Annotated in this window: 44 protein-coding genes and 3 pseudogenes; 18 read left to right on the top strand and 29 right to left on the bottom strand. The window is 60.6% G+C overall.

Going from position 1 to position 41,634, the window contains the following annotated elements; all coding sequences use genetic code 11:
- Nucleotides 1–147: 147 nt before the first annotated feature.
- From ACCD05_RS28280 to ACCD05_RS28270, 3 genes and pseudogenes are all read left to right on the top strand, one after another.
- A complete protein-coding gene (locus ACCD05_RS28280) occupies nt 148–384 on the top strand; it encodes a hypothetical protein (RefSeq protein ID WP_111564708.1) in 237 nt (78 codons plus the stop codon).
- Between the two features lie 54 nt (nt 385–438).
- A complete protein-coding gene (locus tag ACCD05_RS28275; RefSeq protein WP_111564707.1) occupies nt 439–846 on the top strand; it encodes a hypothetical protein in 408 nt (135 codons plus the stop codon).
- 24 nt (nt 847–870) lie between these two features.
- Nucleotides 871–969 (top strand): annotated as a pseudogene (locus tag ACCD05_RS28270) (SOS response-associated peptidase); the annotation flags it as partial.
- A 297-nt stretch (nt 970–1,266) separates the two neighbouring features.
- Here the strand turns inward: ACCD05_RS28270 and ACCD05_RS28265 are convergent.
- Together ACCD05_RS28265 and ACCD05_RS28260 are read right to left on the bottom strand one after the other, a co-directional pair.
- Nucleotides 1,267–1,470: a hypothetical protein gene (locus ACCD05_RS28265; protein WP_413396858.1), complete on the bottom strand. Its 204-nt coding sequence runs from the start codon at nt 1,468–1,470 to the stop codon at nt 1,267–1,269.
- 107 nt (nt 1,471–1,577) lie between these two features.
- Nucleotides 1,578–1,754, bottom strand: a complete 177-nt coding sequence (locus ACCD05_RS28260; RefSeq protein WP_162718185.1) for a hypothetical protein — start codon at nt 1,752–1,754, stop codon at nt 1,578–1,580.
- Nucleotides 1,755–2,098: 344 nt separating this feature from the next.
- On the opposite strand from ACCD05_RS28260, the gene ACCD05_RS28255 reads away from it, so the two are divergent.
- Complete coding sequence (locus ACCD05_RS28255) at nt 2,099–2,371, top strand: hypothetical protein (RefSeq protein WP_111564706.1); 273 nt, start codon at nt 2,099–2,101, stop codon at nt 2,369–2,371.
- A 103-nt stretch (nt 2,372–2,474) separates the two neighbouring features.
- Here ACCD05_RS28255 and ACCD05_RS28250 read toward each other — a convergent pair whose 3' ends face one another.
- The 7 genes from ACCD05_RS28250 to ACCD05_RS28220 form a co-directional block, all read right to left on the bottom strand.
- Nucleotides 2,475–4,541: an SUMF1/EgtB/PvdO family nonheme iron enzyme gene (locus ACCD05_RS28250; protein WP_413396856.1), complete on the bottom strand. Its 2,067-nt coding sequence runs from the start codon at nt 4,539–4,541 to the stop codon at nt 2,475–2,477.
- Complete coding sequence (locus tag ACCD05_RS28245; protein WP_111564704.1) at nt 4,538–4,921, bottom strand: VOC family protein; 384 nt, start codon at nt 4,919–4,921, stop codon at nt 4,538–4,540. The genes ACCD05_RS28250 and ACCD05_RS28245 overlap by 4 nt, the downstream gene beginning before the upstream one ends.
- 17 nt (nt 4,922–4,938) lie before the next feature.
- Nucleotides 4,939–6,324: an ABC transporter substrate-binding protein gene (locus ACCD05_RS28240; RefSeq protein ID WP_111564703.1), complete on the bottom strand. Its 1,386-nt coding sequence runs from the start codon at nt 6,322–6,324 to the stop codon at nt 4,939–4,941.
- 8 nt (nt 6,325–6,332) lie between these two features.
- Nucleotides 6,333–7,172 carry an ABC transporter permease gene (locus tag ACCD05_RS28235; protein WP_111564702.1) on the bottom strand — a complete coding sequence of 280 codons (840 nt, stop codon included), beginning with the start codon at nt 7,170–7,172 and terminating at the stop codon, nt 6,333–6,335.
- A 5-nt stretch (nt 7,173–7,177) separates the two neighbouring features.
- Nucleotides 7,178–8,188: an ABC transporter permease gene (locus tag ACCD05_RS28230; protein WP_111564701.1), complete on the bottom strand. Its 1,011-nt coding sequence runs from the start codon at nt 8,186–8,188 to the stop codon at nt 7,178–7,180.
- Nucleotides 8,189–8,274: 86 nt separating this feature from the next.
- On the bottom strand, nt 8,275–9,840 hold the full coding sequence (locus ACCD05_RS28225) for an ABC transporter substrate-binding protein (protein WP_111564700.1): 1,566 nt from the start codon (nt 9,838–9,840) through the stop codon (nt 8,275–8,277).
- 240 nt (nt 9,841–10,080) lie between these two features.
- Nucleotides 10,081–10,938, bottom strand: a complete 858-nt coding sequence (locus ACCD05_RS28220; RefSeq protein ID WP_162718187.1) for a rhodanese-like domain-containing protein — start codon at nt 10,936–10,938, stop codon at nt 10,081–10,083.
- A 190-nt stretch (nt 10,939–11,128) separates the two neighbouring features.
- Between ACCD05_RS28220 and ACCD05_RS28215 the strand changes: the two genes are divergently transcribed.
- A complete protein-coding gene (locus ACCD05_RS28215; RefSeq protein WP_112436903.1) occupies nt 11,129–12,931 on the top strand; it encodes an ABC transporter ATP-binding protein in 1,803 nt (600 codons plus the stop codon).
- Nucleotides 12,932–12,950: 19 nt separating this feature from the next.
- Here the strand turns inward: ACCD05_RS28215 and ACCD05_RS28210 are convergent, their stop codons facing one another.
- Nucleotides 12,951–13,643 carry a GntR family transcriptional regulator gene (locus tag ACCD05_RS28210; RefSeq protein WP_111564715.1) on the bottom strand — a complete coding sequence of 231 codons (693 nt, stop codon included), beginning with the start codon at nt 13,641–13,643 and terminating at the stop codon, nt 12,951–12,953.
- A 194-nt stretch (nt 13,644–13,837) separates the two neighbouring features.
- On the opposite strand from ACCD05_RS28210, the gene ACCD05_RS28205 reads away from it, so the two are divergent.
- The 8 genes and pseudogenes from ACCD05_RS28205 (at nt 13,838) to ACCD05_RS28170 (ending at nt 22,060) form a co-directional block, all read left to right on the top strand.
- Nucleotides 13,838–14,500: an aspartate/glutamate racemase family protein gene (locus ACCD05_RS28205; RefSeq protein WP_111564697.1), complete on the top strand. Its 663-nt coding sequence runs from the start codon at nt 13,838–13,840 to the stop codon at nt 14,498–14,500.
- Nucleotides 14,497–15,858, top strand: coding sequence for an amidohydrolase family protein (locus ACCD05_RS28200; RefSeq protein ID WP_111564696.1), 1,362 nt, complete (start codon nt 14,497–14,499; stop codon nt 15,856–15,858). Before ACCD05_RS28205 ends, ACCD05_RS28200 begins: the two co-directional genes overlap by 4 nt.
- A gap of 21 nt (nt 15,859–15,879) precedes the next feature.
- Nucleotides 15,880–16,806, top strand: coding sequence for a dihydrodipicolinate synthase family protein (locus tag ACCD05_RS28195; RefSeq protein WP_112436902.1), 927 nt, complete (start codon nt 15,880–15,882; stop codon nt 16,804–16,806).
- Nucleotides 16,806–17,564: an SDR family oxidoreductase gene (locus ACCD05_RS28190; protein ID WP_112436901.1), complete on the top strand. Its 759-nt coding sequence runs from the start codon at nt 16,806–16,808 to the stop codon at nt 17,562–17,564. Before ACCD05_RS28195 ends, ACCD05_RS28190 begins: the two co-directional genes overlap by 1 nt.
- A gap of 3 nt (nt 17,565–17,567) precedes the next feature.
- Nucleotides 17,568–18,713 carry a PatB family C-S lyase gene (locus tag ACCD05_RS28185; RefSeq protein ID WP_111564693.1) on the top strand — a complete coding sequence of 382 codons (1,146 nt, stop codon included), beginning with the start codon at nt 17,568–17,570 and terminating at the stop codon, nt 18,711–18,713.
- Between the two features lie 210 nt (nt 18,714–18,923).
- A pseudogene (locus ACCD05_RS28180) lies at nt 18,924–19,864 on the top strand (DAK2 domain-containing protein); the annotation flags it as partial.
- 460 nt (nt 19,865–20,324) lie between these two features.
- Nucleotides 20,325–20,546, top strand: a complete 222-nt coding sequence (locus ACCD05_RS28175; protein ID WP_111564691.1) for a hypothetical protein — start codon at nt 20,325–20,327, stop codon at nt 20,544–20,546.
- A 233-nt stretch (nt 20,547–20,779) separates the two neighbouring features.
- Nucleotides 20,780–22,060 (top strand): GGDEF domain-containing protein, encoded by a 1,281-nt coding sequence (locus tag ACCD05_RS28170; RefSeq protein WP_112436899.1) that lies wholly within the window; start codon nt 20,780–20,782, stop codon nt 22,058–22,060.
- Between the two features lie 684 nt (nt 22,061–22,744).
- Here the strand turns inward: ACCD05_RS28170 and ACCD05_RS28165 are convergent.
- The 5 genes from ACCD05_RS28165 to ACCD05_RS28145 are packed head-to-tail and all read right to left on the bottom strand — an operon-like array spanning nt 22,745 to nt 28,525.
- The gene (locus ACCD05_RS28165; RefSeq protein WP_111564689.1) at nt 22,745–23,590 is read right to left on the bottom strand and encodes a fumarylacetoacetate hydrolase family protein; all 846 of its coding nucleotides are present in this window, start codon (nt 23,588–23,590) and stop codon (nt 22,745–22,747) included.
- A gap of 37 nt (nt 23,591–23,627) precedes the next feature.
- Complete coding sequence (locus tag ACCD05_RS28160; RefSeq protein WP_112436898.1) at nt 23,628–24,938, bottom strand: MFS transporter; 1,311 nt, start codon at nt 24,936–24,938, stop codon at nt 23,628–23,630.
- A gap of 51 nt (nt 24,939–24,989) precedes the next feature.
- Nucleotides 24,990–26,567, bottom strand: coding sequence for a bifunctional 3-(3-hydroxy-phenyl)propionate/3-hydroxycinnamic acid hydroxylase (locus tag ACCD05_RS28155; RefSeq protein ID WP_413396850.1), 1,578 nt, complete (start codon nt 26,565–26,567; stop codon nt 24,990–24,992).
- A 34-nt stretch (nt 26,568–26,601) separates the two neighbouring features.
- Nucleotides 26,602–27,492, bottom strand: coding sequence for a VOC family protein (locus ACCD05_RS28150; RefSeq protein ID WP_111564686.1), 891 nt, complete (start codon nt 27,490–27,492; stop codon nt 26,602–26,604).
- Nucleotides 27,455–28,525 (bottom strand): amidohydrolase family protein, encoded by a 1,071-nt coding sequence (locus ACCD05_RS28145; protein ID WP_111564714.1) that lies wholly within the window; start codon nt 28,523–28,525, stop codon nt 27,455–27,457. Before ACCD05_RS28145 ends, ACCD05_RS28150 begins: the two co-directional genes overlap by 38 nt.
- 145 nt (nt 28,526–28,670) lie before the next feature.
- Here ACCD05_RS28145 and ACCD05_RS28140 point away from each other — a divergent pair, with 145 nt between their 5' ends.
- From ACCD05_RS28140 to ACCD05_RS28130, 3 genes are all read left to right on the top strand, one after another.
- On the top strand, nt 28,671–29,366 hold the full coding sequence (locus ACCD05_RS28140; RefSeq protein WP_111564685.1) for a GntR family transcriptional regulator: 696 nt from the start codon (nt 28,671–28,673) through the stop codon (nt 29,364–29,366).
- 273 nt (nt 29,367–29,639) lie between these two features.
- Nucleotides 29,640–29,906 (top strand): type II toxin-antitoxin system ParD family antitoxin, encoded by a 267-nt coding sequence (locus ACCD05_RS28135; RefSeq protein WP_111564684.1) that lies wholly within the window; start codon nt 29,640–29,642, stop codon nt 29,904–29,906.
- Nucleotides 29,903–30,205, top strand: a complete 303-nt coding sequence (locus ACCD05_RS28130) for a type II toxin-antitoxin system RelE/ParE family toxin (protein WP_111564683.1) — start codon at nt 29,903–29,905, stop codon at nt 30,203–30,205. Before ACCD05_RS28135 ends, ACCD05_RS28130 begins: the two co-directional genes overlap by 4 nt.
- A 201-nt stretch (nt 30,206–30,406) precedes the next feature.
- Here ACCD05_RS28130 and ACCD05_RS28125 read toward each other — a convergent pair whose 3' ends face one another.
- From ACCD05_RS28125 to ACCD05_RS28115, 3 genes are all read right to left on the bottom strand, one after another.
- The gene (locus tag ACCD05_RS28125; protein ID WP_111564682.1) at nt 30,407–30,679 is read right to left on the bottom strand and encodes a hypothetical protein; all 273 of its coding nucleotides are present in this window, start codon (nt 30,677–30,679) and stop codon (nt 30,407–30,409) included.
- 82 nt (nt 30,680–30,761) lie between these two features.
- Entirely contained in the window at nt 30,762–31,538 is a 777-nt protein-coding gene (locus tag ACCD05_RS28120; protein WP_112436897.1) for a molybdopterin-binding protein, read from the bottom strand.
- Complete coding sequence (locus ACCD05_RS28115; protein WP_111564680.1) at nt 31,535–32,386, bottom strand: cytochrome b/b6 domain-containing protein; 852 nt, start codon at nt 32,384–32,386, stop codon at nt 31,535–31,537. Before ACCD05_RS28115 ends, ACCD05_RS28120 begins: the two co-directional genes overlap by 4 nt.
- A gap of 205 nt (nt 32,387–32,591) precedes the next feature.
- Here ACCD05_RS28115 and ACCD05_RS28110 point away from each other — a divergent pair, with 205 nt between their 5' ends.
- Nucleotides 32,592–33,290, top strand: a complete 699-nt coding sequence (locus tag ACCD05_RS28110; protein WP_413396846.1) for a DUF1223 domain-containing protein — start codon at nt 32,592–32,594, stop codon at nt 33,288–33,290.
- Between the two features lie 145 nt (nt 33,291–33,435).
- Here ACCD05_RS28110 and ACCD05_RS28105 read toward each other — a convergent pair.
- The 11 genes and pseudogenes from ACCD05_RS28105 to ACCD05_RS28055 all read right to left on the bottom strand — a co-directional run.
- Nucleotides 33,436–33,612: pseudogene (locus ACCD05_RS28105) on the bottom strand (DUF4440 domain-containing protein); the annotation flags it as partial.
- A 72-nt stretch (nt 33,613–33,684) separates the two neighbouring features.
- Complete coding sequence (locus ACCD05_RS28100; protein WP_112989805.1) at nt 33,685–34,242, bottom strand: fasciclin domain-containing protein; 558 nt, start codon at nt 34,240–34,242, stop codon at nt 33,685–33,687.
- A gap of 152 nt (nt 34,243–34,394) precedes the next feature.
- Entirely contained in the window at nt 34,395–34,808 is a 414-nt protein-coding gene (locus ACCD05_RS28095) for a DoxX family protein (protein WP_413396844.1), read from the bottom strand.
- On the bottom strand, nt 34,795–35,802 hold the full coding sequence (locus ACCD05_RS28090) for an alpha/beta fold hydrolase (RefSeq protein WP_112989802.1): 1,008 nt from the start codon (nt 35,800–35,802) through the stop codon (nt 34,795–34,797). Before ACCD05_RS28090 ends, ACCD05_RS28095 begins: the two co-directional genes overlap by 14 nt.
- A 4-nt stretch (nt 35,803–35,806) precedes the next feature.
- Nucleotides 35,807–36,520 (bottom strand): anti-sigma factor domain-containing protein, encoded by a 714-nt coding sequence (locus ACCD05_RS28085; RefSeq protein ID WP_112989800.1) that lies wholly within the window; start codon nt 36,518–36,520, stop codon nt 35,807–35,809.
- A complete protein-coding gene (locus ACCD05_RS28080; protein WP_112989807.1) occupies nt 36,517–37,059 on the bottom strand; it encodes a sigma-70 family RNA polymerase sigma factor in 543 nt (180 codons plus the stop codon). The genes ACCD05_RS28085 and ACCD05_RS28080 overlap by 4 nt, the downstream gene beginning before the upstream one ends.
- Before the next feature lie 128 nt (nt 37,060–37,187).
- Nucleotides 37,188–37,622, bottom strand: coding sequence for a DUF2177 family protein (locus ACCD05_RS28075; RefSeq protein WP_112989798.1), 435 nt, complete (start codon nt 37,620–37,622; stop codon nt 37,188–37,190).
- A gap of 32 nt (nt 37,623–37,654) precedes the next feature.
- Nucleotides 37,655–38,023, bottom strand: coding sequence for a DUF2147 domain-containing protein (locus tag ACCD05_RS28070; RefSeq protein WP_409527975.1), 369 nt, complete (start codon nt 38,021–38,023; stop codon nt 37,655–37,657).
- A 37-nt stretch (nt 38,024–38,060) separates the two neighbouring features.
- Nucleotides 38,061–39,293: an SAM-dependent methyltransferase gene (locus tag ACCD05_RS28065; protein WP_112989794.1), complete on the bottom strand. Its 1,233-nt coding sequence runs from the start codon at nt 39,291–39,293 to the stop codon at nt 38,061–38,063.
- The gene (locus tag ACCD05_RS28060; RefSeq protein WP_313761052.1) at nt 39,290–40,675 is read right to left on the bottom strand and encodes an NAD(P)/FAD-dependent oxidoreductase; all 1,386 of its coding nucleotides are present in this window, start codon (nt 40,673–40,675) and stop codon (nt 39,290–39,292) included. Before ACCD05_RS28060 ends, ACCD05_RS28065 begins: the two co-directional genes overlap by 4 nt.
- A gap of 215 nt (nt 40,676–40,890) precedes the next feature.
- Nucleotides 40,891–41,169, bottom strand: coding sequence for a pentapeptide MXKDX repeat protein (locus ACCD05_RS28055; protein ID WP_112989790.1), 279 nt, complete (start codon nt 41,167–41,169; stop codon nt 40,891–40,893).
- Between the two features lie 261 nt (nt 41,170–41,430).
- On the opposite strand from ACCD05_RS28055, the gene ACCD05_RS28050 reads away from it, so the two are divergent.
- The coding region (locus ACCD05_RS28050) for a DUF1295 domain-containing protein (RefSeq protein WP_413396840.1) at nt 41,431–41,634 on the top strand (204 nt) is incomplete at its 3' end.

Below are 41,634 nucleotides of genomic sequence, written 5' to 3'. Positions count from 1 at the left end.
GTGACGACGGAAGCGATGATCGCTGAAAAGCCTAGGAAGGATACCGCTCCTGCTCTGCCGGCCGCCGCTGGCATGGACTTCTAAGCAGGCGATTGGGAAGGCTCGCCCTAGCCTCTCGGGGCGAGCCTTCGATTAGGAGGTGGAAGAATGGCTCAAGCAATAACAAAACCTTCGTCGACGTCTTTCGACAGCCGTGATCTTGCGGTCTGTCAGCGGGTTTTCGATGACATTCGATCGAGAACTGGAGTCATTAAGCAATCCGAAGAAGCAGAACGGATGGCGGCCATCACAGTGGAATTGTACAGGCAAGGTGTTCACGAACCGAGCCATCTAAAAACAATGGTCGAGGCCGCGAGAGGCCTCTTCGATCACCGGGCGCTCTAACCACAGGCGCCAAATGCAACCAAACATCGACCTGGCATCAAACGGGGTCAAGCTATGAGAAAGGAACGATTGGAAAATTCGATACCGGAGAAGGCGGCAGCGGCCATCAGCGCCGCGCACCTTCTTCATCCGGCGAAACATTTTGGCCATCCGCGTGAGGTCCTTGCTGCGGTTGAGATTGGCAAAGATGAAAAACGCGCCCTCCTCGCGTCGTGGGCTTCCGATATGTTTGCGATCGAGTCCACGCCCGGTCTCCGGCTGTATCATGGCGCGGATAAAGCCGTCACCTATGACGAGATCATCGACGCGCTAAAAAGCTTGGACGAAAACGATCAGCAGGTTGGAGAGGAGGGCCTGGCGAGATCGACCCTTCGCCGCAGCCCGCGATCGCGCCGATTCAGCGGCCTCGGCCTGTGCAGATATCGCAAAGGTGACCGCCGCCGACAGCTTTTGGGTTTCTAGACATTCCATCTGACGGCCGCGTACCTCCCGAATGACGCGCTCATCAGTTCTTCACGCAAACGGTACGGATCCACGATCGTGTCGAAATCCGGAGAGCCGGTGGAACAGGGTACCCTGCTTTGACGTCTGATCTCCGAACATGAATCTGTCGGAAACGAAAAAGCCTGCCGCGGGAGGAGGTGCGGCAGGCTTTTCAAAAGAATTGAACAACGGCTGGGAGGAGGAATGCCGCCGTTCCGTCAGGCGCCCCTTGGGAGGAGGAGTGGGTCGCCTGAACACGAAGCTATGCGGGAGGAAGTGCATTACTTCGATGCCCTAAAGATACCAGAGACTGCCCCGATCGCTAGCGTTCAGATCGCAATGCAGCCATGCGCATGTTGCAATGCAATGAAAACTTTCTGCTCATTTTTGGTCCATTATTTATGATGTAGGCGCAGCTTTCTGCGTACTCGGCTCGATGCCGAGAACGGATTCGATCACCTTGGCGGATGACGTTTCGCACCACTTCAGCATCGGGCCAGATCCAGCAAATCGATAGAGGTTGAAGCTGATAATATCTTTTCCGCCAAGCTCCTGGCCATAAAGCCAAGTCCGTTTTCCATCCCGCGATCGCTTGACGGTCACGCTCTATGCTCGACCGCCAAAATTTCCGTCAACATAGTCGTCGAGTAGTATCGCAAACGCGGCTTCAAATGAGGCAGGAACAGAAGAAAGCTCTTCTCGGCTGGAGGTCAGGGGCGCCAGGCATTCATCACAAATCCCACAGCCATCTCATCCATGCTCGATGCCGGGCGCAACTTTTGACAGCAGGGACAGGTTGTTGCGTCCGATGTGCAGTTGTCTTCTCGTTCCGGCGGAAGAATTTCGATACCGACTTCCAACAGCATATCGGCCGCGCTTTGATTCATGGCGATGCTCCAACTCAGGCCCACACCAGAGATAGTGAGCATCGGCGACTGCACAAGTCGGCAGGTTGCTATCGGAGAGAGCCGATCCCAGCAATAGCGTCGAGCAGCTTTCTTGACGATCTCCTTCCGACCTTGTTCATTCCCCCGGGTTCAAGCCCGCAAGCGCCTTTCAGATCAAAGTTTCCATCGACGAGATCCAGCCGGCGGTCTGGTGTCGGTTGATCCTGCCATCGATTGGACTCCTCGGCGAAGCCAAATTTGAAGAGGCGGGGGCTGCCACTTCAGGCAGTCGGTTATAGGCTTGCCGCGGTATCCGAGCGCGACATTGATATTTCGAACTGCGGGTGGCTGAGAACAGCGACATCCATCCCGGCCAGCAATCCACCTGGCGAAGTTTTACCCGTGTCGCATCTGACGAGGTCGACTTCCTAAATGTCGAGATCGTCATGCTCGGCCGCCTGCATGGCATAGCGGCACCATATAACGGCACCGTCCAGCACATCGCCGGACAGCTTGCGCAAAGGGAAGATTTTTCGAACCCGCTTCCTCTCGAAGGCATCCTGTCGCTTGTGAGCAGCAGCCGATGGCGTGGAGTTGAGCTTGCCGTGGCACGCTGAGTGGTGCTGGCTTAGGTTGCGGACCACGAGCTCCGGCTCACACACTTCAGCCGCACGTAGCTCATGAGGAACTGTTACGGGCATACGGACCACCTACTCAACCTCAGGCTCGTGCGACCACGATCCTGAAGCCATTGCCCCGCCAAAAACCGTCCGGTTCCAGGCTCCCGCGATAGGTGCAGCAGGCCTTAAGCTTGCCGCTGGAGAAACAACCGCCGCGCAGCACACGACGGATGGATGGTCCTGCATCCGGCGCCTCGCGGCCGTCGCCGGCGTAGGGGTATTTGTAATGCGGCGTTGCCATGTCATCGCCCCAAAGCGTCGTCGTCCACTCCCAGACCTGACCCGTCATGTCATAGCAGCCGTATGGTGACTTGCCCTTCGGGAATAGGCCGACGGCACAGGTGGTGTTGAACCCCGCCTCCTCGGAATTGGAGGCGTCGTCCCGCCATTCTGTTCCCCAGGGATAGACGATCTTTTCGGGCCTATTATCGGGCTGATCGCCGCGCGCCGCGCGCTCCCATTCCGGCTCCGTCGGCAGGCGCACGGCTTCGTCCGGCGAGATGCGTCCCTCGGCACGCCAGCGTTCGGTTAGCCAGTCGCAATAGGCGCGCGCATCGCGCCAAGTCAGATCCGTCGCAGGTGCGTTGCGGCGATCCTCGGCAAAGCCGTCAGGGCTACGCCAAAGGCGGTTGGTCTCTTCGATGAAGCCGCCATAGTCGCGGTTCGTGACGAGGTAGATGCCGATCTTGAACGCACCGACCGTCAATGGATGCGGCGGCGCTGAATTCGGATGCGTGTCTGAGCCGAAGGTTAAGTTTCCCGAGGGAACTTCGGCCAGCGCCTGCAGGTCACGCGGATCGCCCCAACGCGAGAGGATACGGGCCGCCTGTTCCCGTTGCGGCGCCGATAGCATTCCGTCAGCCACGATGGCGAGCAGATGTGCTGCAATACAGCCGCGAAGTGCGCTGGTCTCGGTCACAAGGTCGGCGGCAAGGAGCGCGCCGCGCAGGACGTCGTCGCCCTCGCCAGCCAGCAACGCTCCGATGAGCAGGTCAGCGGCCTCTGTGCCGGAAAGACGGTTGGCAAGGCCCCGCAGAACCGGTGCCCAGAGCACCGGGTGCGTCTGGAACGGCAGCACGGCCTTGTCGGCTGGCTCCGATGCCAGATGCCGCGCCGCCAGCAATTGGCGCACGCGGGTGACGGGAAACAGCGCGGGATCGTTGTTCTTTCCACTGAGCGCATCGAATGCCAGGCCGCAGAGGAGGCTAGCCGTCTTCTCGTCCCCGGCGATCCGCGCCACCCAGCGATCGGTAATCGCTTCGGCGGTCTTACCGGCGTCCCCGGCCGACATCGCCATGGCAAACTGCGCCGGGTTGCCGGCCGCCGCACCAAGCGCAACGTTTGACTGGACAAGGTCGAGCCCCGCCAGTCGGGCAGCCGCATCCATACGCTGGGTTTTCAGGAGCGGCAAGAGATCGTAGCGGACGCAGTCCGCCGGCAGCGGCCAGCTCTTGACGCTGGAGCTCTCGCCGAGCGCCAGCAACCGCACCCGAGGATGGGTCTTCTGGAACGTCAGCGCCTCGGCGAGCAGACGCGGACCTTCCGCGCCAGCGGCTTCGATTGCATCGAGGATGACAAGAATGGTGATACCGGCGTCCGCGAGCGCCTGATCGTCAAACACCGCGCGGGTGCCGGTCTGTTCGAGCAGATCGCCGAATGTCTGCGGACCGGTGACGGTCATGTAGACAGGAATGACATTATCGAGGTCCCAGCGCTCCTCATGCACGGCTCCAAGATCGTTTCGCGGTACCGGCCGTGGCCGCAAGGCCGATGCGCCCACGGACAGCCGGGAAGCAAGGTTGCGGGCGAAGCTCGTCTTGCCGCTGCCGGTCTCGCCGGTCAGGATGATCGCCGGATTGTCGCGAACCATCTCCAGCGCCGTAAAATGGACTGGTGGCTCGGGTTCAGCCTGATCCTTGAGCTTGCGCAGCCCCTTCGCGTCTTTGTCCTCGAAGGTGAAGTTGACCAGTAGCGGGATGTAGCCCGTCGCGAGATCCGCCACGGAGCCATCAGGCAAGCCAAGCAGCGGCACCTGACCAAAGGCCTTCGCTTCCGCAAGGATAGCGTCAAACGCGGGGTCGAGCAGCGTTTTGTTCGGGGTGGTCATTGAAACAGCTTTGCAACGTCGGGATTGTGGAAACGCTGGATCTCGATCGCGTAGCCGGCCGGATCCTCGAAGAAGAAATGCTCGCAGAATCGGCCGCGCAGCATCTCGGACTGTCCGGCGACGCCGGCTTCCTTCAGCCGCGAATGCCAGCCTTCGACATCCTGCGAAACGATCGTCAGCAGCACCGCGCTCTTTTCCTGATGCTTCAGATGGCCGCGATTGCCATCGACGATGCCGAAATAGCAGTTCTCGGCGATGCGATAGATGCGCGCCAAGCCCTGGTCGAGAACGAGTTCGAAGCCGAGCGTCTGTTCGTAGAACGGGACCACGGCATGGATGTCGTCATAGTAGAAGAAGGTGATCGAATAGTCGTTTTTCATGGTCTGTCCTCACAGGCTCAGGCGATGCTCAAGGTGCCCTTGTGATCGATGGATAGGCCGGCAATCTCCTTGCGCGCGGCGAAGACATCGACCGGATGCACGAGGTAGAGCCAGGGCGGATTGGCGTTGAGATGGGTCAGGCACGCCGCATAGGCAGCCTCGCGAGCCGCAGGCTCGACGGCGGCATTGGCCGCTGCGATCAGGCGTTCGGCCTCGGCGTCGTCATAGCCCTGCCACCACACGGCCTTGGTGATGCTGGAAATCTTGTCGTTCAAGATGCGGTAGGTGCTGTGCGGCGAGGAATCGAAGATTGCGAGATCCCCCATCTCCTTGCGGCCGATCTGGCGCGCATATTCCGGCCGGTCGGTCTCGATCTCGATTTCCACCTCGAAGCCGACGGCCTCCAGCGATGCCGCCACCAACCGGCTGACCTCGGGTGCGCGCTCCGGCATGAAGGTCGGTGTGCGCAGCTTGACGCGCTTGCTGCCCTCCACCTCACTAAGCAGTGCGCGCGCGCGCGCGGGATCATAGGGGATCGGAAACAGGCCGGCGCTCGCCATGCCGAGATGATAGGGGCTGACGATGCTCGATGAGGGCACGGCGAGGCCGTGGAAAATCTCGTCCGCGATGCGGGCGGTGTCGACCGCGAGATTGGCCGCAAGCCGCGCTTCAGGCGAGCGGAAGACGCCCGCCTGGCAATTGAGATAGAACATCACCGACAGCGTATTGACCGCCTTGCCCCACTGGAAGCGGTCGCCCATCTCAAGACGTTCATCGACGCGCTCGAGATTGAGGGCGGCGTCCACCGCGCCTGACGTCAGCATCTCAAGACGCTTGTCGGCGGAGGGTTCGACGATGGCAACGATCTCGCGCGGCTCGGCATGCCCGGCGACACGCTCAAGCACGGCTTTCGCCTTGGGCTCGAACGAGCGAACGCGAAATGGCCCGGTCCCGAGGATCGGCTGCCCATTGGGCGCTAAGCGGCAGATGTAGAACTCGGAGAAAATGTCGAGAATATCGGCGAAGGCATGGGGGTTGCGGACAACGACGGTGGTGTCGCCTTCGGCAGTGATGACGGCATCGGCGAGATAGCGCGCGTAGGACCACTTCATCCCGAACGTATCGACCGCTTCGAGAATTCCGTCGATGAACGCGATGACATCTCCCGCGACGCAGGGCTTCCCGTCATGAAAGGTCGCGCCCTCGCGGATCGAAAACCGCCACTCGCGGCCTTCGTCGCTATGCGTCCAATCGGAAAACAGCGCCGGCAGCACCTGTCCGTCGTGCCACTTCAACAGCGGCTCGAACACCAGGTTCTTCAGCGTCAGCACGCTGGTATCGTCTGTCACCCGCGTCGGCGGCAGGAAATCGACCTTCTCGAGGCTGATCGTCAGTGTGGACATTATAGGCCTCAGTCGAGTTCGCTGCGTCGGCGTGGATTGAACCAGTCCGCAAGGGAATCGCCGATCAGATTGAAGGACAACACGGCAAGCAGGATCGCCATGCCGGGCGCCAGGGCCACCCAGGCGGCACCACGCACGAATTGTAGGTTGGCCGACACATCCGCGCCCCACTCCGCCATCGGCGGCTGGGCGCCGAGGCCGAGGAAACCGAGGCTCGCGGTCTGCAGGATGGCGCTGCCGAGCGCCAGCGTCGATTGCACCAGGAGCGGCCCGAGGCCGTTCAGAAACACATAGCGGAAAAGCACGCGCGGCGTCGGCAGGCCGAGCGAGATCGCGGCTTCCACATAGGGTTTCACCGAGATGCTGAGCGCCTGGCTGCGGGCGACGCGGGCGAACTGCGGCGCCAGCGTGATCGCCACGGCGAGCATCGCGTTCTCAAGGCTCGGGCCGAAGGCCGCCGCGAGCGCAATCGCCAGCACCAGCGCCGGAAACGCCAGGATCGCATCGACGATGCGCATGATGACGCTATCCGTCCACCCACCGGCGAAACCGGCGAGCATGCCGAACGAGACACCGACGACGAAGGCGATCGCGACGACGCCGACCCCGATCGCAAGCGTCGCACGGCCGCCATGCATGATGCGGGTGAAGACGTCGCGGCCGAAGGCATCGGTGCCGAGCCAGTGGCTGAAGCTCGGCGCGGCAAGCTTGTGCAGCACGTCTAGCTTGGTCGGCGAATAGGGCGTGATCATTGGCCCGAAGACGATCACCAGCACGAGAGCGAGCAGGATGAGGCTGCCGGCCATGGCCAGCGTGTTCTTGCGCAGGAAGCTGAAAAACTCTGACATCGCGTTCACTTCATCTTCTTGCGGACGCGCGGATCAAGAACGCCGTGGAGGACGTCGACCACGATCGAGGTGAAAACGAATAGCAGCGCAAAGACCAGCGTCGTGCCCTGGATGACGGGATAGTCGCGGTTCTTGATCGCCTCGAACATGTAGCGCCCAATCCCCGGCCAGGCGAAGATGGTCTCCGTCAGGATGGCGCCGCCGAGCATCTCGGCGAATTTCAGGCCGATGACGGTGATCGCCGGCAAAAGCGAGTTGCGCAGCCCGTGATGGATGATCACGTCGCCGCGTCGTAGCCCCTTGGCCTTGGCGGTTCGGATGAAATCCTCGCCCATCACTTCGAGCATGGTGTTGCGCACGAAGCGACCGAGCGTGGCGGCAAGGAAAGCGGCGAGGACGGCGGTGGGCAGGATCAGGTGCTGCAGCGCGCTCAGCGCCGCCGCCCAATTGCCGGTGATCACGCCGTCGAGGATGGCGAAGCCGGTGACCGGTTCGGCAACGATGAAGGAGCTCATGCGACCGGAGACCGGCAACCAGCCGAGATAGGTGCCGAAGACCAGCTGCAGGATTAGCGCCAGCAGGAAGGCGGGCATGGAAACGCCGACCAGCGAGACGACGCGGGTCGCATGGTCGAAGACGGAATTGGGACGGGTGGCCGACAGAACGCCGATCGGGATGCCGATGATGACGGCGACGATGACGGCGAGCACCGAGAGCTCGATGGTGGCCGGCAGCCGCAGCAGGATTTCATGCGCGACCGGTTGGCCGGTCTTCAGCGAGATGCCGAAATCACCCTGCAGCAGGCCGCCGACATAATTCAGAAACTGGATCGGAAACGGCTGGTCGAGATCGAGCTGCGCCCGCAGCGCATCGATCTGCGCCTGCGTCGCTCCGGGTCCGAGAAGTGTCACGGCCGGATCGCCGGGAATGAAGCGCACCAGCGAAAAGACGATGACCAGCACGATACACATGACGGGTATCAACGCGATCAATCGGCGCAAGATGAAGGTCGCCATGCCCAGTTCTACTCACATCCTAGGGAAAGAACCCGCGGCGGCGAACCGCTGCGGATCGATTTTTCGTCAGTAAGGCGCGATGCGCCTCACTTCTTGGACACGCCCCAATACTCGTTGAGCGGAGGCGCGCTGTTGACCACCAAGCCCTCGACATTGGCGCGGGTGAAGACGATGAGCTTCGGGCTGAACAGATAGGCGCCCGGCACGCGCTTGACGATCTCTTCCTGCACCTGCTGATAGAGCGCCTTGCGGGCATCCATGTCGACCGTCTGCTGCGCCTTCAAGATCAGGTCGTCAAGCGCCTTGTCCTGAGGCATGCGGAAGGTCATCGCGGTGTCGGCGAGCGACGAGAGATAGCCGATGGTGATATGCGCGTCGGGATCGTTGTACCAGGGCTGGCGACCATCCAGTGCTGCGTCGAACTGGCCGACTGTCTGCAGCGCGCGGTAGGCCGGGAATTCGGTCTGCTCGATCGTTGCCGTGATGCCGATATCGGCGAGATTGGCTTGCACGAAGGTAGCGACGGCACCCCACAGCGGACCCTGGAAGCTGTAGAGCTTCAGGTTGATGGTGGAGGGATCGACGCCGGCTTCGGAGAGAAGGTTCTTTGCGAGCTCCGGATCGTAAGCGGGTGCCATGTCCTTGATCTTCGGATCGAACGCCCAGCTGTTCGAGGTCAGCGGACCGTAGACGCGTTCGGCCGTGCCGCCGAATACGCCGGTCAGCAGGCCGTCATAGTCGATGGCATGCGCAACCGCCTCGCGGACCTTGATATTGGCGAAGGGGCCATCCTTCTTGCTGTTGTTGAATTCCAGCTGGCGAATGATCTGGCTGGACGCCTCGATGATCTTGACGTCCTTGTTGGACTTCAGCGCTTCGATATCCTCGGCCGCGATGGCCGAGAGCTGGCCCTGCTGCTGCACGACGTCGACACCGCCGCTTTCGAGTTCCAGGCGCCGCGTCGAGGCATCGGGAATGACACGGTAGATGATGCGCGAGAGCTTGGGCGCGCCACGGAAGTAGTCGGGGTTGGCTTCAAGCACGACATTGGTATCGGCCTGCGCGCTCTTGAAGGAGAACGGCCCGGTGCCGACAGGATTGGCCGCGAACTTGTCGCCGTACTTCGCGACGGCAGCCGGGCTGACGATCGCCGACTGCGGCTGCGCCAGGATCGACAGGAATGCCGGATAGGGCTCGGAGAGCGTGATCTTGACCTCGGTCGGCGATACGACCGCGATATCCTTGATGAGGTCGAAGGTCGCCTTGACGTAGGAGTTGGTGGCCTTGGTGCGCTCCAGCGAGAACTTCACGGCGGCCGCATCGAATGGGGTGCCGTCCTGGAACTTCACGCCATCGCGCAGCTTGAAATCGAATTCCTTGCCGTCGGCCGAAACGGTCCAGTTGTTGGCGAGCCGGCCCTCGAGCTGCTTGAAATCGGGCGCGGTCCAGGCGACCAGCGTGTCGAACACGTTGAGAATGATCTCACTGCCGATCGGTTCGGCCTTGTTGGTGCCGGGCTCGAGGCTTACGGGATCGGAAGGAACGGCAACGACCAGCGTCTTCAATTGCTCGTCGCTCTGGGCATGCGCCGATCCGGAAAAGATCGGCAAGGCGACCAAGGCCGCGGCGGCAAGTCCTTTAAGCAGTTTCATTCGCACGACCCTTTCATGGTCTGGCCGGGACGCGTTCAACGTCGCCCGAGCCTCTCATTGTCAGCCTATCAAGGCCTTCCCCTTCTGATATTCCACGAAATATATCATTGCTTTTCCGGCTGTAAAGCCTTGGCTGCAAGCGTTTTGAACAAGTAGCGAATATGGCCTATTTATTGTGCATTTGCGAAAAGATTATTCCGCATAGCAGCATTCATGCGAAAAATTCAGGCCACCCACAGCTCACACAGGGTCGGCTCCCATTATGACCGGCCGCGACGGATCGCTCACCCAGGCCGACCACGATCCGGGATACATCGCCGCATCGATGCCGATCGACGCCAGCGCCAGCACCGTGTGCGCGGCAGACATCCCGGCACCGCAATAGACGCCCACCGGCTTCCGCCCATCGGCGCCGAGCGCGCGATACATCTCCTTCAGCGTCGCCGTATCGGTAAAGTTGCCGTAATCGGTGACGTTGTCGGGCGCCGGCGCGCTGAGCGCATACGGGATATGCCCGCGTGGCGGCTGGCCGGGAAGCGACGCGCCGCCGATGTAGTTCGGACGGATACGGGCATCCAGGAGCACGCCATCGACGGCGAGACGCAGCGCCTCATCCGGCCCGATTTCGCTCATGTGACCTGAAGTCAGCGTGACATCGCTTGGCGTTGGATGAGAAACCGCTTCGGTGACGGGAAGGCCGGCGGTCAACCAGACTGGGAAGCCGCCGTCAAGCACCCGCACGTCAGGAAGACCGGCCCAGCGTAACACCCACCAGGCCCGCGCCGCCGTCATGCCGCGATCGGCGTCATAGATGACGATCGTGCTCTCGCGGCGCAGCCCCCAGGCGCGCGCCTTGGCCTGCAGCACCGCGATATCGGGCAAAGGCCGCTGCCCGCCCTCGACGGTCGCCGGCGATTGGAAATCCTCATAGGCTTGCGTATCGATCGCACCCTCGATGCGCGCCCCCTTGAAAGAAGCCTGGCCGGTATAGGGATTGATCGAGTGAACCGCGATCACGGTCACATCGGCGCCCGATGCGCGCATCTTCTGCAGCTGAGTAGGGGTGAGCAAAACGGTCTGGCGCTGCGCGTCTGTCATGTCGGTCTCCGATCGATCCGGTGAGGCACCTGTCTGCATCTATGTCAGCGGCAGATTTGTCGATTGGGAACAAGATCGCAAGTTTAAAATATCTTACGTGATATTCCACGAGGTATTTTTATTGACATTTGTCCATTGACGCGTTGCAATATCGACCTGCCAGCTTTGCCGTGACCCGGAGTATCCGCGCTTGACAGTCCTTTCGGTCGAAAATCTCACCACGTCCTTCCGCAGAAATGGCGCGTGGACGCCTGTCGTCAACGACGTGAGCTTCAGCATCGCGGCGGGCGAGACGGTCGCGATCGTCGGCGAATCCGGCTCGGGAAAAAGCGTCACCGCAATGTCGATCATGCGGCTGCTGCCGGAGCGCACGTCGCGGGTATCAGGCAAGATCACGCTCGGCGGCACCGACATCCTGTCGCTGCCGGAGCGGCAGATGCAGGACGTGCGCGGCAACGACATCGCCATGATCTTCCAGGAACCCATGACCTCGCTCAACCCGGTCCTGACGGTCGGGCGCCAGATCGCCGAGGCAATTATCCGCCATCGCGGCTGCTCGAAAAAGGAAGCACGCGCCGAGGCCGTGCGCCTGCTCGAGCGCGTGAGAATTCCGGCCGCAGCAAGCCGATACGACGAATATCCGCACCAGCTCTCCGGCGGCATGCTCCAGCGTGTGATGATCGCGATGGCGCTCGCCTGCCGGCCCAAGCTGCTGATTGCTGACGAGCCGACCACCGCACTCGACGTCACCGTCCAGGCGGAGATCCTGCAGCTCATCAAGTCGCTGCAGGACGAGGAGAACATGGCCGTTCTCTTCATCACCCACGACATGGGCGTCGTCGCCGAAATAGCCGACCGCACGGTGGTGATGTTCCGTTCGCGCGCGCTGGAGATCGGCAAGACCGAACAGATTTTCAAAGCGCCCGCCAATGTCTACACCAAGGCGCTGCTGTCGGCCGTTCCGAGGCTGGGCTCGATGGACGGCCGCGCCTTTCCGGCCACGCTGCCGCTGACGGATACGGACACGGGCGTTGCCTCGCCGGAACGCGAGATCGCCGGCACCGTCGAAACCGGCAAGCGCCCTATCCTTGAGGTCCGCAATCTCGTCACCCGTTTCGACATCAAGTCGGGGCTTTTCGGGCGGGTCAGCGGCCGCGTGCATGCCGTCGAAAACGTCTCCTTCGATATCCATGAGGGGGAAACGCTCTCGCTGGTCGGCGAATCCGGATGCGGAAAGTCGACCACCGGTCGCTCCGTGTTGCGCCTCATCGAGCCCGTCAGCGGTTCCATTCATATCGACGGCCAGGATATCAGAGCGCTCGACCAAGCAAAGCTTACGAAGCAGCGCCAGCATATGCAGATGATCTTCCAGGACCCATTTTCGAGCCTCAATCCCCGCATGCGCGTCGGTGATGCCATCATGGAGCCAATGATCACGCATGGCCTCGCGACAGCGAAGGAGGCGCGCGAAAAGGTGGCGGATCTGATGGTGCGCGTCGGCCTGCAGGCCGATATGGCGCGGCGCTTTCCGCATGAATTCTCGGGCGGACAGCGACAGCGTATCAGCATCGCCCGCGCGCTCACCCTCAATCCCGGTCTGATCGTCGCCGACGAGGCGGTCTCCGCACTCGACGTATCGATCAAGGCGCAGGTCGTGAATCTGATGATGGAGCTGCAGGAGCAGCTGAAGATCGCCTACCTCTTCATCAGCCACGACATGGCCATCGTCGAGCGTGTCAGCCACCGCGTCGCGGTCATGTATCTCGGCGAGATCGTCGAAATCGGCACGCGCGAGCAGATTTTCAGCAATCCGCAACACGGCTATACACGCAAGCTCTTGAGCGCGGTTCCGATCGCCGATCCGGCCCGCCGTCACATCCGCCGCGCGACACCCGGCGGCGAGATCGGCAGCGCCATCAGGCCCGCCGACTACCAGCCGCCTGTCGCCCGCTATGACGAACCGGCGCCCGGCCACCTCGTCAAGGTCGCCTGACGCGACGACGGGCGCCGACTTAAAGCGTCAGCCCCACCTGCCCCGTTGCGACGAGCGCGCCCAGTATCCCCTGGCGCGTATTCTCGTTGTGCTCGACCACGGCGTCGCGCGCCTTGTCGGCATCACGCTTTCGCAGCGCCGCCACGATGCGATGATGGTCGTCATTCGTCTCCGGATTGATGTCGCGAACGCGGGCGCCCATGTAGAACAGCCGCGCGCATTCCTCGAGATGGCTCATGACCAGCGCATAGAGGCGCGGATTGCGCGAGCCGCGCGCGATCGCGGAGTGGAACTCCTGATTGGAATCGACGAAGGTCTTGGTGCTGACTTCCTCGCCGATCACATAGCTGACATCGGCGAGCTGATCGAGAAGATCGAGATCGGCATCACTAAGGTTCTTGGCGGCCAGTGCGGCCGCAGTCCCCTCCAGCATCCCACGGATGGCGAAGAGGTCGTTCATGTCCTTTACCGTCACCGGTGTCACTCGGTAGCCGCGCCGGGGATAAGCCTCCATGAAGCCTTCGACACAAAGCCGCGCCAGGGCCTCGCGCACCGGCGTCTTGCTGACCGACAGCTGCTCGGCCAGCTCCGGCTCCGAGACCTCCACGCCGGGCGCCAGGTCGCCGGTGATGATGCGCTCGCGAAGAACGGCATAAGCCGTCTCCGTCAGCGACTTTCCACGCTTGCCGCTCGACGTGTCCGCTTTAATCAAAATCAATCTCCAGTTTCCGATTTCGGCGGCGTCATCCGTCGAGCCGAGCATCAACATAGGCGAGCAATCCGCCAATTTCCACGAACACTTCGCATCATCAGGCCTGCGCCAACAGAACTTTGACAAGCTAATTTTTCTGATATACTACGTAATATATTTATTGGACGCAATGCTGTCCCCCAGCAGGTATCGCCTTGTCAGAAATTCTCGTCATCAATCCCAACAGCTCCGTCTCGGTCACCCGGTCGATGGAGACGTGCCTTGGCATCGTTCGCGGCGCCAGCCGCCATGACATTCGTTGCACGGAACTGCAGAAATCCCCGCCCGGCATCGAGACTGACGCACATGTCGCCGAGGTGATACCCAACATTCTCGAAGCGATCGCGGTCTCCGACGCCGATGCCTTCGTTCTTTCATGCTTTTCCGATCCCGGCATCGCCGCCGTAAGAAAGGCGACAACGCGTCCCGTCGTCGGCATCGCCGAGGCCGCCTATCTTGCGGCGCTGGGCCTTGGACAGAAGTTCGGCATCGTCTCGCTCGGCCAATCCTCGATCGACCGCCACCTGCGCTATCTCAAGGTGCTCGGCTTCGACGGCCGGCTCGCCGGTGATCGCTCCATCGACATGACGGTCGTCCAGCTCATGGCCGGCGATGTGGTCGAAACCGTTGCCCGCACGGCGCGCCTGCTGCGCGACGAGGACGGCGCCGACGTCATCATTCTCGGCTGCGCCGGCCTCGGCGGCTATCGCCAGGCAATGCAGGACGCGCTCGGCATTCCCGTCATCGATCCGGTTCAGGCCGGCGTGGCACTCGCCTGCACCACTCTCGATCTGCAATACGGAAGGCACGCATCATGACCTACGACATCGTCATTCGCGGCACCGCCGTGCTGCCCGAGGGACCGCTTGACAATGCCTGGATCGCTATCCGCGACGGCAAGATCGCCGCGATTGGCACCGGCGAGGCGCCTGATGCGGCCCAGAGTTTCGACGCCGGCGCGGACCTGCTCATCCCCGGCGTCATCGACGGCCAGACGCACGCCTGCAGCTATGGCGGCCTGCCGGGCATACGCTCCACGACGCGCTCGGCGGTTGCCGGCGGCATCACCACCATCGTCGACATGCCCTACGACAATCCCGATCCGCTCAACTCGGTCGCTAAGCTGGACGCCAAGGTCGCAGCAATCCGCGAGAACGCCCACACCAACGTCGCCCTCTACGGCACGGTCATGCCCGGCCAGTCCACCGACGAGATCGACGGCCTGATCAAAGGCGGCGTCGTCGCCTTCAAGATCTCGACCTTCGAAAGCAGCCCGACCCGCTTCCCGCGCATCTCCTCCAACCAGACGCTGGAGATCTTCACCGCGCTGGCCGAGACCGCGATCCCGCTCGGCGTGCACAATGAAGACCAGGAAATCGTTCGCGCCAACATCGCCGCCGCCAAGGCCGCCGGTCGCGACGGCATCGAGGCGCATTCCGAAAGCCGACCACCGGCCGCCGAAATGGCCGCGACCGCGCAGTTCCTCGAACTCGGAGCCGCCGCCGGCGCGCACGCCCACATCGTGCACCTGACGACGACGCGTGGCTTCGACCTCGTCGAAAACTACCTGACGGACGGCTATCGCGCCACCGGCGAACTCTGCGTCCATTATCTGTGGCTCGACCCCGAAATCGACGGCCCGGCGCTCGGCGCCAAGATGAAGGTCAACCCGCCGATCCGCCCCGGCCAGATCGAACTGCTCTGGGACGACGTCGTGGCGGGCCGTGTCGCCTTCGTCAGCTCCGACCATTCGAGCTGGCCGATCGACAACAAGTTCACGGCATCGATCTTCGACGCCGGCGCCGGCGTTCCCGGCCTCGAGACCCTGTTGCCCGCCTTCTACACCGGTGCCGAGATACGCGGCTTCGATGCCGTGAAGCTGACCGTCGAGCAGCTGTGCGAACGCCCCGCCAAGTTCTTCGGCCTGTGGCCGCAAAAGGGCGCGCTTGTCGTTGGCGCGGATGCCGACATTGCCATTCTCAAGATGGAATCGCAGGTCTGGGATTCGTCCAAGGCCCATGATGAGCTCCGCTGGAGCCCCTTCGACGGCCGCGAATTCAGCGTTCGCGTCGCCCGCACCTATGTCGGCGGCAAGCTCGCCTATGATGGGACGGAGATCGTCAATGCCCCCGGCGACGGCCAGTATGTCGGCCGCGGCAATTCCGCCTGGTTCTGAGTGTTCTAGCGAGGAGAATACATGTCACACATCACAGCCGACGCCTCGGGCGTCTTCGTCATCGCCTGCACCCCTTTCGACGAGAGCGGCGCGATCGACGCGGCCAGCATCGATAGCATGGTCGATTTCTATTATGGAAAAGGCGCCGACGGCCTGACGATCCTGGGCATGATGGGCGAGGCGCCGAAGCTGACCCAGGCGGAATCGATCGACGTGACGCGCCGGACGCTCGCCCGCTCGGCCGGCAAGCCCGTCGTCGTCGGCGTTTCCGCGCCCGGCCTTGCCGCGATCGGCGAACTGACCAAGGCGGTGATGGATATCGGCGCTGCCGGCGTCATGGTTGCGCCACCGTCCAGCCTGCGCACCGACGACCAGATTGCCACCTATTACCGCGACGTCGTCGAAACCATCGGCACCGACGTCCCCGTCGTGCTCCAGGACTTTCCGCTGGCAACCGGCGTCCAGATCAGCTCGAAAACCCTCGGGGCGATCTTCGAGGCACATCCGAGCATCGTCATGCTGAAGCACGAGGACTGGCCCGGCCTGCAGAAGATCGCCGACCTGCGCGCCGCCGAGGCCAAGGGTCGCCGACGCGTCTCGATCCTGTGCGGCAATGCTGGCGTCTTCCTGCCGGAGGAAATGCAGCGCGGCGCCGATGGCGCCATGACCGGTTTTGCCTATCCAGAAATGATGGCCGGTGTTTGCCGACTCAGCAATGAAGGCCGGCATGAGGAGGCTCATGATCTCTTCGACGCATATCTCCCCCTCATGCGCTACGAGCAGCAACCGGGTCTCGGCCTCGCCGTTCGCAAATATGTATTGGCCAAGCGCGGCGCGATCGCCAGCGCCGCCCAGCGCCGCCCCGGTGCGGCATTGAATGCAGCGGCGGTGGCCGAAGTCGAGCGGCTGATTGCCCGCCAGGAAAAGAAACTAGGAGCTTTGAACTAATGGACCTGCAGATCTCTGGTAAAAAGGCACTCGTTCTCGGCGCCAGCCGTGGCCTCGGCGCCGCCATCGCGGCCGGCCTTGCGGCCGAAGGCGTCAAGGTCTTCGCCGCCGCCCGCGGCGCAGACAAGATCCAGGCGACCGAAAACATCGTTCCGGTGGCCGTCGATCTCTCCGATGCCGCTTCGGTCGAAGTGCTGATCGAGAAGCTCAACGCGGAAGGCGGTGTCGATATCGTCGTCAACAATTCCGGCGGCCCGAAGGCCGGTCCGGCGCTCGGTCAGTCCTCGGAGAACTGGGTTGCCGCCTTCCAGTCGATGGCGACCTCAATCTTTTCGATCACCGACGCCATGCTCACGGGCATGATCACCCGCAAGTGGGGGCGCGTCATCACCATCGGCTCCTCCGGCGTCGTCCAGCCGATCGCCAATCTCGCTTTGTCGAACGGCGTGCGCGCCGCTGTCGCCGGCTGGTCGAAGACGCTCGCCTCCGAAGTCGCCCGCCACGGCATCACCGTCAACTTGATCCTCCCCGGCCGCATCGCCACCGACCGCGTTCGCGAGCTCGATGGCATCAAGGCCGAGAAGACGGGCGCCTCGCTTGAGGCGGTTCAGGAAGCATCGCGCAACGAAATTCCGGTCGGCCGCTACGGCAAGCCCGAGGAGTTCGCGGCCGTCGCCGTATTCCTGGCGAGTTCTCAGGCGAGCTATGTCACGGGATCGTCCATCCGCGTCGATGGCGGCATGATCAGAGGACTGTAAGCAATGACCGATTTCGATGCTGTGCACGAGCGCCGCGGCACTGGCAGCTCGAAATGGAGCAAGTATCCGGCTGACATCCTGCCCATGTGGGTCGCCGACATGGACTTTCCGGCGGCACCTGAGATCGTCGACGCCATACGCAACCGGCTCGAACATCCGATGCTCGGCTATGGCGTCGCCCGCGACGAGATGCGCGCCCGGATCGTCGAGGACATGGCCTCTAAATACGATTGGTCGATTACAGTAGACGACATCGTGTTCCTGCCGGGCGTCGAGCCCGGCTTCAACATGGCGTTGAAGGCCATGCTGGAGCCCGGCGACGGGCTGGTGGTGCAGACGCCGGTCTACCGCCCCATCCTCAATGCAGCCGGCCATTGGGGTCTGGTTCGCAACGAAGTGCCGCTCAAGACAACCGAGCAGGGCTACGTGATGGATGTCGACCCGCTGGCCTCCGCGCTTGCCAGATCACGCGCGCTGCTTCTCTGCAATCCGCAGAACCCGACCGGCAAGGTATTCACAAGAGACGAACTCACCGAGATCGCCACGCTCTGCGAAAAGAATGACGCGCTGATCATTTCCGACGAGATCCATTGCGAACTGCTGTTCGACGCCCGCCGCCACGTTCCGATCGCAACGCTTTCCGAGGAGACGGCGAACCGTACCATCACCCTGATGGCCGCCAGCAAAACCTACAACATCGCCGGCCTCAAGACCGCGTTCGCGATCGTTCAGAACCAAGAGATCCGCGAACGCTTCGTGCAGTCGAAGCTCGGAATGGTCGACAGCGTCAACGTACTCGGCCTCGAGGCGACGATAGCGGCCTACACACATGCCTCTGCCTGGAAAGAGAAGATGCTCGGCTATATCCAGGCCAACCGAGACTATCTTTCCGAACAGGTGGCGTCCCGTTTCCCCGCCATCCGGCTTGTGAAGGCGGAAGCCACCTTTCTTGCCTGGCTCGACTGCGGCGACATGGGGCTCGCTCCCGATCCGCAGGCGTTCTTCCTCGAACACGGCAAGGTGGGATTCAGCGCCGGATCGGAATTCGGCGCCGCTTACGGAGACTACGTCCGTGTCAATTTCGGCTGCCCACGATCGCTGCTTAGCGAGGGCCTCGACCGAATGGAACGTGCGCTGGCCATGCGCTAAGCCCCGCGAAATTTCGAAGCTTTTGATGCCATAGCCAAACCCTGCATCGCGCAGGCTATGGCCTAGCCTTTCGCTGCGGGGATTTCACGGACTTGGAGACGATCCAATCGGTTGACAGCCTAGAAAGACAATCTCGGGGGGAGCGGCTGTTTGATGGTGACCTCGGCCTGTCGATTGAGGACGGCAAGAGGATTATGGAAGCGCTGCAGGCTGGGTGCAACGAAATACGAAGAGCTCTTCGTGCTCTGGACGGCGATCGCCGCACGGCTTGAGGCTGCCGGCCTCGAAGCCGTTATGCCGGAGGCCGGCGAATTCGTCACCAGCCTCGACATGCAGGCTTGCTCGCTGACGCTGCTCTGGCTGGACGATGAGCTGGAGCGCTCTGGACGGCCGCCTGCGATACGCCGGTGCTGCGCCGCGGAGCGACGTTCACCACCGTTCCTGCCACGGAAGCGCTCGACGACAGCGACACACTCGCCAACTTTGCCAAAGCCAGCGACGTCTCCAAAATCGAGGGCAAATGCGTAGCAGGCGTAATCGAGGAGATCGCGCTTACACTGAAGGAAGCGGAAGAAGAACTTGGTCGCATCGACGCCGTTGCGGGTGACGGCGACCATGGTCAGGGGATGCGCCGCGGCTCGGCCGCAGCTCTCGATGCCGCCAGGGCAGCCGTTGCGCTCGGAGCGGGTGCGGCCAGTGTTCTGGCCGCTGCGGGCGATGCCTGGGCTGATCGCGCCGGCGGCACCTCTGGCGCCATCTGGGGCTTGCTGCTCCGCGCGTGGAGCAACGCCTTGAGCGATACGGCCGCAATCGAAAAGCATGCCGTCGTGAGAGGCGCCCGTCTGGCGCTAGACAGCGTGACCCGTCTTGGCCGCGCCCGCCCGGGCGACAAGACCCTCGTTGACGCACTCGTGCCCTTCGTCGAGACCCTGGAGAAAGAAGCTGCTGCCCGCAAGTCGCTGTCCGAAGCATGGTCTGCTGCAGCGGATGCGGCAAAGGCTGCCGCCGATGCGACTGCAACGCTGACCCCAAAACTTGGTCGCGTCCGTCCGCTTGCTGAAAAGAGCATAGGTCATCCTGACGCCGGTGCAGTCTCTCTGGCGTTGGTGTCGCGGGTAGCCGGAAAATACATCGCAAGTGAGAAAGGTTAGTGCCGAGCACCGAAGATTGTTCTCGCGCTCCAACCGCAGGTTAAGATTGCCTAGAGCCGCCGAACGCGGACAGCGTTCGGAGACGGTCGAAGTCGTTTTTCATCCCGCCGTTAAGGCTGCGAGGATTTCCGGGGGCGATCTGCCACACCATAAAACCTGTCCCGGCACTCAAGCAATCGATAGACCCATTGTGCAAAGAACAATCCTAGCTCCGGTAAACTTTCGTAATTTGCCCGACACGTTAGAAGGTCACCTACGACGTTGGCCAGGACCGCAGGACGGGCAAGTCGAAAGCTGGGACATTACCGTTCCTTAAACAAGTCGCTTGGCCCGTGTTTTGCGCGGGCCAAATGCTTCCGAGAGCTTGAATTCTCGACGCTGCGGTGGAAGCGCAGATACGAGCGATAGTCATCTTTGAATTTTCTGGTATTACGCAGAGACAGCGTCGGGAGCAGGCGTTATGAAGAGTTTGGTTCCGGACAAGTTTTACCGGGCTCGATCAAACAAGTATGCAGGTGGGAGAACGACGATCGTCCAGGTTTCCACGATCTTCGGCGAGTCCCCTGATTTCTGGACATTGGCGGTGCCGGGGTCCGACGAGCACCACATGATCGGCGATTTCGAGATTATCGCCCCTGTTGAGCCGCTCGAAGTCTTCCCTGTACGTTACGCTGCCGAATAGAGCCCGATCCGCCGGCGGTTCCGACCGACCAGCGCTCGCGCGCTCAAAGGCAGTGGATCTGGTCCTTGAACTTGACCGAGCTAACCGTCGGACATCCCCCTGACCCATAGCGACACAGTTATCAATTTTGCAGCCGCGGCAGATTAAACATCGGTAGACAATACAGGGTCTGCAGGAGACCGTGTTTGCGCGCTACCCCTTGCCTGTGACGCTGCCCTTGCTAGTTCATCCCAATGGACGCCGTCAGATCAACAGCCGCGGGCGAGCCACCAACGCCATTTCCGCGCACGCCACCTCAAAGGTTGAGCCCAGAGATCGACAAGGAAGTCGAGCGGCAACTCACCAGACGCACACGCGAGATCCGCCTTACCGGAGAACTCGCTCGCCTTTTTCGCGAGCGCTTTTGGTCTCAGACTTCAAAGATCATCCGAGCTTGGATGATGTGGGTCATTGTGCTCGATGCGCTGACGCTGGCTCTCAATGCCGTCCTCCTTCCCACCGAAACGGTCAGATCAATGCTTCTGCCCGCGTTGATCCTACCGCCCGCGGCCTTCATTGCTGCGGCCGTCTTCTCGAAACCCCGCCCCCTATGGGCACAGGGCGCGGTCGTCCTGGTGAGTGTCTTCTTGATCTTGCTGTCGGTTGCGTTGGTCGGCGTCAGCTCCGGAGGCGAATTCTACGAGCGGCACCTGACCATAATGCTTTTCGTCGCGGTCACCGCGATCGTCATCTTTCCGGTACCGCTTGGCTGGTCAATGACGATCGCAGCTTATGCTTTGGGCCTCTACCTATTCTTCCAGCTCAGAAACGCCGACATTGGTGCGGGAAGCGCTGTGGCCGGAACGTTGTTTTTCGCATGCGGCGTGGCCGCGACGCTCGTCGCCCGTCGCACCGCCACCATCCTCTCCCAGAAGACCTTCCTGCTCGAGTTGCGGGATCGCGGCCGACTGGCGGATCTGGCCGAGGCCAATGCTCGTCTCGAACTGCTGGCGCGGACAGATCCCCTGACTGGAGTTGCCAATCGTCGCTCAATGACTGAAACCATCGAGCGTTGTTGGAAGGGAGCGACCGGATCTAACTTTGGCGCCGCCATGCTCATGTGTGATATCGACGACTTCAAGAAGCTGAATGATAATCTCGGGCACGCGGAAGGCGATCGCTGTCTGGTCAAGGTCGCCGGCATCATCCAGAGCAGCATTCGCAACGAGCACGATCAGGTAGCGCGGTACGGAGGCGAGGAATTTCTTGTCCTGCTGCCGGGGGCATCTGAGGCAGATGCGAAAATCATTGCAGAAACCATCCGCAGCAGGGTGCAAGCCGCCGCTCTCCCCAACCCGACCTCACGGGTTGCGTCGCATGTCACCATGAGTATCGGCGTGGCCGCTTGTAGGCACGACCTTGATACGGGGTCGCCCGAGCAGCTTCAGCGGTCTGCGGACGCCGCACTCTATGCTGCAAAAACTGGCGATCGCAATCAGGTGGCTGTATTCACCCCGAAGGCTAACAAGACCTGAGAGCCAGCGTACTTTGGTTGGTCATTCGGCGCCTGCGGTCTAATGTACTGCATCTGACGTGGGGACATTGGTGCGCGTTGCGCACTTTCCGACGTAGGTGCCGATCAACATGGTGGTTATTTCGCCGAGCGACCTGTGACCATCGTTGAAGAACTGGATGGCGGCGCGCCCAGTGTGTGCGATGCCTGGTCGTCGGGAGCAACCTCGTAGTAGCGATACGAAAAAACAAAGTCGTCGATGCCCAGGCGATCTTGGACAGCTCTCGCCCAGTCGACGTCGCGGCGCGCTGTGTAAGCTCCATCCAGCAAGGTTGGACCCGCTTCGATGAGGCAGCCGATCCCTACACTCCGGAGCAGATCGAGGCAGGGCGCCAGCGTTATCGTCGAGTCTAAGCGAAGCTTTAACGCGAATTCTTTTAGGAGGGCGGCCCAACAGCCCGCGATCCTTACATTCCGCCGACCTCCACGACTGTTACCTGAAGGGCGTGAGTAGTTACCGGTTGGTTGCCATTTAACCTCAGCGCTGAGATAGGCAGTTCGGGCGACGGGAGGCTGATGCCTTCTTGGCGTGATGGGAACCGAACTTGCGACAAGCTTTCGGCTAAGATCTGAACGCCTGAAATTAGTATGCATCCCAGAGGATGCCGAATATCGGCATCCTCTGGGACCGCACGCAGTCCAGTAATCAGACTTCCTCGACGATCGGGTTGCTCAGGATGCCAAGCTTGTCGATTTCAACCTCGACAAGGTCACCAGGCTTCATCCAGAGCGGAGGGGTGCGCTTGGCGCCAACGCCGCCTGGCGTGCCACTGGCAATGACATCGCCAGCTTCAAGGCGCGTAAAGCTAGAGCAATATTCAATCTGCCGCGCGATGTCGAAAATCATCTGGCTGAAGGTGGCATCCTGCACGACCTGACCGTTCAAACGTGTCTGTATGCGCAGATCTCCCAAGGGGCCGAGTTCATCCGGCGTCATCATCCAGGGACCGAAGGCGCCGGTATCCGGAAAGTTCTTGCCCGGCGTGAACTGGTGTGTGTGTTTCTGGAAGTCTCGAATGCTACCGTCGTTGTAAATGGCATAGCCAGCGACGTGGTTAAGCGCGTCTTCACGCGAGATATACCGGCCGGGCTTGCCGATGATGATGGCGAGTTCGCCTTCGTAATCGAGATCGGTCGAGACCTTGGGGCGCACGATCGGCGCTAGATGGCCGGTCTGGCTATTGGCATAACGTGCGAAAATGGTCGGGTTTTCGACTTCCGAACGGCCGGTTTCCTGGCGGTGCATCTCGTAGTTCAGCCCGACGCAAAGGATCTTGTCCGGGTTCGGCACGACGGGCAGCCATTCGATATCGGCAAGGGGTGTCGCCGCAGCGGAAGCCGCGGCCTCCGCCACCCCCGCCAGGCCGGCCGTGATGGCTGCCTTGAGATCGGCATAACGGCCGGCAAGCACGGCACCGACATCGCGGAAGCTCTCCTGGTCGACAACGCCCCATGTCGTGCGGCCGGCTATTCTGACGGTGGACAGTCTCATACGTTCTTCTCCTTGAGTGCTATGAAGTGGCGGGCCGTCAGGCCCGCTGCATGTGATCGGAAATGCGGCTGCGCTCGCCGAAACGCTGGATGGTGCGGTCCGGGAAGATCAACGCGAAGGCGGAAATCGCACCGATGATGAGGATAGCGGCGGTAAACATCATCGCGTTCGCATAGCCCTCGGGAAGGTGCTCGGGGCCGGCGTGCTGCACGATCATGCCGGTGATGGCATTCGATGCGAGGGCGGACACGGCATTGGCGGAATAGATGACGACGATGAGCTTGCCGCGCTGGACGGCCGGAGCGACGGCACCGAGCGTAATCGGGCCATAAATGGTGGTGAGGCTAGGTGCCGCAAAGGCGATGGCGATTAGCACCAGTTGCAACCCACCGCTGACATGAACGGAACCGATCAGGGCAAGACCGCTGACCAGCAGGGCATAGCCGGAAGCGCTGCCGAGCGTCGTGCGCTTGCTGACGCCGCGCTGCAGCATCCGCTGGGCGATCCAGGAGCCGATCAGAAGAAGTGGCGACTGGAAGATGTAGACGGCGGAAATGACGCTGCCGGTCTCCATCTGGCTGTAGCCCAACCCCTGCTGCAGGAACGGCGGCAGCCAGGTCGCGGACATGCCGACGATCCAATAGGACATAGTCGACATGATGATGACGCCGATAACCGTTGGATCGAGCCAGAGCTTGCGGGCGGGTATCGGTGCCTCGGAAGGCTGGCTTGCAACGGTCTTTTCGTTGCTCGCCGCATAGGGACCTTCGCCGCCGATGAACAGCCAGGCGAAAATCCAGCAAATGCCGATAACGCCGCAGAACAGGAAGCCGGTGCGCCAGCCATGCTGGACGATGATATAGGTGAGGATCGGGCCGCCCGCGAGCAGGCCGACGCTGATGCCCTGAAGAACGACGGCACTTGGCACGCTTCGCTTTTCCGGGCTGAACCAGTTATGCGCGGCATGCAGTGCCGTCGGCAGGCCCGGTCCCTCGCCAAGACCGAGAAGGATGCGGCAAACGACCAGAACCGTTACCGAGCTGGTGAAATAGATCGGTATCTGCGTCAGCGACCAGATCGCCGCCAGCACCACCAGGATCCACTTGATTGGCACGCGACCGATGACGAACAGGCCGACGAGTACGCCGGAGATCGAGAACAGCAGGAAGAAGCTGCTGCCGATCAGGCCGAACTGCTGCGGCGAGATCTGCAACTCCTTCATCATCGGCACTGCCGACAAGCCGAAGACGAGCTTGTCGAAGAAGTTCAGCGTTTGAAACAGGAAAAGGAGGGCGAGAACCGCGAATGGGCGCCACGCACTGCCTTTCTGGATTGCCGTATCGGTCATGTTTTCCTCCCAGAACCGTATCAGGATATGATCAGCAGGTCGCGCCGCGCCTTATGCGAGGCGGCGATGCAGATCCGAAAGTTGTTCGTTGAGATCGGCGAGCGATCTTGCCGCGCCGAATACGTAGTGGTCCGGCCGGACGATGACGGCGACCGCACCATTGCGATCGAACCAATCGGCCAGAACCCCGTCCTTCTCCTGAAGAACGGAGGCTTCGCCATTGCCCTTGCCTGCCGGAACGACGGCATGCACGGCGAGGCCCGCAAGCTGCGCGCCGAGCCCAGCCCCCTCGCCGGACGCGATCTTGCGGCCATCGAGGAAGACGCGCCAACCGGTACCCGTTACCTTGTCGAGCAGTGTCGTGGCCGATGGCTCGACGATCGACGGCTGCGGAAACAGGACGCCTCTCGCCGGCGTTCCCTCGGCTGCAATGAGGCCTTCCTCAATCGGCGGAACGATATCCTGGCGGGTAATCGTCAACGGTTGTCCGCCGCCCTCGGCAAGAATGCGCGCATCGCGCGCTTCGGCCGCTGCCGGATCGCGCTCGCAGATATTCTGGCCGATCGCCTTGATCTTGCCGGTCAGCGTCCGCACGTGTCGGCGGCGCTCGACGGTATATGTATCGAGAAGGTCGGGCGAGGATTCTTGCCTGAGTACCCGGTCGAGCTTCCAGACGAGGTTCGACACGTCCCGCAGGCCCTGGCACATGCCCTGGCCGATAAAAGGCGGTTGCTGGTGGGCGGCGTCGCCGGCAATGGCAATGCGGCCGCGCCGCCATTCGTCGGCGACGAGCGCATGGAAACGGTAGGCGGCGGCGCGCCACAACTCTCCATCTTCCGGCGCAAGCCAGGGCGCCAGCAGCATCCAGACATTTTCCTGCTTTTCCATTTCGCGCGGGTCTTCGCCGGGCAACAGCATGATTTCCCAACGACGATGATTGTTCGGCCCCATGATGAAACTCGTCGGGCGCGCCGGATTGCAGAACTGCGCGGATGTCGAGGGAAGTTTAGACAGGGCTCCGTCATGAACCTGGACATCGACGACCAGCCACGGCTCGTCGAAGACGAGATCCTCGAGCTTCATGCCGGACAACTGGCGGACCGTGCTCCAGGCGCCGTCGCAACCGATGACATAGCGCGCAGAGACGGTGCGGACACGACCAGCGGCATCTTTCAGCCTGGCCAGAACCTCTTCGCCAGTATCGGCAAGATCGATCAGTTCGGTGCCAAGCTCGACGGTTACGCAGTCGAAGCTTTCGGCATGGCGGCGCAGCGCCACTTCCACCGGCGGCTGGGTGAAGACCATGCTCGGCGTATAGCCGAGCGGATAGGGCTTTGCGACCATGTCGATGCGACGGATGAGTTGTCCCTTGGCGCCGAAATGCTGAGACGCGGTGAACGGTGCGACATAGGGCAGAACCTGATCGGCCACGCCCATATTGTCGAAATGGCGCAGGATCTCGTGATCGATCGCGATTGCCCGCGGCTTGTCGTAGATCTCAGTCAGGCGCTCGACGACAAGAGTTCGGTGGCCTTTCTGTCCGAGCATGCCGGCGGCAACGGCGCCGGCCGGGCCGAAGCCGACGACGAGGATATCGATATGATCGGAAACTTCGCTTTCAATATGCACTGGCATGCCTCTAAAAACTGTTCGTCGGGTCGGTCTATTGGGCGAAGGCGATGGCGGTCTGGGCTTTTTTGCAGGCCTCGCTCTTGGGTAGCGCGATGCCCCAGTGATCGGTCCGGCCCGGTGGCCAGACCCAATCGGACGGGCCTTTCACCCGGTAGTCGTCATCGACCTGGAGGACCTCGGCCGTGTATTCGATGACGACGCCGGTCGGATCGACGAAATAGGCAAACACATTGTCCCCCGGTCCATGACGGCCGACACCCCAGCCGATCGGATAGCCAGCATCGGCGATCCTGCCGGAGCCGCGCATGACCGATTCCAGGTTCGGAACGAGGAAGGCCACATGGTTGAGCCCGTTTTGCTGCGCCTCGGCCAACACAACAGCATGGTGATCGTCGTTGCAGCGCAGGAAAGCCATCAGCTTGGAGCGGTCGGTAAGGCGAAACCCGAGGACTTCCTGATAGAAGGTAGTCAGAGCCCCGATATCGGCGCTATTAATATTCACATGCGCCAAGCGGGTCGGACGATTTTCGACCTCCGTGCCAGCCTTACGGCTGTCGCCATGGACGAATTCCAGCACCGAACCCTGCGGCTCGCGAATGACGAAGCGGCGGCCGCCGGAGGGGGCATCCGCGTCTCCGATCGTGCGCAGGACCGTGCAGCCCGCTGCCATCGTTTTGTCGAGAAGGTCGGCGAGATCCTCCGCGGAACGGACGCGAAAGCTGATCTTGCGTAGTTCGGCACGTTCTCCCTCCTTCAGTTCCAGCACATGGAAATCATCTCCGCTGGCCGCCAAGAACACCTTGCCGTCCGCCTCGGCGACCACTTCAAGGCCCCAGACACGTGTGTAGAAATCAACGGAACCGTTGAGATCGGGCGTCGACAGCTCAACGCTGCGCAGCGCCGAAACGGGAAAGTCGCTCATCTGAAGAAACCTTGTCCAAAGCCAGATATTCTTGCGCGTTGGCGAATGTCAGCCGTTCGCGCAGGGTGAGATCCGCAAAAGTCGCCTCGATACGGGCGACCGGGTCCGCCTCGCGGAAATTGAATGGGTAATCCGTGCCAATCAGCACCTTGTCTTCCCCGAAAATCGAAACGAGCCGGCGCAACGTCTCTTCGTCGAAGACGAGCGAATCCACATAGAGGCGGCGCGCAAGCTCGACGGGCGCTTTGGGCATCACTTCCCTGACGGCCGGAAAGACTTCATACCCCTGCTGCAGACGCGGCAGCAACGAGGCGAATGTGCCGCCGCCATGGCTGAACGCGATGCGCAGCTTCGGAAATTTTGTAAGAAGTCCGCCTGTGATCGCCGAGGCGGCCGCAAGCCCGACATCGGTCGGATAACCAAGGATCTGTTGCAGGGGGGCCGGCCCAACGAGCCTGTCCATGCCGGCCGGCCTGACCGCATGAACAAAAACGGCAGCACCCAGCGCTTCCGCTTCCGCGAAGAACGGATGCAGGCGCGGATCGCCGACCGGCATGCCGTTGATGTTGCTGCCGATCTCTACGCCGGCAAAACCCAGGTCGCGTATCACGCGATGAAGTTCCGCGATGGCGAGATCGAGATCCTGCAGGGCAACGCCGCCGAAGCCGGCGAAACGCCCCTCGCCCTCCGCGACCAGAGACGCGATCGTATCGTTGACATGGCGCACAAGATCATTGGCCGGGCTGGCGTCGAGCCAGTAACCGAAGAGTTCCGGCATGGGCGACAGCACCTGCAGCCTGATCCCTGCACGATCCATTTCCGCAAGCCGACGTTTGGCCATCCAGCAGGCATCGCTGACGGTGCGGTAAGGCTTATCGTTGATGACGATGGTGGCGTGGCATTCGCCGGCATCTACCATGCTGGGCCAGCCTGCCGTCGACACGCCTCCCGGCGCCCCCGGGAAACGTGACGGCACGACATGACAGTGGACATCCACGGCGCAGCAAGTGCACGCGGCTCGTCTCTTTGGCATCGATGTGAAAGCTCCAACCATTCGTCCTCTCCCTGCCGTACCTTTAATTATGCAAATTTCGTAACGCAAGCCAAAAATTTATAAATTCCAAGTCAATGGCAAACTGTGTATATAAAATCGGAAGTCATCAGAAGCTGGGAGCATCATGAGTATCGGGATTGTCCATGGAGCCGTTGAAGCGCCTGCTACCTTGGCCACCGGCATCTACGAGCGATTGAAAGCCGACATCCTTTCCGCACAGCTTGAACCCGGGCGGAAACTGCAACTTCGGTTTCTCATGGAGCATTACGGTGCGGGGCAAACACCGCTACGCGAGGCGCTTAATCGGCTTACCACGGAGGATTTGGTAGTCGGGAAGGAACAGCGCGGTTTCTTCGTCCAGTCCATCAGCCTGGAGGAGCTGGCGGAACTGACTAAAACACGCGGCTGGGTCGAGGGAACAGCACTACGGGAGTCGATCGCGAACGCTACTCCCGCCTGGGAAGAAGCGCTTCTGGTTGCGCATCACCGGCTTGATCGAACCCCGAGATCGCTCAACCCTGACAATTTTGAGAACAATCCCGAATGGGAGCGCTGCCACCGCAAATTCCATGCCCTGTTGATCGGCAACTGCGGTTCTCGTCCGTTGATAGCGTTTTGCGAGCAGCTCGCCGACCGGCTTTCGCGATACCGAGCTTTATCAAGCCGAAAATCGTTTAGAGTTCGCAAGGTTGGCGAGGAGCATGATGCACTGCTTCGCGCTGTGCTGGATTCACAGCCCGACGCGGCAGTTGAACTACTTGTTGCACATTACGGCCGAACCGCTGCATTCATTCAGGAAAGCATTGGCAACCCAACGTGAACCAATCGCGTAGGGCCCAGGTCTTGATGAGATATGAACTGCCGACCCAGCAGTTATGCTAGCTTCATTTCGTATCGCAAAAGCGCCCAGTATAGGTTTGTCTAGCCGTTGCGCTCAGCGTGGCCGAACTGGATGACGCTCGGCCCAATAAGATGGTCGACAGGTCTGGCAAGGCGGCGACTGCCGGCGCTGAAGCTCACCAAAAGAATGCTCGCCTTGATAATAGTTGATAAATGGCTTATGACTTCGCCATCACAATAGATGGAGGATCACATGATCAGCGCAGATCTGGGAAAGCAGCTCGAAAGCTATGTCCAGCAACTCGTTGACACAGGGCGCTACGGTTCGAAAAGCGAAGTCCTGCGTGAAGGCGTGCGATTGGTCCAGGATAGGGAGACCAGGCTCGCCGCGCTGGATGCTTCCATCATGCGCGGTATTGCCGATGCGGACGCTGATCGAACTAAGGCAGCGAGCGATGTTTTCGACCGCCTCGACGCCAAGTATCGGACGATGGCTGAGAAGGCCGAAAAATCGGTATGATCCTTGAATTTTCCAGGGAGGCCGAACGCGATCTTGAGCAGATCGCTGATTATATTGCCGAGCACAATCCACAGCGCGCGCGCGCCGTTTCATTCCTCCAAGAACTCCGGAGTAGTTGTTACGGTCTCGTCGAGAGTCCGAATGGCTTCGCCGTCGTCCCCCGCTTTGAACACTATGATATTCGCCGACGTGTTCACGGCAACTACCTGATCTTTTACCGCGTTGTACGTGCTAAGGTGATCATCATCCACATCCTGCATCGTGCCACCGACTATGGCGCCATCCTTTTCGGCGAATGATCCCAAGGGTCTATCTTTGGTAATGTGGGGCAGTGCGGCCAAGTTGAGTAACGCGAGTTGATGAGATTCGAACCTACGACCCGCAGCTTCTGCCGCGTAGGTGATCCAAGGATTCATCGCGTCCGATTGAACGGCAAATAACAGGCTCGCATTGCACAGCACGAGAGGGGCGGCAAATGTGCCGCCCCTTGCCCCAATGAACTACATCTTGCCCATGCTTTTCATCGCATTGTCCATGTGCATTTTGCAGTCGTCCATTTTTTTGGCCGCCATCGAGTCCTTGGCCATCATCATTTCCTTCGATGCCATTTCTTTCTTTTCCTTCATCGCAGGATCGCTCATCGCATCGATGCCGGACTGCATCTTCATCATCGAGGCGTCGTCGCATTCCGCCGCCATCATCGCGTCCTGGGCAAAGACAGGCAGCGCGGAAGCGGCTGCCAGAATGATAGCAGCTAGGGTGCATTTCAACATGGTATTCTCCTCCTTGTGGGCACCATTGCCCGTTGCAAGACTCTCGGGCGCGAAGCGCTGCGCAGATCCGCTTCGATTTACGTTAGATGCCGGCGTACCATTCGTAGCCGCGGTCCTCCCAGAAGCCGCCCTTGCCTCCCCATAGACCGGCAAAACTGTGCGTGATCTCGATCCTCATCAGATATTTCGCATGCTTGTAGCCAAGGTGGCGTTCGACGCGCAGGCGTAGCGGGGCGCCGTGAGCGACCTCCAGGTCTTTGCCATTCATCTCGTAAGCAAGGATGGTTTGAGGATGGAAGGCGTCGATCAGATCGATGCTTTCGTAATAGGTGCCGCTACCATCCATCGTTTGCTCGAGCTCGTCGGCGCAATGAAACACCACATAGCGCGCACCTGGCTTAAGCCCTGCACTCTGCAGCAGCGGCCCAAGCGGCGTGCCCGTCCATTTTCCGATGGCGCTCCATCCCTCTACACAGTCGTGGCGGGTAATCTGCGTGCGCGAAGGCAAGCGCTTCAGGTCCGTAAGAGACAAAACAACGGGACGCTCGATTAATCCATCGATCTTCAGCCGCCAGTCAGCAAAGCCGGTTTCCATCATTCGCGCATAGTCTTCACTGTCGGGCGCCGTCGAGCCGTTTGGTTTGAACACCGGCGAGATGTCGGGTTCGGAAAACTCGCGCGCCAGCGTGTCCTTGGAGACAAGCAGCCGCTGGCCGCGCATCGTCAGCCGCTCCGCCATTTCAAGGACGCTCTGGACATTCGAATTCTGCGCGACGTCATCGCAACCGCTCAAACCGAGGGCGGCGAGGCTGGCTGCCGAACCGGTCAACAGGCGGCGGCGGGTGATTGAGAACGTCATGGCTCGCCTCGCTCTGTTTCGATGGCATATCGGCCAGTGATCATCGAACGCATGTTGTTCCAGAGGCCCGAAAGGATGACCATCGACACATGAATGATCACGAAGGCGACGATCGACCATGCGCAGATGAAATGGATCGATCGCGCCGATTGGCGGCCGCCAAAAAGATCGAGCAGGAAGGGGTATCCGGCATCAATTCCGGGAGACATGGTCAGTCCCGTTGCCAACATTAGCGGTAGCAACACGAAAATGACGATCAGGTAGGCGAGCTTCTGCAGCGCATTGTAATGCCTCGCCTCCTCGCCTTTTGGAAAGCGCAGCCGTGCGTGGTCCGCGATCTCCCGACCCAGATGCCGTGGTGTGAGTTGCTCCGCGGTTGGCGCCAGATCGCGGTGAAAATGTCCGCGCACGAAGCCATACAGGGCGTAGAGCGAGCCATTGATCACGAACAACCACGCGAAAAAGAAATGCCAGCGCCGGCCGGTGGCGAGATCCTGGTAGCTCGGGATCGTGGCCCAGGCTGGAAAGCCGCGTTCGGTCGCTCCGTCGCCGACACCTGACAAGCCGAGAAAGCCCGTGGTGTTAAGCTGCACATCCCCAACGGTTAAAACTCCGCGCGTACCGCCGTCCTGCTCGACCGTCCCGATCGACAGCCAGGACGGATCGGCATCGGCGCCATATTGCCCCCAGTAGAGCGATGGATGTGCGTTGAAGATCTGCAGTCCGCTCATCAGGAGCAGGCTCAGACAGAGAACATTGATCCAGTGAGTGATCCGCGTCACCAAGGAGTGTCGGCGGATGAAGATCCTTTCCGGCGGTGCGTCGCTGTGGTTGTCGAGTGTCGCCATGATCGGTTTCGATGTCCGGTTACGTCACATTCCCGGAGTAAGTACGCAGGCCGCCCACGACTTGTTACAAGCGGCGGCAATGTTTTTTGCTGCGTAGCTTTTGCCAGCATTGCGCTCGCAACCCGTCACGAAAGCGTGATGCCGTAACGAAGGGTGCTTCTCTCGCGAAGGAGGATGAGAGGAAGATCACCAAGGGAGTTTAATCATGAGATATTTGAGTGGATTGAGGCCCGCAGTGGCTGCGCTCGTCTTGAGTTGCGGCTTTATCGCGCATGCGGATGCCGGGCAATCAACAGCGATCGTCGAACTATTCACGAGCCAAGGCTGTTCTTCCTGCCCTCCAGCCAATGCCAATCTCGTCAGGCTCAGTAAGGAACCGGATATACTGACGCTGAGCTTTTCGGTGACTTATTGGGATTATCTCGGCTGGAAGGACAGTTTCGGGAAGAAGGAATTCACCGACCGGCAGACGGCCTACGAGCCTGCACTCGGCCAATCCGGCGCGTTCACACCGCAGATGGTTATCAACGGGCGCGAGTCGATTGTGGGTCAGGATTTCAATGAGATCCGGCGCGTCATCGACTCCGAGCCCGCTTTGCCCGGGCCGTCGATCTCTCTGTCAACACATAGCGTCGTGGTTGGTGCCGGGAAAGGCGTTCCAGCGCCGGTCGACATCTGGCTGGTGCAATATGGACCAGGCATCGTCCAAGTGCCAGTTGCCAGAGGCGAGAATGCCGGCGAGACATTACCTCACGCTCATGTCGTCCATGAGCTACAGCGTCTCGCCACTTGGCAAGGGGAGATGGTAACGTTGCCGATCCCGTCTGCGCACCGAGGTCTCAAGAGAGCCGTCATCGTCCAAGAGCAAAACGGAGGCAGGATCGTCGCCGCAGCAACGGATTGACCGGCGCAGTGCGCAACTAACCGGTTAGCGCTGCTGGTCTAGGAGGGTCTCCAGAGCGGACGTTGTTGACCGTTTGGGGATCCTTGACGCACTCGTTGGCTATGAACATCGCCCAATGTGCACGCGTCTCGGGGGACCTCACCAGCTAAGGCCGCAAGTCGAGCATCGCCTTCCCGCTGCTATCCATTGCGAACGGCCTGAAAGCATGCTGGTGCGCGAGCAGCCATCTTCCTTCACGTTTCACGAGACCCAAGGTTTGCCAAAACCAAAGGTCAACTCTTGTGTCGTCGGCATTCGTTCCTGTCATGTTGAAAAAGCCGGCCGAATAAATCTCAGCCGGCTCATAGGACGGCACGCTTGAGGTGCCGGCCACGCGCTTTATTGGAGGCCAGAGTTACATCTTCGGCAGAAGAACCTTGTCAATAACATGGATGACGCCGTTCGACTGCTTGACGTCAGCGATCGTCACATGGGCAACGCCGCCCATTTCGTCAGTCAGTGTGATCTTGCCCATGCTTTCCTTTGCTTTCAAGATGCAACCGCCCACCGTCTTGACGTCATGTGTGCCGTTGTCGTCCTTGATCATCTTCTCGATAGTCTTCGACATGGCATCGGCTGCGACGACGTGGCAAGTAAGAACCTTCACGAGCTGAGCCTTGTTTTCAGGCTTCAGGAGCGTATCGACAGTGCCTTTGGGCAGAGCGTCGAAGGCTTCGTTGGTCGGCGCGAAGACTGTGAATGGGCCCTTGCCCTGGAGGGTTTCGACCAGACCTGCGGCCTTCACAGCGGCAACGAGCGTCGTGTGGTCCTTTGAATTCATCGCGTTTTCGACGATGTTCTTGTTTTCGTACATGGCCGCGCCGCCGACTTTCGGATTGGCGGCATAGGCGCCAGCAGCCGTGGCGGATACGAGAGCAGCAATTGCAACCGCGCGAAGTGCGGACTTCATCATGATACTTTCCTCTTCCTCTGAACGCCCCGGCGCCGATGCGCGCCTCCTAAGGCCGTCCCCTTATGGGTGACGCAACAAAAGACGAGAGCGCGAGGAAAAAAGTTTCAGCCACACAAGATTTCTTCGCGAACTTTCTTCCGAGGATCACAGAGCTATTTGTGGTCACGACTGAATGGCCAGGCAACGACTTTTCCGGAGAAGAGCGCCACCCACACCAGGGGAGGCTGCAAGGGCAAACGGACTAGATGGTAGAGCCATTGCCACGGCGAAACGGTTGCCGCACCGAGACCATCGATGGCATGGTTGATATTGGCTGGGAACACGCAGACTGCATAGAGCGCAAGGCCAATGGCAGCCGTGTTCCGTAGCTGCGGTACGACGAGCCCGATTGCGCCGGCGATCTCAAGCAATCCGGTCAGCAAAATCACGACCTTAGGGTCGGGGACCCAAGTAGGTGTAATGCCAAGAAAAGGCCTGGGTATTACGATATGCAGACTACCCGCAGCGCCGTAGAAGGCGGACAAACCATAACAGCACCGCCGTTGCCAGACGTCAATCGTTGCCATCATTCGCGATCCGCCGTTCGACATCTCGCTTCAACGCAGTCAAATTCGTCTTACGGCCGGCGACCACCTCGATCGCCCCGATCGCCAGATCGCTGGCGACGAAATCCGATTTATGGCCAAGATTGTGAACGACAACGAGGCGTGCGCCATGAATGTCGCGCGCGAGATGCCGCGCATGGACCTCAGGAGAAACGATCTCATCTGTATCGCCGGTGATGATTGTGGTGGGGGCACGGATACGCCGATAGCCGGGCGCCGCGGACTTTGCCCAGTCGCTGAGCGCAGCCACTTCTCGTGCGTTGTGCCGAAACCGTGGCGGCCGCAGCGCGTCCAAAGCCCGCGTGCGGGCGAGGTAACCCGAGGGCACGGGATTTGGCGCAAAGACGCTTCTTGTCGCTCCATTAATCGCCACAACACCGATCGGTGGCACGATAAAGGTGCTAAACAAGGCCCCCGTTATTGGCGCGCTTGCAGCTTTGTAGTACCAGGCGATCCCGCCGTTCCACGGATAGACGGCCGGAGAGAGGAATACGAGGCCGAACACCATCTCGGGGTGGCGAATAGCGAAGGACGCGGCGATCGCTCCGCCGAATGAATGTCCGACGATGATGGCTCTCGCAATCCCACGCTTCTTCATGAGGATGGCAATTGCGTCAGCCTGGCCGTCGGGAAGAATGTTCTGCTCGCCGCCTGCGTCGGAGCCGCCATGGCCCGGACGATCAACGAAAAGCAATTTCGCACGCCCTTGCAGCTTCGCGCGAAACGAAAACATCGGATCATACAGACTGGCGCTGGCGCCGTGGATGAACACGATCGGAGGCAAGTCGGGTTTTCGGGTGGGCTCGGCCAGGACACTGTTAAGCTTGAAACCGCCGACATCGATGCGGACTGGCTGGTCCTGTTGTTGTGGAGTGGCGACCGCGCTGGGCAAACCGAATAGGGAAAAACCAATCATCAAAAGCGCGCCGACAAGGCAGAGGATCCGAGCCGACATGTCTTCAGAGCTGTCTGGCCGTGCCGCTGGCAACGACGGGGCCAGTCGGCAACCCCGTCGGTGAACCGCCGAATGGCTCAAGGCTGACGGCAAGAGTGGCACCAGCGCTGATATTCCGACGCAAGTCCGCGGGGATCAGGAGTTCGCCGTCGGCATTCGGCTGAAACACGCCCAGCGAACGCGGGTTGCCACTTCCCGGCACCAACCAGAGCTGCAGCGACTTTTCGTCTTGTTTTCCGGCCGCGATCGGAATGATTCGCAGTCTGCCACTTGACGCATCGAAGGAAGCGAGCAGATTGACCGGATTGTCGGGAGCAGAGAGTTCGGCCACCACCGGGCCACGGGAAGGCTGCATGGAGAGCATACCGGAAGCATAGACCAAAGCCACAACGGCAACCGCGGAGGTGGCGAGCGAGACCCAGCGCCAAAAGCCAGCCGCGTTCCAAAGCCCGGTCGCAACCGGCGACGGATTTCCGCCAAAGAGCCGCTTCTCGATCTCGGCAAACACCGCAGCGCTGGGCGGAGTCTCCTGATAATCGTCATTGAACGTGGACAGGTCTGATTGCCAGCGCTCGACCAATGTGGCGAAGGCTCGATCCTCAGCGATCCGTCGCTCCACCATGCGGCGTGCATCTGCCGACAGGACGCCGAGCACATACTCTCCCGCAAGGATCTCGTCCTTCGGTCGTCCCCCTTCATTCTGGTCGATCGGGGTCATCGCTCCATGCACTCCCTGAGCTTCAGAAGACTTCGACGCAGCCAGGTGCGAACTGTATTTAATGGCACATTCAGATTTTCAGATAGCTCGACATAGCTCCATCCGTCGACATAGGCGCGCCGGACGGCCTGAGCATGGGCCGCATCGAGTTCGAGCAGGCAGTTTCCTATGCGTCGCCCTTCATCAGCGATCAAAACGTGCTGCTCTGGCGTGGATATGGTCTGGTCCTCGAGATCGTAAGCCTCGTCGATATCGTCGGTCGCCGGTTTGCGGGCTCGCAGAATATCGATTGCATGGTTCCGAGCGATCGCCGCAAGCCAGGTGGATGGCGAACCCGTTTCCATGGCGAAGGTCTTCGCACGTTTCCAGACCTTGATGTAGACTTCCTGAAGCGCTTCTTCCGCATCGGTCTTCGTTCTCAGAATACGGAGACAGATAGCAAAAAGCCTAGGACTGGTCGCCCGATAAAGCGCTGTGAATGCAGCTCGGTCTCCAATTCCGACACGATTGATCAAATCTGCTATGTCACTGGTTTGCATTCGTGAATACCTTGCCGCCGACCTGTTATAGAGATCGCCGATCTGGAAAGACAAGGCGGTATGGCCAATAAATCTTGGTACCGGCCGATCAAAGCGAAACGGGATATTCAAGAGAGAAGTGTCATCGTTCATCGAGATGCTCCCGACGCCGAACCGCTCGATCCGGATGCGCGAAAAGAAATCCAGCATCCGATAAGGGCGGCCGTTCCAGACAGGATCGCCCCCCAGGCGAGATCAGCCAGTGTGAGGGTCGTGGACCAGTTCCTTAAGGTTGCCTGATTGGTCAGGTCGTAGGTCGCATAGGCGGTAAAGCCGAGAATGGCCCCATGAATTGCAGCCGCTCGCGGCGAACCCTGTTCCAAGCCGGGCTTGATCGCCAGAAATGTCAGCCCGGCGACATAAAGCAGATAGAAGGCGACAGCCGGAGCAAGCCTGAAGTCTTCAACGAGCATATCACCCACGACCGGACGATAGAGCGTGCTTGCCATGACGCTCAACCAGAAGAAGTCGATCACGACAAAGGTGGGCAGCGTCACGACATAGGCCACGAGAACACGTTTCATGCCAGCCTCCCTAATCACTTGGTCCTCCGCGTCTAATTGATCCGAGTCCAATCCACGCCCTTGCATAATAGTCCGGCTACGACGCACCCTTTTGTGGTCATCTTGTCTCCAGTGACTGTCACCGTCAGTTTGTAGGTCAGGTTCCGCTGTGGATCGAAGGCCGTCCCAGAATAAACACCATCGGCATCCGGCTCGATGGTCATGACGAGTCTGTCGCCCTCCTTTTCCTTTGGCGTGCCGGGCTTGATCCAGGTGTTGGTTGCGCAAATGTCCGATCCGCAGGATGCGATGCGAACCTTTGCATTGCCGTCGCCTCGTGCCCACTGACCGTCAATATCCGCGGCGTGGGCCAAAGTGAAAACCGGCAGTGCTCCAATGACTGCAACGGACGTGGCCATCATCAACTTCATCATGCTTGCTTCTCCTTTTGCCAGCAGGTCACGCATGCTCGATCGTGTAGAGTCCGACATCGATGCTCCCTTCCTCGAAGCCTGCCTCGCAGTAGCAGAGGTAGTAGTGCCAGAGACGCTTGAAGCGATCGTCGAAGCCAAGTGCGGCGATTGCGGGCCATCGCGCGTGAAACCGCGCCCGCCATTCACGCAGCGTCCTGGCATAGGATTTCCCGAAATGTTCCACCTCGACCAGTTTCAAACCGGCCGCCGCGACTGCAGCTTCAAGTGCCGTGTCAGAAGGCAGGAAGCCGCCGGGAAAGACGTATTTCTGGATGAAGTCGATACCACCGCGATAGCGCTCGAACCGCCGCTCCTCGATGGAAATGATCTGGAGGACGGCGCGGCCATCCTGTTTCATGCAGCGCTTCAAGGTATCGAAATAACTTGGCCAGTAAGCCTCGCCTACCGCTTCGAACATTTCGATCGAGGCGATGCGGTCGAACTGCCCCTCTGTATCACGATAGTCCTGGAGACGAAGATCGACCTGCCCGGAAATGCCAGCTCTCGTGGCCACGTCCTTTGCCCAGACCAGTTGCGAGGGTGAAAGCGTGATGCCGACGACATCCGCATGGGCGTTAACGGCCAGGTCGGCCGCCAACGCCCCCCAACCGCAACCGATCTCCAGCACGCGCTCGCCGCCGGACAGCGAGAGCTTTTCGCGAATACGGCCGAGCTTCTTGCGTTGAGCAGCTTCTAGACTCGGCGTGGTTTCATCGAAGATCGCCGAGGAATAGAGCATCGAAGCGTCGAGCCACTCCCTGTAGAAATCGTTGCCGAGGTCGTAATGCGCTTCGATATTGCGGCGACTGCCGCGCTTCGAATTGGCCTTCAACAGATGGCCGATCCTGTTGATCAGCCGCATCATGCCGCTTCCCTCGATGGCCGGCGCCAGCACGTCGCCATTTTGAGCCGCGAGCCGGATGACTGCCGTCAGATCCGGCGTCGTCCAGTCTCCCCGCAGATAACCCTCGGCAAAACCGATATCGCCGGCGCTCAGCAGGCGGCGCAACATACGCCAGCGGCGCATCACTATAACAGCTTCTGGCGCCGGCTCGGATCCAACTGCTTCCACAACTGAACCGGACGGCAGGACTACGCGCAGCCGGCCATGCCGAAGATGGGCTATGAGGCGTTTTATCAGTAGGCCGCCGAAACGACGATTTCCGGCCTCAGCGTGCAGATGCAGTGGAATTGGAGAAAAGTCGTCGAGCGGGCTCATCCGGACACCTCTAGTCCAATCGACAGCCCCGCAGGTCTGGCAAGTGGCCTGCGAACGATGCGGGCGCTTTCCTGTGCGACCTGCCATGGCCGGCGCAGGCCACCCAGGTCTTCCGCAACCGCCAATCCTGCCTGGATCCCGTCCTCGTGGAAGCCGGAACCAAAATGCGCACCGCAGAACCAGGTATTGCGAACGCCCTGCAGCGACCAGACTTCCTGCTGCGCCCTTTCAGTGCCCAGATCGAAGACTGGATGTTCGTAGACCTCGCGGCGGATGACGGTCTCCTCCCGCGGTGCACGCTGCGGATTCAAGGTCACAAATGTCGGCGGTACGGCGCCGAGCGGCTGCAATCTATTCATCCAGTAGGTGATCGACGGCTGAGCCGGCTCGGCACGCACGCCGATCCTCGTATCGGCAACGTAATTCCAGCTCGACCAGGCAGCGCGCCGTTTAGGCATCAGGCTGATGTCGCCGTGAAGTACAGCCTCGTTGCGCGAATAGCGGAAGGCGGCGAGTACGCGCCGTTCATCGTCGGTCGCGTCGGCGAGCATGCGAAGCGCTTGGTCGGCGTGCGTGGCGACCACCACATCATCGAACCTGTGCTGCCCGCCAAGACCGTCACGAAGCTCCACATGCCCCGCCATCCGCCGGATAGCGGCGACACGGGTCGACAACCTGATCCTGTCAGCAAACCGATGCGTGATCCGGCCGAGATATTCGCGGCTGCCACCCCTTACCGTTCGCCAGACAGGCCTGTTCCACAGTTCGAGCAGGCCGTGATTGCAGCAGAATTTCACGAAGCTAGATGCAGGGTACGCGCCAACCTGCATGGCGGGCGTCGACCAGATCGCGGCGGCCATCGGGTACAAATGATCCTCCCGGAAGGCGCGGCCATAGCGATTGCGGCTCAGATAATCCTCAAGTGACATGCCGCCCATCATCGCGAGATCTCGCGGCGCCGTTCGGTAAAAGCGCAGGAGGTCGCGCATCATCGACCAGAAACGCGGGCTGGTGATGTTCGATCTCTGTGCAAAGAGACCGAGGCCTGTGCCGCCGGAGTATTCGAAGGCGCCGTCATTCAGCGACACCGCAAAGGACATGTTCGATATCGCTGTCGGCACGTCCAGTATGTGAAACAGTGCCGTCAGATTGGGATAGGTGACTTCGTTATATACGATAAAGCCAGTGTCGACGGTGACCGGTCCGGTTTCGCTTTCAAACTCGACGGTGTTGCTGTGGCCGCCAATCCGGTCTGCGGCCTCAAAAATCGTTACGTCATGTGATTGCGACAGGAGCCAAGCGGCCGATAGACCGGAAATCCCACTCCCAACGATCGCAATATTCAATCTGCGGCTATCTGCCCTTCGGTTTCTTAGTTCCATCAATCCCTGCACCTCGGCGGCTCGATTGCTCCCTCACTACATTGTTACGAGGGCCGGGGGCGGAGAGTTTCATTGCAGGCATATTAATTTCGGAAAGGTTCCGTCGGACGGAAACAAAGGCCTCGGGGGCTCGATGCGTGATCGACGGGATTAGGACAGATGAGAAGCATGTGGATGGCGCTCCCGCGAGGGCGACAGCAGGAGCGCCAGCGCGGTCACTTCATGGCGTCGCAGTGCTTCATCATGTCCGCCTTCTTCATGCTGTCTTTTTCCATGCCGGCCTTGTGCATGCAGTCGGCCTTCGTGCCGCCCATCTTCATGCTGTTGGCCTTCATGGAACCGGACATCATGTTGTCGGTCTTCGTCATGTTCGATTTCATGCTGTCAGGCTTCTTCATCGAATCCATGCTCGACTGCGCACTGGCGCCGCCGGCAACCAGCGAAATGCCGATAAGCGTGACACTGGCGAAGGTGGTGAAAAGACGCGTGTTCATGGTGGGCCTCCCAAATGCTGCCCGCCACACCATGCGACGGGGTCACATGCCCTTGTTCGCAGCCACCCGGCGGTTTGTTACAGCCATCACGCGCCTGTGATTATGGAATGCCGAAACTCGGGCCTTCCTGACGCCCCAGAGCAGAGGTAGCGAGTTTCATAAAGGGCTTTGATTTTCGAAGATTTTTTGTTCGGAATGAAACTAAGAGGCGTTGCCTCCCGTAGAGACAAGACCCAACCTCGGGCCCACACGGGAAGGCTGATGGACATTCTGCTCCTCGTCGTCATCGCAATCTGGTTGTCGCTGGCCATGTCCAGCGCGTGGGTGATACAGCGCAGCAGCGGACAAAGTGGGTGGATCGACACCATATGGTCGGTTGCGGTGGGCATCGGAGGCGTGGTCGCTGCCTCGTTCGCCGGTGGTGACTTCAACCGCCGTGTCGCCCTCTTGATCGTGATCTGCGCC

It is taken from the genome of Rhizobium sp. Rhizsp42, assembly GCF_047304155.1.
Lineage (GTDB): Bacteria > Pseudomonadota > Alphaproteobacteria > Rhizobiales > Rhizobiaceae > Rhizobium.
This window is presented reverse-complemented; position numbering and strand designations above follow the sequence as displayed.

Bases quoted from the DNA above. Each gene is read 5' to 3' on its own strand.
- ACCD05_RS28280 (WP_111564708.1), top strand. From the start codon at position 148: ATGGCTCAAGCAATAACAAAACCTTCGTCGACGTCTTTCGACAGCCGT.
- ACCD05_RS28275 (WP_111564707.1), top strand. From the start codon at position 439: ATGAGAAAGGAACGATTGGAAAATTCGATACCGGAGAAGGCGGCAGCG.
- ACCD05_RS28260 (WP_162718185.1), bottom strand. From the start codon at position 1,754: ATGAATCAAAGCGCGGCCGATATGCTGTTGGAAGTCGGTATCGAAATT.
- ACCD05_RS28250 (WP_413396856.1), bottom strand. From the start codon at position 4,541: ATGACCACCCCGAACAAAACGCTGCTCGACCCCGCGTTTGACGCTATC.
- ACCD05_RS28245 (WP_111564704.1), bottom strand. From the start codon at position 4,921: ATGAAAAACGACTATTCGATCACCTTCTTCTACTATGACGACATCCAT.
- ACCD05_RS28240 (WP_111564703.1), bottom strand. From the start codon at position 6,324: ATGTCCACACTGACGATCAGCCTCGAGAAGGTCGATTTCCTGCCGCCG.
- ACCD05_RS28235 (WP_111564702.1), bottom strand. From the start codon at position 7,172: ATGTCAGAGTTTTTCAGCTTCCTGCGCAAGAACACGCTGGCCATGGCC.
- ACCD05_RS28230 (WP_111564701.1), bottom strand. From the start codon at position 8,188: ATGGCGACCTTCATCTTGCGCCGATTGATCGCGTTGATACCCGTCATG.
- ACCD05_RS28225 (WP_111564700.1), bottom strand. From the start codon at position 9,840: ATGAAACTGCTTAAAGGACTTGCCGCCGCGGCCTTGGTCGCCTTGCCG.
- ACCD05_RS28220 (WP_162718187.1), bottom strand. From the start codon at position 10,938: ATGACAGACGCGCAGCGCCAGACCGTTTTGCTCACCCCTACTCAGCTG.
- ACCD05_RS28200 (WP_111564696.1), top strand. From the start codon at position 14,497: ATGACCTACGACATCGTCATTCGCGGCACCGCCGTGCTGCCCGAGGGA.
- ACCD05_RS28195 (WP_112436902.1), top strand. From the start codon at position 15,880: ATGTCACACATCACAGCCGACGCCTCGGGCGTCTTCGTCATCGCCTGC.
- ACCD05_RS28190 (WP_112436901.1), top strand. From the start codon at position 16,806: ATGGACCTGCAGATCTCTGGTAAAAAGGCACTCGTTCTCGGCGCCAGC.
- ACCD05_RS28185 (WP_111564693.1), top strand. From the start codon at position 17,568: ATGACCGATTTCGATGCTGTGCACGAGCGCCGCGGCACTGGCAGCTCG.
- ACCD05_RS28175 (WP_111564691.1), top strand. From the start codon at position 20,325: ATGAAGAGTTTGGTTCCGGACAAGTTTTACCGGGCTCGATCAAACAAG.
- ACCD05_RS28170 (WP_112436899.1), top strand. From the start codon at position 20,780: ATGGACGCCGTCAGATCAACAGCCGCGGGCGAGCCACCAACGCCATTT.
- ACCD05_RS28165 (WP_111564689.1), bottom strand. From the start codon at position 23,590: ATGAGACTGTCCACCGTCAGAATAGCCGGCCGCACGACATGGGGCGTT.
- ACCD05_RS28160 (WP_112436898.1), bottom strand. From the start codon at position 24,938: ATGACCGATACGGCAATCCAGAAAGGCAGTGCGTGGCGCCCATTCGCG.
- ACCD05_RS28150 (WP_111564686.1), bottom strand. From the start codon at position 27,492: ATGAGCGACTTTCCCGTTTCGGCGCTGCGCAGCGTTGAGCTGTCGACG.
- ACCD05_RS28145 (WP_111564714.1), bottom strand. From the start codon at position 28,525: ATGCCAAAGAGACGAGCCGCGTGCACTTGCTGCGCCGTGGATGTCCAC.
- ACCD05_RS28140 (WP_111564685.1), top strand. From the start codon at position 28,671: ATGAGTATCGGGATTGTCCATGGAGCCGTTGAAGCGCCTGCTACCTTG.
- ACCD05_RS28135 (WP_111564684.1), top strand. From the start codon at position 29,640: ATGATCAGCGCAGATCTGGGAAAGCAGCTCGAAAGCTATGTCCAGCAA.
- ACCD05_RS28130 (WP_111564683.1), top strand. From the start codon at position 29,903: ATGATCCTTGAATTTTCCAGGGAGGCCGAACGCGATCTTGAGCAGATC.
- ACCD05_RS28125 (WP_111564682.1), bottom strand. From the start codon at position 30,679: ATGTTGAAATGCACCCTAGCTGCTATCATTCTGGCAGCCGCTTCCGCG.
- ACCD05_RS28120 (WP_112436897.1), bottom strand. From the start codon at position 31,538: ATGACGTTCTCAATCACCCGCCGCCGCCTGTTGACCGGTTCGGCAGCC.
- ACCD05_RS28115 (WP_111564680.1), bottom strand. From the start codon at position 32,386: ATGGCGACACTCGACAACCACAGCGACGCACCGCCGGAAAGGATCTTC.
- ACCD05_RS28110 (WP_413396846.1), top strand. From the start codon at position 32,592: ATGAGATATTTGAGTGGATTGAGGCCCGCAGTGGCTGCGCTCGTCTTG.
- ACCD05_RS28100 (WP_112989805.1), bottom strand. From the start codon at position 34,242: ATGATGAAGTCCGCACTTCGCGCGGTTGCAATTGCTGCTCTCGTATCC.
- ACCD05_RS28095 (WP_413396844.1), bottom strand. From the start codon at position 34,808: ATGGCAACGATTGACGTCTGGCAACGGCGGTGCTGTTATGGTTTGTCC.
- ACCD05_RS28090 (WP_112989802.1), bottom strand. From the start codon at position 35,802: ATGTCGGCTCGGATCCTCTGCCTTGTCGGCGCGCTTTTGATGATTGGT.
- ACCD05_RS28085 (WP_112989800.1), bottom strand. From the start codon at position 36,520: ATGACCCCGATCGACCAGAATGAAGGGGGACGACCGAAGGACGAGATC.
- ACCD05_RS28080 (WP_112989807.1), bottom strand. From the start codon at position 37,059: ATGCAAACCAGTGACATAGCAGATTTGATCAATCGTGTCGGAATTGGA.
- ACCD05_RS28075 (WP_112989798.1), bottom strand. From the start codon at position 37,622: ATGAAACGTGTTCTCGTGGCCTATGTCGTGACGCTGCCCACCTTTGTC.
- ACCD05_RS28070 (WP_409527975.1), bottom strand. From the start codon at position 38,023: ATGATGGCCACGTCCGTTGCAGTCATTGGAGCACTGCCGGTTTTCACT.
- ACCD05_RS28065 (WP_112989794.1), bottom strand. From the start codon at position 39,293: ATGAGCCCGCTCGACGACTTTTCTCCAATTCCACTGCATCTGCACGCT.
- ACCD05_RS28060 (WP_313761052.1), bottom strand. From the start codon at position 40,675: ATGGAACTAAGAAACCGAAGGGCAGATAGCCGCAGATTGAATATTGCG.
- ACCD05_RS28055 (WP_112989790.1), bottom strand. From the start codon at position 41,169: ATGAACACGCGTCTTTTCACCACCTTCGCCAGTGTCACGCTTATCGGC.